The sequence below is a fragment of the Kitasatospora sp. NPDC088861 genome, from assembly GCF_044750105.1.
Taxonomy (GTDB): domain Bacteria; phylum Actinomycetota; class Actinomycetes; order Streptomycetales; family Streptomycetaceae; genus Kitasatospora.
Window position 1 is genome coordinate 1 of the sequence record NZ_JBIVJF010000004.1, and the last position, 56815, is coordinate 56815.

Annotated in this window: 50 protein-coding genes and 1 riboswitch (1 of these 51 cut by a window edge); of the genes, 21 read left to right on the forward strand and 29 right to left on the reverse strand. The window is 72.2% G+C overall.

Features of this window, described 5'->3' with window-relative positions; translation table 11 throughout:
- Positions 1–269: 269 nt before the first annotated feature.
- The 3 genes from ACIP37_RS09255 to ACIP37_RS09265 are packed head-to-tail and all read right to left on the reverse strand — an operon-like array spanning position 270 to position 3498.
- Complete coding sequence (locus tag ACIP37_RS09255; protein WP_363585907.1) at positions 270–1346, reverse strand: low specificity L-threonine aldolase; 1077 nt, start codon at positions 1344–1346, stop codon at positions 270–272.
- On the reverse strand, positions 1343–2101 hold the full coding sequence (locus tag ACIP37_RS09260) for an SDR family NAD(P)-dependent oxidoreductase (RefSeq protein WP_350875646.1): 759 nt from the start codon (positions 2099–2101) through the stop codon (positions 1343–1345). The genes ACIP37_RS09255 and ACIP37_RS09260 overlap by 4 nt, the downstream gene beginning before the upstream one ends.
- The gene (locus ACIP37_RS09265) at positions 2098–3498 is read right to left on the reverse strand and encodes a DUF6421 family protein (protein ID WP_363585902.1); all 1401 of its coding nucleotides are present in this window, start codon (positions 3496–3498) and stop codon (positions 2098–2100) included. Before ACIP37_RS09265 ends, ACIP37_RS09260 begins: the two co-directional genes overlap by 4 nt.
- Positions 3499–4014: 516 nt before the next feature.
- On the opposite strand from ACIP37_RS09265, the gene ACIP37_RS09270 reads away from it, so the two are divergent.
- From ACIP37_RS09270 to ACIP37_RS09290, 5 genes are all read left to right on the forward strand, one after another.
- Positions 4015–4908 (forward strand): ABC transporter substrate-binding protein, encoded by an 894-nt coding sequence (locus ACIP37_RS09270; RefSeq protein WP_363585901.1) that lies wholly within the window; start codon positions 4015–4017, stop codon positions 4906–4908.
- Between the two features lie 176 nt (positions 4909–5084).
- The gene (locus tag ACIP37_RS09275) at positions 5085–5906 is read left to right on the forward strand and encodes an amino acid ABC transporter permease (protein ID WP_350875703.1); all 822 of its coding nucleotides are present in this window, start codon (positions 5085–5087) and stop codon (positions 5904–5906) included.
- Complete coding sequence (locus ACIP37_RS09280) at positions 5903–6658, forward strand: amino acid ABC transporter ATP-binding protein (protein ID WP_063350137.1); 756 nt, start codon at positions 5903–5905, stop codon at positions 6656–6658. The genes ACIP37_RS09275 and ACIP37_RS09280 overlap by 4 nt, the downstream gene beginning before the upstream one ends.
- A gap of 207 nt (positions 6659–6865) precedes the next feature.
- Positions 6866–7432 (forward strand): DUF5134 domain-containing protein, encoded by a 567-nt coding sequence (locus ACIP37_RS09285; RefSeq protein ID WP_363631496.1) that lies wholly within the window; start codon positions 6866–6868, stop codon positions 7430–7432.
- 140 nt (positions 7433–7572) lie between these two features.
- The gene (locus tag ACIP37_RS09290; protein ID WP_363585899.1) at positions 7573–8520 is read left to right on the forward strand and encodes a M56 family metallopeptidase; all 948 of its coding nucleotides are present in this window, start codon (positions 7573–7575) and stop codon (positions 8518–8520) included.
- Positions 8521–8582: 62 nt separating this feature from the next.
- On the opposite strand, the gene ACIP37_RS09295 is transcribed toward ACIP37_RS09290, so the two are convergent.
- Complete coding sequence (locus tag ACIP37_RS09295) at positions 8583–9014, reverse strand: MarR family transcriptional regulator (RefSeq protein ID WP_363585898.1); 432 nt, start codon at positions 9012–9014, stop codon at positions 8583–8585.
- A gap of 87 nt (positions 9015–9101) precedes the next feature.
- On the opposite strand from ACIP37_RS09295, the gene ACIP37_RS09300 reads away from it, so the two are divergent.
- A complete protein-coding gene (locus ACIP37_RS09300) occupies positions 9102–10616 on the forward strand; it encodes an MFS transporter (protein WP_363585897.1) in 1515 nt (504 codons plus the stop codon).
- Between the two features lie 265 nt (positions 10617–10881).
- Positions 10882–11460 carry a TetR/AcrR family transcriptional regulator gene (locus ACIP37_RS09305; RefSeq protein WP_244293512.1) on the forward strand — a complete coding sequence of 193 codons (579 nt, stop codon included), beginning with the start codon at positions 10882–10884 and terminating at the stop codon, positions 11458–11460.
- 77 nt (positions 11461–11537) lie between these two features.
- Here ACIP37_RS09305 and ACIP37_RS09310 read toward each other — a convergent pair whose 3' ends face one another.
- Positions 11538–12404: a helix-turn-helix transcriptional regulator gene (locus tag ACIP37_RS09310; protein WP_063350131.1), complete on the reverse strand. Its 867-nt coding sequence runs from the start codon at positions 12402–12404 to the stop codon at positions 11538–11540.
- A gap of 418 nt (positions 12405–12822) precedes the next feature.
- Between ACIP37_RS09310 and ACIP37_RS09315 the strand changes: the two genes are divergently transcribed.
- Positions 12823–13344: an ATP-binding protein gene (locus ACIP37_RS09315; protein ID WP_363585896.1), complete on the forward strand. Its 522-nt coding sequence runs from the start codon at positions 12823–12825 to the stop codon at positions 13342–13344.
- 379 nt (positions 13345–13723) lie between these two features.
- Here ACIP37_RS09315 and ACIP37_RS09320 read toward each other — a convergent pair whose 3' ends face one another.
- The gene (locus ACIP37_RS09320; RefSeq protein ID WP_363585895.1) at positions 13724–13987 is read right to left on the reverse strand and encodes a DUF397 domain-containing protein; all 264 of its coding nucleotides are present in this window, start codon (positions 13985–13987) and stop codon (positions 13724–13726) included.
- A 559-nt stretch (positions 13988–14546) separates the two neighbouring features.
- Here ACIP37_RS09320 and ACIP37_RS09325 point away from each other — a divergent pair.
- On the forward strand, positions 14547–15524 hold the full coding sequence (locus tag ACIP37_RS09325; protein WP_363631498.1) for a hypothetical protein: 978 nt from the start codon (positions 14547–14549) through the stop codon (positions 15522–15524).
- 434 nt (positions 15525–15958) lie between these two features.
- Positions 15959–16119: riboswitch (cyclic di-AMP (ydaO/yuaA leader) on the forward strand.
- The gene (locus ACIP37_RS09330) at positions 16106–17536 is read left to right on the forward strand and encodes a transglycosylase family protein (protein ID WP_400843563.1); all 1431 of its coding nucleotides are present in this window, start codon (positions 16106–16108) and stop codon (positions 17534–17536) included. Its footprint overlaps the riboswitch before it by 14 nt.
- Positions 17537–17645: 109 nt before the next feature.
- Here ACIP37_RS09330 and ACIP37_RS09335 read toward each other — a convergent pair whose 3' ends face one another.
- The 5 genes from ACIP37_RS09335 to ACIP37_RS09355 all read right to left on the reverse strand — a co-directional run bounded on the left by ACIP37_RS09335 (position 17646) and on the right by ACIP37_RS09355 (position 23781).
- Positions 17646–18665: a LacI family DNA-binding transcriptional regulator gene (locus ACIP37_RS09335; protein ID WP_208869121.1), complete on the reverse strand. Its 1020-nt coding sequence runs from the start codon at positions 18663–18665 to the stop codon at positions 17646–17648.
- A gap of 25 nt (positions 18666–18690) precedes the next feature.
- Positions 18691–20409, reverse strand: a complete 1719-nt coding sequence (locus ACIP37_RS09340) for a glycoside hydrolase family 13 protein (protein WP_400805257.1) — start codon at positions 20407–20409, stop codon at positions 18691–18693.
- 37 nt (positions 20410–20446) lie between these two features.
- A complete protein-coding gene (locus ACIP37_RS09345) occupies positions 20447–21352 on the reverse strand; it encodes a carbohydrate ABC transporter permease (RefSeq protein WP_363585891.1) in 906 nt (301 codons plus the stop codon).
- A 40-nt stretch (positions 21353–21392) separates the two neighbouring features.
- Entirely contained in the window at positions 21393–22394 is a 1002-nt protein-coding gene (locus tag ACIP37_RS09350; protein ID WP_400843566.1) for a carbohydrate ABC transporter permease, read from the reverse strand.
- Between the two features lie 109 nt (positions 22395–22503).
- The gene (locus tag ACIP37_RS09355; RefSeq protein ID WP_063350123.1) at positions 22504–23781 is read right to left on the reverse strand and encodes an extracellular solute-binding protein; all 1278 of its coding nucleotides are present in this window, start codon (positions 23779–23781) and stop codon (positions 22504–22506) included.
- A 309-nt stretch (positions 23782–24090) separates the two neighbouring features.
- Here ACIP37_RS09355 and ACIP37_RS09360 point away from each other — a divergent pair, with 309 nt between their 5' ends.
- Positions 24091–24666, forward strand: coding sequence for a GNAT family N-acetyltransferase (locus ACIP37_RS09360; RefSeq protein WP_400805255.1), 576 nt, complete (start codon positions 24091–24093; stop codon positions 24664–24666).
- Here ACIP37_RS09360 and ACIP37_RS09365 read toward each other — a convergent pair.
- Positions 24659–25723: an aldose epimerase family protein gene (locus ACIP37_RS09365; protein ID WP_400805253.1), complete on the reverse strand. Its 1065-nt coding sequence runs from the start codon at positions 25721–25723 to the stop codon at positions 24659–24661. The genes ACIP37_RS09360 and ACIP37_RS09365 overlap by 8 nt on opposite strands.
- Positions 25724–25904: 181 nt before the next feature.
- Positions 25905–28916, reverse strand: coding sequence for an ATP-binding protein (locus ACIP37_RS09370; RefSeq protein WP_400843569.1), 3012 nt, complete (start codon positions 28914–28916; stop codon positions 25905–25907).
- 323 nt (positions 28917–29239) lie between these two features.
- Here ACIP37_RS09370 and ACIP37_RS09375 point away from each other — a divergent pair, with 323 nt between their 5' ends.
- The 3 genes from ACIP37_RS09375 to ACIP37_RS09385 all read left to right on the forward strand — a co-directional run bounded on the left by ACIP37_RS09375 (position 29240) and on the right by ACIP37_RS09385 (position 32553).
- On the forward strand, positions 29240–30187 hold the full coding sequence (locus ACIP37_RS09375) for a terpene cyclase (RefSeq protein WP_350875605.1): 948 nt from the start codon (positions 29240–29242) through the stop codon (positions 30185–30187).
- A gap of 270 nt (positions 30188–30457) precedes the next feature.
- A complete protein-coding gene (locus ACIP37_RS09380) occupies positions 30458–31981 on the forward strand; it encodes an aldehyde dehydrogenase family protein (RefSeq protein WP_363585886.1) in 1524 nt (507 codons plus the stop codon).
- A gap of 248 nt (positions 31982–32229) precedes the next feature.
- Positions 32230–32553 carry a nuclear transport factor 2 family protein gene (locus ACIP37_RS09385; protein ID WP_363377241.1) on the forward strand — a complete coding sequence of 108 codons (324 nt, stop codon included), beginning with the start codon at positions 32230–32232 and terminating at the stop codon, positions 32551–32553.
- 22 nt (positions 32554–32575) lie between these two features.
- Here the strand turns inward: ACIP37_RS09385 and ACIP37_RS09390 are convergent, their stop codons facing one another.
- Complete coding sequence (locus tag ACIP37_RS09390) at positions 32576–33799, reverse strand: serine hydrolase domain-containing protein (RefSeq protein ID WP_363631505.1); 1224 nt, start codon at positions 33797–33799, stop codon at positions 32576–32578.
- A 157-nt stretch (positions 33800–33956) separates the two neighbouring features.
- Between ACIP37_RS09390 and ACIP37_RS09395 the strand changes: the two genes are divergently transcribed.
- The 3 genes from ACIP37_RS09395 to ACIP37_RS09405 all read left to right on the forward strand — a co-directional run bounded on the left by ACIP37_RS09395 (position 33957) and on the right by ACIP37_RS09405 (position 37259).
- Positions 33957–34466 carry an NUDIX hydrolase gene (locus ACIP37_RS09395; RefSeq protein ID WP_400805248.1) on the forward strand — a complete coding sequence of 170 codons (510 nt, stop codon included), beginning with the start codon at positions 33957–33959 and terminating at the stop codon, positions 34464–34466.
- Between the two features lie 33 nt (positions 34467–34499).
- Positions 34500–35411: a TetR/AcrR family transcriptional regulator gene (locus tag ACIP37_RS09400; RefSeq protein WP_400805246.1), complete on the forward strand. Its 912-nt coding sequence runs from the start codon at positions 34500–34502 to the stop codon at positions 35409–35411.
- A 129-nt stretch (positions 35412–35540) separates the two neighbouring features.
- Complete coding sequence (locus ACIP37_RS09405) at positions 35541–37259, forward strand: hypothetical protein (RefSeq protein ID WP_400805244.1); 1719 nt, start codon at positions 35541–35543, stop codon at positions 37257–37259.
- Between the two features lie 132 nt (positions 37260–37391).
- Here the strand turns inward: ACIP37_RS09405 and ACIP37_RS09410 are convergent, their stop codons facing one another.
- The 11 genes from ACIP37_RS09410 to ACIP37_RS09460 all read right to left on the reverse strand — a co-directional run bounded on the left by ACIP37_RS09410 (position 37392) and on the right by ACIP37_RS09460 (position 48236).
- On the reverse strand, positions 37392–38099 hold the full coding sequence (locus tag ACIP37_RS09410) for a spermidine synthase (RefSeq protein WP_363631511.1): 708 nt from the start codon (positions 38097–38099) through the stop codon (positions 37392–37394).
- Between the two features lie 85 nt (positions 38100–38184).
- Entirely contained in the window at positions 38185–39276 is a 1092-nt protein-coding gene (locus tag ACIP37_RS09415) for a putative sulfate exporter family transporter (RefSeq protein WP_363585906.1), read from the reverse strand.
- A 13-nt stretch (positions 39277–39289) separates the two neighbouring features.
- A complete protein-coding gene (locus ACIP37_RS09420) occupies positions 39290–39871 on the reverse strand; it encodes a cysteine dioxygenase family protein (RefSeq protein WP_363585880.1) in 582 nt (193 codons plus the stop codon).
- Between the two features lie 108 nt (positions 39872–39979).
- Positions 39980–40894 carry a LysR family transcriptional regulator gene (locus ACIP37_RS09425; RefSeq protein ID WP_363585879.1) on the reverse strand — a complete coding sequence of 305 codons (915 nt, stop codon included), beginning with the start codon at positions 40892–40894 and terminating at the stop codon, positions 39980–39982.
- Between the two features lie 107 nt (positions 40895–41001).
- Positions 41002–41871 (reverse strand): amino acid ABC transporter permease, encoded by an 870-nt coding sequence (locus ACIP37_RS09430; RefSeq protein ID WP_063350111.1) that lies wholly within the window; start codon positions 41869–41871, stop codon positions 41002–41004.
- On the reverse strand, positions 41868–42512 hold the full coding sequence (locus tag ACIP37_RS09435) for an amino acid ABC transporter permease (RefSeq protein WP_363585878.1): 645 nt from the start codon (positions 42510–42512) through the stop codon (positions 41868–41870). The genes ACIP37_RS09430 and ACIP37_RS09435 overlap by 4 nt, the downstream gene beginning before the upstream one ends.
- A gap of 12 nt (positions 42513–42524) precedes the next feature.
- On the reverse strand, positions 42525–43445 hold the full coding sequence (locus ACIP37_RS09440; protein WP_363585877.1) for a glutamate ABC transporter substrate-binding protein: 921 nt from the start codon (positions 43443–43445) through the stop codon (positions 42525–42527).
- A 10-nt stretch (positions 43446–43455) separates the two neighbouring features.
- Positions 43456–44184: an amino acid ABC transporter ATP-binding protein gene (locus ACIP37_RS09445; protein ID WP_363585905.1), complete on the reverse strand. Its 729-nt coding sequence runs from the start codon at positions 44182–44184 to the stop codon at positions 43456–43458.
- A gap of 47 nt (positions 44185–44231) precedes the next feature.
- Complete coding sequence (locus tag ACIP37_RS09450) at positions 44232–44477, reverse strand: LapA family protein (RefSeq protein WP_363616943.1); 246 nt, start codon at positions 44475–44477, stop codon at positions 44232–44234.
- Positions 44478–44626: 149 nt separating this feature from the next.
- Entirely contained in the window at positions 44627–46399 is a 1773-nt protein-coding gene (locus ACIP37_RS09455; RefSeq protein ID WP_363585875.1) for an ABC transporter ATP-binding protein, read from the reverse strand.
- A 64-nt stretch (positions 46400–46463) separates the two neighbouring features.
- On the reverse strand, positions 46464–48236 hold the full coding sequence (locus tag ACIP37_RS09460) for an ABC transporter transmembrane domain-containing protein (RefSeq protein ID WP_400805240.1): 1773 nt from the start codon (positions 48234–48236) through the stop codon (positions 46464–46466).
- Between the two features lie 457 nt (positions 48237–48693).
- Between ACIP37_RS09460 and ACIP37_RS09465 the strand changes: the two genes are divergently transcribed.
- Complete coding sequence (locus ACIP37_RS09465; protein ID WP_063350106.1) at positions 48694–49557, forward strand: aldo/keto reductase; 864 nt, start codon at positions 48694–48696, stop codon at positions 49555–49557.
- Positions 49558–49815: 258 nt separating this feature from the next.
- Here the strand turns inward: ACIP37_RS09465 and ACIP37_RS09470 are convergent, their stop codons facing one another.
- Positions 49816–50712 carry a MarR family winged helix-turn-helix transcriptional regulator gene (locus ACIP37_RS09470; protein ID WP_363585873.1) on the reverse strand — a complete coding sequence of 299 codons (897 nt, stop codon included), beginning with the start codon at positions 50710–50712 and terminating at the stop codon, positions 49816–49818.
- Between the two features lie 375 nt (positions 50713–51087).
- Between ACIP37_RS09470 and fabG the strand changes: the two genes are divergently transcribed.
- Both fabG and ACIP37_RS09480 read left to right on the forward strand, forming a co-directional pair.
- Positions 51088–51855, forward strand: coding sequence for a 3-oxoacyl-ACP reductase FabG (fabG, locus tag ACIP37_RS09475; protein WP_350875567.1), 768 nt, complete (start codon positions 51088–51090; stop codon positions 51853–51855).
- Positions 51856–52086: 231 nt separating this feature from the next.
- Positions 52087–52854: a phosphatase PAP2 family protein gene (locus ACIP37_RS09480; RefSeq protein ID WP_363585871.1), complete on the forward strand. Its 768-nt coding sequence runs from the start codon at positions 52087–52089 to the stop codon at positions 52852–52854.
- A 32-nt stretch (positions 52855–52886) separates the two neighbouring features.
- Here ACIP37_RS09480 and ACIP37_RS09485 read toward each other — a convergent pair whose 3' ends face one another.
- Positions 52887–53087: an I78 family peptidase inhibitor gene (locus tag ACIP37_RS09485; RefSeq protein ID WP_063350104.1), complete on the reverse strand. Its 201-nt coding sequence runs from the start codon at positions 53085–53087 to the stop codon at positions 52887–52889.
- A gap of 77 nt (positions 53088–53164) precedes the next feature.
- On the opposite strand from ACIP37_RS09485, the gene ACIP37_RS09490 reads away from it, so the two are divergent.
- The gene (locus tag ACIP37_RS09490; RefSeq protein ID WP_363585870.1) at positions 53165–53440 is read left to right on the forward strand and encodes a DUF6343 family protein; all 276 of its coding nucleotides are present in this window, start codon (positions 53165–53167) and stop codon (positions 53438–53440) included.
- A 116-nt stretch (positions 53441–53556) separates the two neighbouring features.
- On the opposite strand, the gene ACIP37_RS09495 is transcribed toward ACIP37_RS09490, so the two are convergent.
- Both ACIP37_RS09495 and dxs read right to left on the reverse strand, forming a co-directional pair.
- Complete coding sequence (locus tag ACIP37_RS09495; protein ID WP_363631516.1) at positions 53557–54966, reverse strand: aspartate aminotransferase family protein; 1410 nt, start codon at positions 54964–54966, stop codon at positions 53557–53559.
- Positions 54956–56815 carry the 3' portion of a 1-deoxy-D-xylulose-5-phosphate synthase gene (gene dxs / locus ACIP37_RS09500; RefSeq protein WP_363585868.1) on the reverse strand. Its footprint extends 51 nt past the window's final position, so the window shows 1860 of its 1911 coding nt (coding positions 52–1911); the start codon falls outside the window, past its right edge; its stop codon occupies positions 54956–54958. The genes ACIP37_RS09495 and dxs overlap by 11 nt, the downstream gene beginning before the upstream one ends.

A 56815-nucleotide genomic window follows, 5' to 3' on the forward strand; every position in this document is an offset into this window, starting at 1 on the left:
TGACTTTTGGCACGCTGTTGAGTTCTCAAGGAACGGACACTTCCTTCGGACCGCCTTCCAGCGGGCCCTCCGGGCGCTTCGTTCTTTCGTGTTTCAAGCTTATCAGATGTTTTCCGCTCCGTTTTCCGGAGTTTCATTCATCGGAATTCGCTTTCCGCTTGCCCCCGCTCTCTCGCGGCGACTCCGGAACTGTACGGGGACAGGACCGCCACATGCAAATCGCCCCCGCCCGGGGTCCCGGGCAGGGGCGATCCGATGTTCAGGCGCCGTCAGACGCGGCCCATCTCCTCGGCGATGGCCGCCACGAAGCCGTCGATGTCGGCCTCCGTGGTGTCGTACGAGCACATCCAGCGCACCTCGCCGGTGTGCTCGTTCCAGAAGTAGAAGCGGTAGTGCTTCTGAAGCCGCTCGCTCACCTCGCGCGGGAGGATCGCGAACACCGCGTTCGCCTGGACCGGGCGCACGATCTCGACGCCGTCGATCCCGCGAACGGCCGCCTCCAGCCGGCTGGCCATCGCATTGGCGTGCCCGGCATTGCGCAGATAGAGGTCGCCGGAGAGCAGCGCCTCGAACTGGACGGAGAGGAAGCGCATCTTCGAGGCGAGCTGCATCGAGGTCTTGCGCAGGAACTTGATGTTCCGCACCCGCTCGGGGTTGAGCACCACCACGACCTCGCCGAACAGCAGGCCGTTCTTCGTACCGCCGAAGGACAGCACGTCGACGCCCACGTCCGTGGTGAAGGCGCGCAGCGGCAGGCCGAGCGCTGCGGCGGCGTTGGCCAGGCGGGAGCCGTCGACGTGGACGAGCATGCCGAGCTGGTGGGCGTGCTCGGTGATCGCACGGATCTCGTCGGCGGTGTAGAGGGTGCCGAGCTCGGTGCTCTGGGTGATGGAGACCGCGAGCGGCTGCGCGCGGTGCTCGTCGCCGAAGCCCCAGGCCTGCTGGTCGAGCAGCTCGGGGGTGAGCTTGCCGTCCGGGGTGGGGACGGTGAGCAGCTTGATGCCGCCCATCTTCTCCGGGGCGCCGCCCTCGTCCACGTTGATGTGGGCGGATTCGGCGGCGACCACGGCACCCCAGCGCGGGAGCAGCGCCTGGAGGGCGACCACGTTGGCGCCGGTGCCGTTGAAGACGGGGTGGGCCTCGGCCTTGTCGCCGAAGTGGCGGCGGAAGACGTCCTGGAGGTGGGCCGTGTAGTCGTCCTCGCCGTAGGCGATCTGGTGGCCGCCGTTGGCGAGGGCTATCGCGGCGAGGATCTCCGGGTGCACGCCGGCGTAGTTGTCGCTGGCGAAGCCGCGGACGGCGGGGTCGTGCCGCCGTACCGCGTCCGTACGGGTGAGGTCGGTCATCGGGCTGTCAGCCACAGGTGCTGTCCGTTCAGTTCTGCTGCGGGGCGGTCCCAGAGGCCCGCCAGGTGTCCGGCGAGGTCGGCGGTGTCGGTGAAGCCGGCGAACTTCGCCTCCGGCTTCTCGGCCCGCATTTCGGGGCTGACCAGCGCCTTGATGACCAGGATCGCAGCCGCTGCGGTGGGCTCGCCGTCGGGGGCGGTGGTCTCCTTTTTGAAGGAGTCCGCCATGGCGAGGGTCCAGGCCTCGGTGGCAGCCTTGGCGGCCGCGTAGGCGGCGCCGCCGGCGGTGGGCTTGTGCGCGGCGGCGGCGGAGATCATCGCGTAGCGGCCGGCGGAGCTGCGGACCAGGGCGGGCTGGAAGGCCAGCGAGGTGTGCTGGAGGGTGCGCACGACGGTGTCGTGCAGGAAGTCCCAGTCGTCCAGGCGGGTGTCGAAGAAGGTCTTGCTGCCGCGCCAGCCGCCGACCAGGTGGAACAGACCGTCGACATGGCCGTGCTCGGCCTCCAGGTGGTCGGCCCAGTCGTGGACCTCCTGCGGGTCGAGCAGGTCGATCACCTGTCCGCTGACCTTGGCCCCGCGCACGGCGATGCGGGTGGCGTCCAGCGCGGATTCGAGGCGCTGGGCGTCGATGTCGGCACCGATCACGGTGGCGCCGTCGGCGGTGAGGCGGCGCAGCACCGCCTGGCCGGCCGGGCCGCTGGCTCCGGCGACGGCGATGACCTTGCCGGTCAGCGGGGACTTGGTGGTCGTGGTCACGCGGCGGCTCCCTGGATACCGGTGCCGGTGATGCCGGCGGTGGCGGCGATGACGCCGCCGAGCTTCTTGGACAGGGCCTCGTAGAACATGCTCAGCGGGAACTCGTCCGGGAGCACCGCGTCGCACAGCGCCTTGTTGAGGGCCTTGCCATCGGTGATGTCGAGCGGCAGCGCCTCGGAGCCCTTCGCCCAGGTGGAGGCGGGGTGCGGGGTGAGGTAGCGGGAGACCAGCTGGTAGGCGGCGATCCAGTGGGCCGGCTTGGGCCGGTCGATGCCGTCGCGGTAGAGGGTCTCGATCTCGGCGCAGAGCGCGTTGGTGACCTGCGGGGCCCGGTCCCAGTCGATGCTGAGGCGGTTGTCGCGCCAGCGCAGCGCGTCGTGCTTGTGCAGGTAGGCGAAGAGCAACTGGCCGCCCATGCCGTCGTAGTTGCGGACGCGGTCGCCGCTGACCGGGAAGCGGAACAGGCGGTCGAAGAGGATCGCGTACTGGACGTCGCGGGCGTGCGTGTTGCCCTCGGCCTCCAGTTTCACCGCCTCCTTGAAGGTGGTGAGGTCGCAGCGGAGCTCCTCCAGGCCGTACATCCAGAACGGGCTGCGCTGCTTGATCATGAAGGGGTCGAACGGCAGGTCGCCGTGGCTGTGGGTGCGGTCGTGGACGAGGTCCCACAGGACGAAGGTCTCCTGCGCGCGGTCCTGGTCCTTGAGCAGGCCCTCGGCGTCGGCCGGGATCTCCAGGCCGAGCTGCTGGACGGCGCTGGTGGTGACGGCGCGGAAGCGGGCGGCCTCGCGGTCGCAGAAGATGCCGCCCCAGGTGAAACGTTCCGGCGCCTTGCGCACGGCCACCGTCTCGGGGAAGAGGACGGCGGAGTTGGTGTCGTAGCCGGCCGTGAAGTCGGTGAAGGTGATCGGCACGAACATCGGGTTGTCGAAGCGGGTCCGCTCCAGCTCGGCCAGCCAGTCGGGCCACACGACGCTCAGCAGGACGGCTTCCAGGTTGCGGTCCGGGTTGCCGTTCTGCGTGTACATCGGGAAGACGACGAGGTGCTCCAGGCCGTCCTCGCGCTGGTCGGCGGGGTGGAAGGCGAGCAGCGAGTCCAGGAAGTCGGGCTCCCGGTAGCCGGTGTCGGCCCACTTGGCCAGGTCCGCGTCGACGGCGGCCAGGTAGGCGGCGTCGTGCGGGAACAGCGGGGCGAGCTCCTCGACGGCGCCGCGGACAGTGGCCAGCAGCGGGTCGACGGTGTGCCGCTGGACGGCGGACAGGTCGATCGAACCGTCCTTGGACTGCAGCGGGCGCAGCGTCTCGACGGCCTCCTTCAGGCGCAGCCAGGCCGGGTGGCCGGCGAGGGTCGAGACCGGGGCGTCGGCCGCCGCAGCGAGCCTTGGCGAAAGATTCTGCATCGGGGACTCACTTCGACAGGAGTTATTTCAACGGAGACACCATAAGTACGAAAGGTTCTCCTGTTCAAGGGGGTCGCGACCGACAAAGCTTCGGCGTGGCTCCGCCGAGACCCTGGCGGGGCCACGGGGCGCGGGCCCGCCGGCCGGGCGTCCGCCATGTGGACAGGGATCTGGATGTTCTGGACAGACGCACTGTCGGAATGCGAACCTCCCGCCATGCTCCCGGCGGTGATCACGGTGACCGAGTGCCACATCGGCCTTTTCCGGGCGCCCTCTTGTTGTCACGCCTGCTGTCGCGTGCGCGGCCTCTGCCGCCGCTGTCGCTGATCCGGCTCGGAGGGCGCCGCGGACGCGGGCCCGTACGCCGACCATGCCGTGTGTGTTCCGGCGCCGCCACCGGGGGGAAGTGACCCGCCGGGCCCGCGGCCGGCCCCGGCCCGCCCGTCGCCTCCCCTGTCCCACCCGGCCCCTGCCTCCTCCCTGTCCCGCCCGGCCCTTCCTCACTGGAGCCCTGCCATGACCATCCGCAAGCCGTCCGCCGCACTGCCCCTCGCCGCACTGCTCGCCGCGGCCGCCGCGCTGACCGCGTGCGCGCCGCAGGACGCCAAGTCCGACGGGGCCGCCGCCTCGGGCTCCTCGGGTGCGGCCGGTACCGCCGCGGGCTGCGCGCCGGGAGCGCTGGCGACCCGGACGGCGGGGACGCTGACCGTCGGCACCGACAAGCCCGCGTACGACCCGTGGTTCACCGAGGACAAGCCGGAGAACGGCAAGGGGTTCGAGTCCGCCGTGGCCTTCGCGGTGGCGGAGAAGCTGGGCTACCCCAAGGAGAAGGTCAGCTGGGTGGTCGCGCCGTTCGGCAAGGCCACCTCGCCCGGGGCCAAGGACTTCGACTTCGACGTCAACCAGGTGTCCATCAGTGACGAGCGCAAGCAGGCCGTCGACTTCTCCTCCGGCTACTACGACGTGCGCCAGGCCGTCATCGCGCTGAAGAACTCCAAGGCGGCGGGCGCGAAGAGCATCGCCGACCTGAAGGGCGCCAAGCTGGGCGCGCAGGTCGGCACCACCAGCCTCGACACCATCACCGACACGATCAAGCCGAGCGTCCAGCCGGCCGTGTTCGACTCCAACGACCTCGCGAAGGCCGCGCTGAAGAACGGCCAGGTCGAGGCGCTCGTGGTGGATCTGCCGACGGCCTTCTACATCACCGGCGCCGAGGTGCCGGAGGCGCAGGTGGTCGGCCAGTTCGCGGGGGCCACGCAGGGCGAACAGTTCGGCCTGGTGCTGGACAAGGGCTCGAAGCTGACCGGCTGCGTGTCGCAGGCGGTGGACGCGCTGCGCTCCGACGGCACGCTCGCGAGGCTGGAGAAGCAGTGGCTCTCCGACGCCGTCTCGGCACCGGTGCTCAAGTGAGCGGCGACGCGGTGGCGGCCGGTCCGGCGTCGGTCGCCAAGGGCCGGGACGGGAAGGGCCGCGCCGGGAAGGGCCGCGCCGGGAAGGGGCTCGAAGGGGGTGACCTCGACGGGGAGGGCCTCGACGGCGGCGGGGGCAAGGGGGACGACGACGGCTACCGTCCGTCCGAACGGCGGCTGGCGCACGAGGCGTACCGGCGCGGCCGGGCCCGCCGGTCGGCGCTGATGGCCGCCGGGTCGACCCTGGCGACGGCGGTCGCGCTCTACCTGCTGGTCGTCAACTCCCCCGGCTGGGAGGTGACTCGGAAGACCTTCTTCAACGCCGACTACGCCCGCCAGGCGCTGCCCGAGGTACTGAAGGGGCTGCGGCTCAACCTGGAGCTGATGCTCGGCTGCGGCGCCCTGATCCTGGTGTTCGGCCTGCTGCTCGCGGTGCTGCGGACGCTGCGCGGGCCGGTGTTCCTGCCGGTGCGGCTGCTGGCCACCGCGTACGTGGACTTCTTCCTCGGGCTGCCGATGATCATCTGCCTGCTGGTGATGATCACCGGGGTGCCGGCGCTGCGGCTCGGCGGGGTGACCACCGATCCGCTGGTGCTCGGCGGGGCGGCGCTGGTGCTGACGTACTCCGCCTACGTGTCGGAGGTGTTCCGCTCCGGCATCGAGTCGGTGCACCCCAGCCAGCGGGCCGCGGCCCGGTCGCTCGGGCTCACCAACGCGCAGGCGATGCGGTACGTGGTGCTCCCGCAGGCCGTGCGGCGGGTGGTGCCGCCGCTGCTGAACAACCTGGTCAGCCTGCAGAAGGACACCGGGCTGGTGTCGATCGGCGGGGCGATCGACGCGGTGTACGCGGCCAAGATCATCGCGGCCCGGTCGTTCAACTTCACGCCGTACCTGGTGGCGGGACTGGTGTTCATCGTGCTGACCATTCCGCTGACGCGGTTCGCCGACTGGCTGACCGCACGGACGAACCGTCGGCAGTTCCAGGGAGGTGCGGTGTGAGCGGGGACGTGCTCCGACTGGAGTCCGTGCGCAAGACCTTCGGCGGCCAGGTGGTGCTGCGCGACGTGGGGTTCGCGGTGCCCGAACACTCGGTGACGGCACTGATCGGGGCGTCCGGCTCCGGCAAGTCCACGCTGATGCGGTGCGTCAACCTGCTGGAGGGGATCGACGACGGGGCGGTCTTCCTGGACGGGGAGGAGATCACCGACCCGCGCGCGGACCAGGACGCCGTCCGCCGCCGGATCGGCGTGGTGTTCCAGTCCTACAACCTGTTCCCGCACCTGACCGTGCTGGAGAACATCACGCTCGCCCCCCGCCGGGTGCACGGACGGGGGCGGGCCGAGGCGGAGGCGGAGGCGCTGGGGCTGCTCGACCGGCTGGGGCTGGCGGCCAAGGCGAAGGAGTACCCGGACCGGCTCTCCGGAGGACAGCAGCAGCGCGTCGCCATCGTGCGGGCGCTGGCCACCGGGCCCCGGCTGCTGCTGCTCGACGAGATCACCGCGGCGCTCGACCCGGTCCTGGTCGGGGAGGTGCTCTCGGTGGTGCGCGACCTCAAGGAGCAGGGCATGACGATGGTCCTGTCCACCCACGAGATGGGGTTCGCGCGCGAGGTGGCCGACCAGGTCTGCTTCCTGGACGACGGGGTGGTGCTCGAACAGGGGCCGCCGGAGCAGGTGTTCGGCGATCCGCGGGAGGAGCGGACGCGACGGTTCCTCAGCCGGGTCGTCGCCTCGGGGCGGCTCGCGGGCTGAGCACCGGCCGGGGCGGCGGAGCGTGTGCCCGGTGGCCGCACACCGGGGGCACCACTGTGCGCCCCGGTGCGCGCCCTGCCCGCGCCCCGGCCACAGCGGTGATCGTGGACTGGACGACCGTCCAGACCGCGGTCGGCGGGCGACGGTGTGGCGGGCCGCACCGCACCGCCGTCGGCCGCCCGCCCTCTCCGCCCCGGGAGGCCGCCGTTGCACGGACCCTCGCTGATCAGCTGGCTGCTCGCGCTCCTCACCGCCACCGCCGGCGCCTACTGTCTCACCCGGCTGCGCCACTCCCCCTGCGCCGCCGATACCACTCACCACTTCGGCGCCCGCCGCCTGCTCGCCCGGGAGTCCGACGCCGCCGAGGCCCTGATGGGGCTCGGCATGGCCGCCATGGCCGTGACCGGCGGCGCCGTCCCGGCCACCGTCTGGGCCTGGGTGTTCGGTCTCCCCGCCACCACCTTCCTGCTCGCCGCCGTACGCGCCCCGGCCCGCCGGGCACACCGGCTGCACCACGCGATCGGTGCGCTCGCCATGACGTACATGGCGCTCGCGATGACCGCCACCCCCGGCCATCACCACCACGCCGCCGACGCGGGCACGCCGCTGCTGACCGGCTCCCTCCTGCTCTACTTCGGCGGCTACTCCCTGTGGGCCGGCACCCGGCTCCTGCACACGGCCTCCGGGGCCGTGGCACTCGGCACCGCCGGCCTGCCCCGGGCCTGCCGGCTCACGATGGGCATCGGCATGTTCGCCATGCTCCTGACCATGTGAGCCCGGATCGATCCAAGAGCCCATCCCTGACGTGGCGTTGGTCACTGGCCGGTCGAAAGCCGTTCCTCCGGACGTCATCAGCGCATAGGTTGGCAGGGAGCGCGTTGTCGCGTTCCGTGCGTACTCGGGGAGCCCATGCGATGACTGCCCTGATCGGCCTGCTGCTGCTCGGACTGCTGCTCTCGACCGTCGCGCCCCGGCTGCTGGCCCGGGCCCGCTGGGCGGAGCGCGAACCGGTGCTGGCGCTGCTGGCGTGGCAGTGCCTGGTGGTGGCCGTGCTGCTGTGCTGCGTCCTGGGCCTGCTGCTGGCCGCCTCCGCCGCGCTGCCCGAACTGCGCGCCCTGGTGTTCTCGGGCGCCCCGCACGGCGTCGAGGCCGCGTACGGCCTCCAGGACGCCGAGGGCTGGGGCCGACTGTGCGCCGCGGTGCTGGCGGCGGGCGGCCTGCAGACGGTGCTGGCGCTCACCCGCGAAGTCCGTTCCGCGAAGGCGATCCGCGACCACCGACATGCTCAACTCACGGTCCGTGCTCCGGAGTTGCCCGAGGCCATCGCGTCCGCCCGCAGCCGCCGGGAGCGGCTGGTGGTGCTGGAGAACGTCCGCCCGGAGGCGTGGTCGCTGCCCGGCCCGGACTCCCGCCTGGTGGTCACCACCGGCGCCCTCCAACAGCTGACCGACCGGGAGTTGGCCGCCGTCCTGAGCCACGAGCGCGGGCACGTCCGGGCCCGGCACCACTGGCTCCAGCAGTGCGCACAGGCGCTCGCCTCCGGTTTCCCCGGGGTCGGCGTGTTCAGTGCCTTCCGGGCCCAGGTGGAGGAGCTGGTGGAGCTGGCGGCCGACGACCGGGCGGCGCGCCGGCACGGCCGGCACACCACCGCCCTCGCGCTGGCCGAACTCAACCTGGACCGCGGGGTGTTCGGCTCCTGCCCGCCTGGTCTGGCGCAGTCCCCGCGGCGGGTGGACCGGCTGCTCGCGGGCCGTCCTCGGCTGTCCGTCCCGCACCGGCTGCGGCTCACCGTCGTCGCCCTCGCCGCACCTGCCGCGGCCGTCCTGCTGGCCGTCGCCCCGGGGCTGACCTCGCTCCTCTGAGAAGGCCCGCACCCCTTCGGAAAGGTCCGATCCGGGCGTCGGCCCACCGAGTTGACACCAGGTCAGCTTGCCGGCGGCTCGCCCAGCGGCCCGAGCGGAGCGCCGAGGGTCAGTTCGAGCACCTCGCGATGGAGCGGCCTGGCCTGCTCGTACCGCTCCCGACCGGTCCCGGTCAGGGTGATCACGATGGCCCGCCGGTCGCTCTCGCACATCGCCCGGGTGACCAGCCCGCCCTTCTCCAAGCGTGCGATCACCCGGGACAGCGCGCTCTGGCTGAGGTGGACGGTGTGGGCCAGCTCCTGCGCCCGCAGCGCATGACCGCCGCCCTGGCACCCCTCCACCAGGCGCTCCAGCACCTCGAACTCGCTCACGCCCAGTCCGCACTTGTCACCCAGCTCGCGATCGAGCATGCAGGCCGTGGCGGCATGCCGGGCCAGCAGGTCGCGCCATTGCGCGACGAGACCGGCCTCCGCCGGGGAGTCGAGATCAGCCACGGTGCCAGCCTAGCACGTGCGCCGTAAAATTATGTGTTCACATCTTATTCATTTGCATTGAATGCACGTGCATGTACTGTCCTCCCCATGACCACCGCGACCGCCACGTCACCCGACGCCCCGTCAACCAGCGGGCTGAGCTGGACACCCCGCCTCTGGGGCACCCTGATCGTGCTCTGCGCCGCCATGTTCCTGGACGCCCTGGACGTCTCCATGGTCGGCGTCGCCCTCCCGTCCATCGGCTCCGAGCTGCACCTCTCCACCTCCGCCCTGCAATGGGTGGTCTCCGGCTACGTGCTCGGCTACGGCGGCCTGCTGCTGCTCGGCGGCCGCGCCGCCGACCTGCTCGGCCGCCGCCGGGTCTTCCTGGTCGCCCTGGGCGTCTTCGCCGCCGCCTCGCTGCTCGGCGGCCTGGTCGACGACGGCGGGCTGCTGATCGCCGCCCGCTTCCTCAAGGGCGTCAGCGCCGCCTTCACCGCCCCCGCCGGCCTGTCGATCATCACCACGACCTTCGCCCAGGGCCCCGCCCGCAACCGGGCGCTGTCGATCTACACCACCTGCGGCGCCAGCGGCTTCTCGCTCGGACTGGTGCTCAGCGGGCTGCTCACCTCGGTCGGCTGGCGCTGGACGTTCCTGATGCCCGTTCCGGTCGCACTGCTCGCCCTGCTCTTCGCGGTCCGGCTGCTCCCCCGCCCCGCCGAGGAGCGCGCCAAGGGCGGCTACGACGTGCTGGGTGCGATCACCGGCACCGCGACCGTGCTGCTGCTGGTGTTCACCGTCACCGAGGCGCAGGGCGTCGGCTGGCTGAGCCTGCGCACCGTCGGCTCGCTGGTCGTGGTCGCCGCACTGGCCGCCGCCTTCCTGCTGGTGGAGAGCCGCACCGCCCACCCGCTGGTCCGGCTCGGCATCTTCCGCAACGGCTCGGTCGCCCGGGCCAACGTGATCGCCTTCGCCATGGCCGGCGCGTACGGCGGGTTCCAGTTCGTCGTCACGCTCTACCTGCAGCACCTGCTGGGCTGGTCGGCGCTGCAGATGGCCCTCGGGCTGCTGCCGGCCGGCGCGTTCATCGCGCTCTCGGCACCGTTCATGGGTCCGATCGTGGACCGCTTCGGCACCGGCAGGCTGCTGCCGATCGGCCTGCTGGCCCTGGTCGGCGCGTTCGCACTGTTCCTGCGGCTGGACGAGCACAGCTCGTACCTGGGTCTGGTCCTGCCCTCGATGCTGCTGCTCGGCGTGGGCTTCGCGCTGGCCTTCCCCTCGGTGAACATCGCCGCCACCGACGGCGTGGGCGACGAGGAGCAGGGTCTGGCCTCCGGCCTGGTCAACACCGCGATCCAGGTCGGCACCGCGGTGGTCCTGGCCGGCGCGACCGCGATGATCGCCGCCGGCAGTGCCGGCGGCGACAGCCCGCAGGCGCAGCTGGACGGCTACCGGCCGGCCCTGGTGTTCGTCACGGCGGTCGCGCTGTTCGGCCTGCTGATCGCCGCGGTGGGCGCCCTGGTCGACCGGCGGCGGACGTCAGCTCCCGCGCCGGTGCGGGACTACGATTACCCCCCGGTCGGGTCGAGCACGGCGCGGACCGAAGTCCTGACCAACCGCTGACCGTCGACCGCCGCCCGGGGGGCCGGCCCCCCGGCCCCCGCCGTCGGACAATGGCGCCGGCTCCACCAAACCCCCGTTTTGGTGGAGCCGGCCGTCTTCTGTACCGGGCGCCCGAGCGGCGCCCACCGGCGCGCGGTTTCACGGTGCGACTACCGGCTCCGCCAGTATATTGGCCCGGAGCCAACGAACGTTCGGAGCAGACACGATGGCACCTCGCGGGGATTCGGTCAATGAGGAGATGCGGCAACGCTCCCGTCTGCGCATCATGCGAGCCACCGTCGAACTGGTCGACCGGCACGGATACGCGGGCACCACGCTGACCGACATCGCCGAGCGGGCCGGGCTCGCGCGCGGGCTGCTCTCCTACTACTTCGACGGGAAACGGCTGCTGATGCAGTCGGCGACGCACCGGATGATGCACCAGTCGCTCTCCGGCGCGCTCGCCGAGCTGACCCCGGACGCCACGCCGGCGGCCCGGCTGGCCCGCGCGATCGACGCGGTTCTCACCCTCGCCCTGGAGCATCCGCGGGTGATGCGCTCGCACCTCGCGCTGATCCTGGACCCGGACTCCGGCGCCTTCGTCCAGGACCCGGAGCAGCAGCAGCTCGGCGCGATCCTCCAAGGCCTGCTGCTCGACTGGGGCGCACCGGACCCGGCCGCCGAGCACGCGGTGCTGCGCAGCGCGCTGATGGGCGGCTGCATCGGGGTGCTGCTGCCGGGCGCCGAACTCCCGCTGGCACTGATCCGGGCCGACCTGTTCCGCCGCTACGACCTGCCCTGGGAACTGGGCACCCCGCCGCAGGCACTGCCGCCGGAACGCGAACGGCCGCCGGCCCGCGGCTGACGGCGGGTGGACGGCGGCTCGGTGTCCGGGCGACCGATCGCGGGCGCCGGACCCGTACGCTCTGCCGGGAGTTCCTCTCAGCGTTCCTTGAGGATCGACGCCAGCAGGTCCACGGTCCGCTCCGGCGTGAGGCTGTCCACGCAGAGCCGCTCCATGACCTGGATGTACGCGTCGACGTCGTCCCGCTTGTCGAGGTACAGCGCGCTGGTGAGCTGCTCCAGGTAGACGACGTCCGCGAGGTCCTGTTCAGGGAAGCGCAGGATCGTGAACGCCCCGGACTCCCCCGCGTGCGCGCCGAATCGGAACGGCATCACCTGGATCACGACGTTGGCCTGCTCGGCGACGTCGATCAGGTACTGCACCTGGCCGCGCATCACCTTGGGCCCGCCGACGGGGCGGCGCAGCGCGGCCTCGTCGATCACGGCCCACAGTCGCGGGCTGGCGCCCTCGGTCAGCAGCTTCTGGCGACGCAGGCGGAGGCTGACCCGCCGCTCGATCTCCTCCTCGCTGACGACCGGCCGACTCTGGCCGAAAACCGCCCGTGCGTACTCCTCGGACTGCAGCAGTCCGGGGATGAACTGCACCTCGTAGGTGCGGATCAGCTGGGCGGCCTCCTCCAGGCCGACGTAGGTCTGGAACCAGCCCGGCAGCACGTCGTTGAAGCTGTGCCACCAGCCGGACTTGTTGGCCTCGCGGACCAGCCCGAGCAGTGCCTCCCGCTCCAGGCCGTCGTCCACGCCGTAGAGGCTGAGCAGGTCGGCGACGTCGCGCTCCTTGAAGCTGACGCGGCCGAGTTCCATGCGGCTGATCTTGGACTCCGAGGCCCTGATCGCGTAGCCGGCGTCCTCGCGCGTGATGCCGCGCGTCTCACGCAGGCGACGCAGCTGAGAACCGAGGAGGATCCGGCGGACCATCGAGCCGCCGCCCGGCTGAACTGTGGTCATGCGGTCGAAACCTCCACCTAGGGCAAACAGCGCACAGTCTGCCATCAGTTGAGCGCTCACGGTGCCGATACTGACGGATGTTCCTATCAGTTCCACACTCCACACACCAGGATGCACGTGCATCCGGCGCTTGCATATGCCAATAGTGCGACTGCACGTGAATCGACTCTTGCATCTGCAGTGAGCGCACACCACCATGGTGCACGTGCACCTGCACATCCCTGGCATTCCCGCGGGCTCCGCGTCGACCCCACGCGCGACTCCGTGCACCGACCCGGCAGCGTTCCCCCGCGCCACCGGGGGTTCGTGTGCGCGCGCGCTGGTCGAGGGGGCGGCCGAGCGGCCGAGCGAGTCGGAGGTGACCGGCATGACCCCGGCGGGTCCAGCCGTGTCCGCCCCCTTATGGGAGGAGCTCTTCATGAGCACCGGTACGGCTTTGGCGGTTGACCCCCATGTGGTCACCTGTACGCTCGCTCCTCGCTTCGAAGCCGTCAGAACCGCGCGCGACTTCGCCAGAACCTCTCTTCAGCGCTGGGGCCTGATGGAGCTGTTCGACGACGTCGCGCTGGTGGCCTCGGAGCTGGTGACCAACGCACTGCGGCATGCGATCGGCGCACGGCCCGACCCTGCGGGTGGCGTCCAGGGCGAGTACGACTTTCCCATACAGCCGACCCCTGAGGGCCGGCTGCCGATCCGAATAAGCCTGGTCCACCGCTCCCCCCAGGTGGTCTGCGCGGTGAGCGACCCGAGCTGCATCGGCCCGGTCGCCCGGGAGGCGGACTTCGTCGCCGAGTCCGGCCGCGGACTGCACCTGGTGGAGTCCTTCAGCCGCTCCTGGGGTTGGCACCCGCTGGGCAGCGGCAAGGTGGTCTGGGCCCTGTTCGAGGCGGAGCCGGCCACCGGTTCCGAACTCGGTGGACGGCACCGGCGCTCGGCCTAGCGCCAGGCGGCGCGCGGCCGGCCGAGGGAGGCCCCGGGAGGACCGCACCCCGGGCTCCGCGGAGCGGATCGGCGGGCCTGGCACAGGTGCGCCACGGGCTCCGGCCCAGCCCTCAGGGCGATTTCCACGACGATTCCCGGGCCTGTCTCCCGGACGAGCCGGCCGGACCGACGGCCGGGCACCCCGGCGGCCCGACTCCCGTCCACGTCCGGGCCCCCAGCCGTGCGCGGGACCACCCGCCACACCTGCGCGCGGTCGGCCGCGAGAACGGCCGCCACGAGAGCGCCCGTCATGTGGCCCCGGACCGGCCCCGGACAAGACAAAGGCCGTCGCGGTGTCAGCACCCACGACGGCCCCCCGATGGCAGGACGGCGGCCGGTCAGACCGCCAGGTGGTCGAACTCCCCGTCCTTGGCCCCCAGCAGCAGGGCGGCGATCTCGGCCCGGGTGTAGATGAGCGCCGGACCTTCCGGGAAGCGCGAGTTGCGCATCGCCACATCGCCCCCCGGCAGGGCCGCGAACTCGACGCAGTTCCCCTGGGAGTTGCTGTGCAGGCTCTTCTGCCAGACAACCCCCTTGAGGTCGGCGGCCGCCATCCCGTTGTAGGTGTCGTACGAGCCGTACGTGTCCTGCGAGTCGTGCATAGAAATCTCCCGAAGAGCTCCGGAGTGGTCGTCCAGCGCGGCGCTCCCGGCACCCGCCGAACGAACGGACCGGCCCCGTACCGGCCCGGCACAACGCCTCATTTGACGCGATGATAGCTGCTGTGCACGTGCATCAGCACGGGACATTGCAGGTGCACGAGGCCTTTCACCGGCAGTTCTGAACTCTTCACGGACCCTTCTCCTGACGGTACGTAAACGGACATAGCCGAGTGAATCGCCAGATTCTCGATAACCGGCCGTGAGCGATTCCCCGCTGAATGTTGATCTTCAGACGCCCGGAGTCGCGCCTTCGTGACCCTCCGTCAGGCGACCTCCTGGCTGTGAGACATCTCACGCGCCACAGAAGCAACTCGACGCCCCGTCGGACACGTCAGGGCAACCAGCGGTGATCGCTCGAAGGCTGGGTGAGATATGTCCGGATTGCGGGCAAACCGCCCGGACGGACACGACGGGAGCGCGGCGCACCCGCCATGACCACGTGAAACTCGAACGGCAGCCGAATGCAGGCCTGACGGGCCGATGTCCTACGATCTCCGGCATGAGCACCGCAGCCATCCCGGGCGCGCCACTGCCCGTCCGCACTCCAGGCTCCCGTGCGCGGGGGCGCCACCGTCGCCCCGAGCGCCCCGAGATCCCGGCCGGATCCCCGGCCCTGGTGCTCGCCGTGCCCGCGACCGCCGGGCCCGAGTCCCGCTCGGTCGTCGAGGAGCTGCTGTCGATCGTCCGCAGCGAGCAGGGCGACATCCAGACCGCCGTCGGCTACCTCCCGGGCGAAGCCGCCCAGGGCGCCGACAGCGACGACCGCACCGTCGCCGAACTGCTGGCCATGGCCGCCGAGGCCGGCCTGCCCGCGCCGGTCCTGGTGCCGCTGGTACCCGGCCCGCACGGATTCCTGACCGAACTCCACGCCCTCGCCGCCGAGTACGGAGCCCCCGTCACCGACGTGCTCGGCCCGCACCCGCTGCTCGCCGAGGCCGTGCACGTGCGCCTGTCCGAGGCCGGCCTGGCGCGTGCCGACCGGGCCCGGCTGTTCGCCATCGCGACCGCCGCGGACGGCGTCGTGCTGACCACCGTCGGCGGCGAGGAGGCCGCTGCCGCTGCCGGCATCACCGGTGTCCTGCTGGCGGCCCGGCTGGCCGTCCCGGTCGTGCCCGCCGCGCTCGACGTGCCGGGCTCGGTCGCCGCGGCCGTCAACCACCTCAAGGAGACCGGCTCCCAGCGCCCGGCGCTGGCCCCGCTGGTGATCGGGCCGGAGGCCGACTCCGAGCTGCTCGCCACGGCCGCCGAGGAGACCGGCTGCCCGTCCGCGGCGCCGCTGGGCGCCTACCCGACGGTCGGCCAGCTGATCGCCTCCACCTACCTGGCCGCGCTGCCGGCGCCCTCCCCCGAGGCCCTGGCGCGGGCCGAGGCCGAGGCGGCGGAGGCCGCCGAGGGCACCCACGCCGACCACTCCGGCCGGGGTGGTCGCGCCGCTCACGCCGCTCACGCCGCCGCCGAGGAGTCGGCCGGCCAGTAGTAGCGGTCACCGTACGTGTGAAGGGCCCGGAACGGCTACGTTCCGGGCCCTTCCCGCTTGTCCCGTAAGGGAGTTAAAGGACGAATGGGTGTGATGTCCGTTCTATCCGTATTTGTTCACCATCGCTCGACGCATCCCCCGATGACCACAGTGCGGACACGCCGCCCTCCCGACGGGCGGGCCCCCGGGCGACCCGACCCACCGTCACCTGCCTCCTGAAGCGCAGACAGTTGCGCGCACCCTTCGCGGGGTTGCCGGAAATCGGTCATTTCCGATCGCGACAAGCGAGGGGAACGACCGTTCTCGCCAAACCGTGATGCGCGTCACAGGTGTTTGCAGTTTGAACTTAAGTCTGCTTAACGTGCTCCCCGTTCGTGGCCACACGAACCCAGTTCATCCGCGACGCCGAGTCCTGCCGTCGGATGTCCTGGCAGCGCGAAAACGCACCACGGCAGGAGCGGGGGACCCACAGGTAAGTCGCCCCGGACCGTTCCCCGGAACGATCCAGGGCTAGGGGTGAAGCCGCGCCCACAGCGCGGCCGGGCAACTCCAGCCCGAATCCGACAGCTCACCTCGCAGGCGTGGGAGAGGACTGCGTCTTCATGCTGCCCACCAACGGCACCCGTCTGTCCAGTCGTACCCGACGCGTGATCGCCGCCGTCGGCGTCGCGGGCGTCGGCCTCACCATCCCCTGCCTCACCTCCGGCACGGCCTCCGCCGCCTCCGTCGCCACCTGGGACAAGGTCGCCCAGTGCGAGAGCACCGGCAACTGGAGCATCAACACCGGCAACGGCTTCTACGGCGGACTGCAGTTCACCTCCAGCACCTGGGCCGCCTTCGGCGGCACCGCCTACGCCCCCCAGGCCAACCAGGCCACCAAGGACCAGCAGATCGCCGTCGCCGAGAAGGTCCTCGCCTCGCAGGGCCCCGGCGCCTGGCCGGTGTGCTCGGTCCAGGCCGGCCTGACCAAGGGCGGCACCCCGGCCGCCGTCGACACCTCGGCCGGCTCGACCACCGGCTCGGCTGCCGGTTCGACCGCCACCAAGCCCGCCGCGAAGCCGGCCGCCCCGGCCGCCAAGCCCGCGCAGACCCAGACCCCGGCCCCGGCCGCGAAGCCCGCCAAGCCGGCCGCACCGGCCCAGGACCAGGCGCAGGCCCCCGCCGACTCCACCAACGGCACCTCGGCCCAGAAGGGCCAGAGCCAGGCCCGGAACAGCGCCCAGCCCCAGGCCGACGACTACACCGTCGCCTCCGGCGACTGGCTGTCCTCGATCGCCGACAAGCACAACCTCCAGGGCGGCTGGCAGCGGCTGTACGAACTCAACCGCGGCACCCTGACCGAGGGCCCGGACTCCATCTACCCGGGCCAGCGCCTCTCGTTCAAGGACGGCGGCCAGGCCCAGCAGTCGGCTCAGGCCGACCGGTCCGGCTCCGGCTCGTCGGCCACGTCCGGCTCGGACTTCACCTGGTTCGACCGCTCGCAGAAGTCCGGCCAGACCTCCAACGGCGCTGTCGCGAGCGCCAAGCCGGCCGCCCAGCCCCAGGCCCCGGCCACCAAGCCGGCCTCCAAGCCGGCCTCCAAGCCGGCCTCCAAGCCGGCCTCCAAGCCGGCCGCCCAGGCTCAGACCCCGGCTCAGACCCCGGCCGCCACCGGCAGCATGGCCGCCGCGGTCTCCTTCGCCCAGTCGAAGGTCGGCCAGGCGTACGTCTACGGCGGTACCGGCAACGGCGGCTGGGACTGCTCCGGCCTGACCCAGGCCGCGCTGCGCGCCGCGGGCGTCTCCGTCCCGCGCGTCGCCGCCGACCAGGCCGCCGCCAGCACCCGCGTCTCGCTGGACAGCCTGCAGGCGGGCGACCTGCTGTTCTGGTCCAACAACGGCCAGAACTCCGGCGTCTACCACGTCGCGATCTACATCGGCGGCGGCCAGTACGTCGAGGCCGCCAACCCGAGCTCGGGCGTGCGCCTGCAGACCGTCGCCAACTGGGCGCCGGACTTCGCCGGCCGGGTCTGAGCACGACCGACGGGTGACAGCCGACAACTGACGGCTGACCCGGCACCCGGGCGGCACACAACGGGCCCCGGAGAGCAACTGCTCTCCGGGGCCCGTCCGTTGACCGTCCTCAGCGCGCGCAGGCCCCCGTGGACCCACGCATGACCAGCTCCGGCTGGAACATGAACTCCCCGCGCTGGACGGCGTTTCCGCCGACCTCCTCCAGCAGCGCGTCCACCGCCGCGGTCGCCATCGCCTCGACCGGCTGGCGGATCGTGGTCAGCGGCGGCTCGGTGAAGGCGATCAGCGGCGAGTCGTCGAAGCCGACCACCGAGACGTCGTGCGGCACCGACAGCCCACGCTGCCGCACCGCCCGGATCGCCCCGAGCGCCATCATGTCGCTGCCGCAGACGATCGCCGTGCAGCCCTTGTCCAGCAGCGCGCCGGCCGCCGCGTGCCCGCCCTCCACGCTGAACAGCGTGTGGTGGACGAGTTCCTCGGCCTCCTCCTGGCTCCGTCCCAGCACCTCGCGCATCGCCGCCGTGAAGCCCTCGATCTTGCGCAGCACCGGCACGTACCGCCGCTGCCCGACCGCCAGCCCGATCCGCTCGTGCCCGAGTTCGGCCAGGTGCTGGACGGCCATCCACATCGCGGCCCGGTCGTCCGGCGAGATGAACGGCGCGTCGATCCGCTCGCTGTAGCCGTTGATCAGCACGAACGGCACCCCTCGCCCGGTCAGCCGGGCGTAGCGGTCGTGGTCGGCGGTGGAGTCGGCGTGCAGCCCGGAGACGAAGACGATGCCCGCCACGCCCCGGTCGACCAGCATCTCGACCAGTTCGTCCTCGGTGGACCCGCCCGGTGTCTGGGTGCACAGCACCGGGGTGTACCCGTGCCGGCTGAGCACCTGCTCGATCACCTGGGCCAGTGCGGGGAAGATCGGGTTGCTCAGCTCCGGCGTGATCAGCCCGATCAGGCCGGCGCTGCGCTGGCGCAGTCGGGTCGGCCGCTCGTAGCCGAGCACGTCGAGCGCCGCCAGCACGGTCTGCCGGGTGGCGGCGGAGACGTTCGCCTTGCCGTTGAGTACGCGGGAGACGGTGGCTTCGCTGACCCCCGCCTGCGCCGCGATGTCTGAGAGTCGCGCCGTAGTCACGGTCCCAGAGCCTATTGCAACCACGTCAGACCGCCCACCAGCCGGTGCTGTCCGGCGCGAGCACCGTCTCGCTGCCGTCGACCACCAGCTCCACCGAGGAGAGCAGCAGCTTTCCGGGCGCCGCTATCCGGACCGGCTCGTCCGTGGCGTTGACGGTGCAGACGAAGGAGCCGCGGCGGAACGTCAGGGTCCCCTCGGGGCCCTCCAGCCACTCCACGGCCGTCCCGGCGCCGAGGTCGTCCTGGGAGCGGCGGACGGCGAGCGCGCTGCGGTACAGCTCCAGGGTGGACGCCGGGTCGCCGGTCTGCGCCTCGACGCTCAGCTCGGCCCACTCGGCCGGCTGCGGCAGCCAGGACGGCCCGCCGGCGACCGGGCCGAAGCCGTACGGGGCCTCGGTGCCGGACCACGGGATCGGGACGCGGCAGCCGTCGCGGTAGCCGTCCTGCCCGGCCTTGCGGAAGAACGACGGGTCCTGGCGGACCTCGTCCGGCAGGTCGGTGACGTCCGGCAGACCGAGTTCCTCGCCCTGGTAGATGTACGCGGAGCCGGGCAGCGCGAGCATCAGCAGGGTGGCGGCGCGGGCGCGGCGCAGGCCGAGCTCGCGGTCGCCGGGCGTGCGGATCTGGGTGCCGAGGCCGGGCGGGTTGGCGAAGCGGGTGGCGTGCCGGGTGACGTCGTGGTTGGACAGCACCCAGGTGGTCGGGGCGTCGACCGGGCGCATCGAGTCGAGCGAGACGTCGATCACCTCGCGCAGCGCGGCGGCGTCCCAACCGGTGCCCAGGTACTGGAAGTTGAAGGCCTGGTGCAGCTCATCGGGGCGCACGTAGTTGGCGGTGCGCTGGACGGTCGGGGTCCAGGCCTCGGCGACGCCGATCCGCTGGCCCGGGTACTCGTCGAGGATCTTGCGCCAGCTGCGGTAGATCTCGTGCACGCCGTCCTGGTCGAAGAACGGCATGACGTCGTTGCCGAGCAGCTTGAGCTGGTCGGAGCCGCCGAGGTCGGGCAGGCCGGGGGCCTTCACCAGGCCGTGGGCGACGTCGATGCGGAAGCCGTCGACACCCATGTCGAGCCAGAACCGCAGGATCGAGCGGAACTCGTCGGCGACGGCCCGGTTCTCCCAGTTGAAGTCGGGCTGCTCGGGGGCGAACAGGTGCAGGTACCAGTCGCCGGGGGTGCCGTCCGGGTTCTCGCTGCGCGTCCAGGCCGGGCCGCCGAAGATGGACTCCCAGTCGTTGGGCGGCAGTTCGCCGTTCTCGCCCTTGCCGGGGCGGAAGTGGTACCGCTCGCGCAGCGGGGACTCGGGGCCCTCGCGCAGGGCGCGCTGGAACCACTCGTGCTGGTCCGAGGAGTGGTTCGGGACGAGGTCGACGATGATCCGCAGCCCCAGCTGGTGGGCGTCCCGGATGAGCGCGTCGGCGTCCAGCAGGCTGCCGAACATCGGGTCCACGGCGCGGTAGTCGGCGACGTCGTAGCCCGCGTCCGCCTGCGGCGAGGCGTAGAACGGCGACAGCCAGACCGCGTCCACGCCGAGGTCGCGCAGGTACGGCAGGCGGCTGCGGATGCCGGGCAGGTCACCCATGCCGTCGCCGTTGGAGTCGGCGAAGCTGCGCGGGTACACCTGGTAGATGACCGCGTCCCGCCACCAGCCTCTGGACGCGCCGCCAGTCGCAGGAGCCGGGGTGACCGCCTCGTGGGCGGCGGCGTCGGCGGCAGGCCGGGAGGTGTCGGCCAGGTTCTGGGTCATGGACGGTATCCCTTGGGGACTAGAGGAGCGAGGAGCGTTACGACTTGGAGGCACCGGCGGTCAGACCGGTGACCAGGTGGCGCTGCACCAGGTAGAAGAAGGCTGCCGACGGGATCGCGATCAGCACGGCGGTCGCGGCCATCAGGTTCCACTGGGCGTCGTGCTCGCTGACGAAGGTCTGCAGGCCCACGGCCAGCGTGTACTTGTCGGAGCTGAGCATGAAGGTGGAGGCGAACGGCACCTCGGCCCAGTACGTGAGGAAGGAGTAGAAGGCGGCCACCGCCAAGCCCGGGCGGGCGAGCGGCAGCACCAGCCGCCAGAAGGTGCCGAACGGGCTGAGCCCGTCGACCCGGCCGGCCTCGTCGATCTCCACCGGGATGGTGTCGAAGTAGCCCTTCAGCAGCCACGCGCAGTACGGCACGGTGGTGGTCGAGTAGACCAGGATCAGGCCCAGGTAGCTGTCCAGCAGGCCGAGGTCGGAGAGCATCGTGTACATCGGCACGATCAGCACCGCGATCGGGAACATCTGGGTGACCAGCAGCGACCACATCAGCGGCCGGTGGCCGGGGAAGCGCATCCGGGAGACGGCGTAGCCGGTGGTGGCGGCGACCAGGACGCCGAACACGGTGGTGACGCCGGAGACCAGCAGGGCGTTGCCGAACCAGGTGAAGAAGTCCGTGTCGAACAGCACGTGGTGGTAGTTCGACAGCGTGAGCTTGTCGAGGATCGCGCCGGGGTGGAGGTAGTCGGTCTTGTCCGGGCCGAGCGAGACGAAGAGGATCCACGCCACCGGGAACAGCGCGATCAGGCCGGCCACGATCAGGGTGCCGTGGGACAGCGCCCTGGCCAGCAGGCTGCTCTCACCGCGCCGGCGGACCTTGGCCGGCCGGGCGGCCGGGGCCACGGTCGTCGCGGGGGTGGGGAGTTCGGTGGTGGTGCTCATCGGGGGTACCTGCCTTCGTGGGTCAACTGGGTCCGGGGCCTCAGCCGTTGGCCTGCTCGTTGCGGGCGAGCCAGCGCCGGTAGAAGGCGGTGAAGACGATCAGGATGGACAGCAGGATCACGCCGTAGGCGGCGGACTGCGCGTAGTCCCGGGGGATCTGGCCGAAGCCGAGCCGGTAGGCCCAGGTGACCAGCAGTTGGGCGTCGGGCGCACCGGTGCCGAAGAGCAGGAAGATGACGTTGAACTGGTTGAACGTCCAGATCACGCCGAGCAGGACGACGGTGGAGGAGACGGCCCGCAGCCCGGGCAGGGTGACGTACCGGAAGCGCTGCCACGGCGTGGCGCCGTCCATCTCGGCGGCCTCGTACAGCTCGGCCGGGATCGACTGCAGGCCGCCGAGCAGCGAGATCATCATGAACGGCACGCCGGCCCAGGTGTTGACCAGGATCGCGGCGGACTTCTGCGCCCATGGGTCGGTGAGCCAACCGGGTTCGGGCAGGTGGAGGAAGGAGAGCATGCTGTTGACGACACCGCCGTCGGACAGCATCAGTCGCCAGGAGAAGACGGTGACGAAGGTCGGCACGGCCCAGGGCAGGATGAGCAGCATCCGGTAGACGGCGCGGCCGCGCAGCTTCTTGTTGAGCAGCAGGGCGAGGCCCAGGCCGAGGGTGTAGTGCAGGCAGACGCAGATGGCCGTCCAGGCGATGGTCCAGACGAAGTGGGACCAGAAGCGGTCGTACGAGCCGGGGCCCCACAGGATGTCGGCGTAGTTGTGGAAGCCGACGAAGTCGTAGCTGGCCGGGATCTCGTTGACGCCGATCTTGCGGGCGACGTTGAGGCTGTTGGCGTCGGTCAGGGTGAGCCAGAGGCCCTGGACCAGCGGGTAGAGCACCAGCGCACCGAGGACCAGCACCACGGGGGCGATCATCGCGTAGGCGTACCAGTGCTTGGCGTAGGAGCGCTTGACGCGTTCCAGCAGGCCCGGACGCTGCTCGCGCTCCGGGCTGCCCTTGCCGGTGGCGCCCTGCACGGCGACTGACATCGATTGACACCTTCTCGGGGGGAAGTCTCGGGGAGAGCGGGTCCGGCCGCCGGGCCCGCCGGGTGGCCGCCGCCGCGAGAGCGGCGGCGGCCCGGACGGCCGACGGCGACTACTTGGCGAAGCCCGGCAGCAGCTTGGCGTAGTCGGTGGCGACGGTGTTCAGCGCGTCCTGGGTGCCGGTGCCCTGGACGGCCTTGCCCAGGTTGGTGCCGAGCGAGGAGAACAGCGAGCTGTACTCGGGCAGTTCGGGGCGCGGCTTGGCGCTGCCGAGGACGGCCTGGAAGCCGGCGATGCCGGGGTCGGCCTTGACGTCGGCGGTGAAGGCGTCGGAGCGGGTCGGCAGGGTGGAGTTCTTCTGCGCGATGAACGCCTGGCTCTCCGCCGAGGTCATGAAGGCGGCGAACTTCTCGGCGGCGGCCTTGTGGGCCTGGTCGGCACCGGCGTAGACGGAGATGTTGTGCCCGCCGGTGGGCGCACCGGACTTGCCGCTGGAGCCCGCCGGGACGGGCGCGATGCCGAGGTTGTTCTTGTCGGCGAACGCGGCGCCCTTGTAGATGTTGGTGATCTCCCACGGGCCCTGGACGATGGCCGCGACCTTGCCGTTGTTGAAGGCGTCCATCATGTGCGCGTAGGCGTCGGTGGTCACGTCGGCCTTGGCCATGCCGGGCGCGGTGAACATCGTCTTGTAGGTCTCGATGGCCTTGACGGCCTCCGGCGAGGTGACGGTGATCTTCTTGCCGGCGGCGTCGACGGTGTCGGTGCCCTCGCCGAACAGGAACGGCATCGCGTAGTAGCCGTCCGCGGCCTTCAGCCAGAAGCCGTCGACACCGGCCTTGTCCTTGAGCGCGGCGGCGTCGGTCTTCAGCTCGTCCCAGGTCTTGGGGGCGTCGGTGATGCCGGCCTTGGCGAACAGCTCCTTGTTGTAGAGCAGGCCCAGGGTGTCGGTGACCAGCGGCACGCCGTACAGCTTGCCGTCGAACTTGGCCTGCTGGATCAGGCTGGGCTGGAAGGCGGAGGTGTCGGCGACGGCCGGGGTGCCGTCGAGCGGCTCCAGGTAGCCGGCCTTGGCGAAGGCGGCGGTCCAGCCGACCTCGGAGCGGAACACGTCCGGAGCGCCCTTGGCCCCCATGGCGGTCTGGAGCTTGTTCTGCGCCTGGTCGAACGGGACGTTGACGAAGTCGACCTTGACGTTCGGGTTGGCGGCCTCGAACTTCTTGACCAGCTCCTGGTAGTTCGGCGCCTCGTTGGTGGCGTTCGAGGTGTCCCAGTAGGTGAGGGTGACCGGCCCGTCGGCCTTGCCGTTTGAGCTGGAGCCGCTGCTGCCACAGGCAGCCATCGAGACCGCGAGGGCCACAACGAGGGCAGAGGCCGCGATGCCACGCCGCATGAGAACTCCTTGGGAGGGTGGGGGTGCCCGAGATCTTCGGAGACAGGCGCATAATGGCTGCCTCGTGCCGACTGCACCGTTGCTGCCGTCGGGCTCGGAAGGAAGTTAACAGCGGTGCAATAGCGACGGAAAGTCCTTGCAGCAAGTTTCTGCAAGAAACGGCGATCGTTACGCCCACGTGTCCTGGACGTAGCCGCACGGTAGTTGACAGTGCGACCAAATGTCCGGCTTCGCCCGCTTCGATCCGGTACCGGATGGCCGAGAGCACCACCATCCCTGGCCGAAAACCGCTTGCAGCAGACTGAACGCATGCGTATCAGAGCCGCCATGAGGGACGAACTACCGCTGCTGTGCGAACTGGAGCGGGCCGCCGGGGCCCCCTTCGCCGCGATCGGCATGCCGGAGATCGCCGACGACGAACCACCGGCCCCGCACGAGCTGGCCCACTACCTGGACGCGGGCGTCGCCCTGGTCGCCGTCCCCGACGCGACCGACCTGCCCCAGCAGCCCGGTCCCGGTCCGATCGCCGGCTACCTGCTCGCCGAGCCGGTGGACGGCGCCCTGCACATCGAACAGGTGTCGGTCCACCCCGACCACGCCCGCCGGGGCATCGGCCGGGCGCTGATCGAACACCTCGCGGCCGGCACCGACGCCCCCGCGCTCACCCTCACCACTTTCGCCGACGTCCCCTGGAACGCCCCCTACTACGCCCGCTGCGGCTTCCGCCCGCTCGCCGACCACGAGCTCACCCCGGGCCTGCGGGAGATCCGCCGCAAGGAGGCCGAGCACGGTCTCGACCGCTGGCCCCGGCTCTGCATGCGCCGGGACCTCGCACGGGACCCCCAGCGGGACCTCACCCCGGACGCGCCCGGAGCGCTCAGCTGACGCCCAGCCGCAGCACGGTGGTCGAGCGGAACTCCTCCCCCGGCCGCAGCACGGTGCTCGGGAACGCCGGGTGGTTCGGGGAGTCCGGGAAGTGCTGGGTCTCCAGCGCGATCCCGGCGAACGGCCCGTACGGGACGCCGCTCGCGCCGGTGACCGCCCCCTGGAACTTGTTGGCCGTGTAGACCTGGACGCCCGGCTCGGTGGTCAGCACCTCCAGGGTGCGCCCGCTGACCGGGTCCTCCAGCAGCGCCGCCCGGGCCGGGCCGCCGTCGGCCGGCCGGGCCCTGAGCACCCAGTTGTGGTCGTAGCCGCCGGGCCCGGCCAGCTGCGGGTGGTCGTCGTGCACCGACTTGCCGATCGGCGTGGCCACCGTGAAGTCGAACGGCGTGCCGACCACCGGTTCGGTCCGCCCGTACGGGATCTGCCGCTCGTCGGCCGGGGTGTAGGCGTCGGCGTCGAGGGTGAGCAGGTGGCCGAGGACGTCGCCGTTCCCTTCACCCGCAAGGTTGAAGTACGCGTGGTTGGTCAGGTTGACCACAGTCGGCTTGCTGGTGACGGCGCGGTAGGCGATCACCAGCTCGCCGGCCGGGTCCAGGGTGTAGGAGACGGTGACGTCCAGCACGCCGGGGAAGCCCTGGTCGCCGTCCGGGCTGTGCAGCCGCAGCCGCACCCCGCCCTCGATCCCCTCGGCCTCCCAGATCCGCTGCGCGAAGCCGTCCGGCCCGCCGTGGATGGTGATGCCGCCGCCGGTCGGGGCGAGCGGGTGCTCCTCGCCGTCGATGGTGATCCTGGAGCCGTCGATCCGGTTGGCGTACCGGCCGACCACGGTGCCGTAGTGCCGGGCCGGGCCGAGGATCTGCGTCAGCTGGTCGGTGGAGAGCAGCAGTTGGGCGGGGCGCCCGGCGCGGTCCGGCCCGGTGAGGGTGTGCAGGGTGGCGCCGAGGGTGAGCACGCTCGCCTCGTACGGGCCGGCGGAGAGCGTCCAACGCTCGATCGCGGCGCCCGCGCCCGAGGGGTCGAGGGGTTCGTGCCGCACGCTGGTGGCCTCGCTCGCCATGGCCTGCTCCTCACTGGCGGTCGCGGGGTGCCGTGACCGCCCCGGTTCCGGGTCCGTCCAGGGGGTCGCCACGGCGACCCCACGTCTGCGTCAGCCTAGCGACGGCGACCGCCCCGGGAGCGCTCCCGTGCCTCCGCGCGCCGCCCGGGCGCCCGCCGCCCGCGCGCCCGGGCCGCCACGGCTACTCCTCCTCGGGCTCCGCCCCCGGCCGGGTGGCCCCGCGCGGCTGCGTCGGCAGCCCGAGGGCGGAGGCCAGGCCGTCCGGCCCGCTGCCCGCCTTGCGGTAGACCGCGGCCAGTCGACGGTTGACCAGGCTGAGGTGCACGCCGAGCTCGTCGGCGATGCGCTGCGGCGGCACGCCCTGCACCGCGAGGTTGGCGACCTCCCACTCGGGCTGGCTGAGCGTCTCCCGGAAGTCGCGCAGCCCCAGCCGGTTGGGCCGCAGGCCGTAGTTGGCCAGCTCCCGCCGCGCCTGGTCGACCAGCCCCTCGGCCGAGCAGTGCTGGGCCAGTTCGATGCCCTGGTACAGGTACTCCTGCGCGTCCTCCAGCCGCCCGACCCGGCGCAGCGCGGCGCCGAGGTCGACCAGCGCGACGGCGTGCTCGTACCCGGCCGGCGACTGGCCGAGGTACATCACGGCCTGCTCCAGCAGCTCGACCGCCTGCTGGCCGTCCTCGATCTGGGCGTTCAGCCGCAGCGCGGTGCCGATCGCCGAGGCGGTGCCGAAGGTGCGGGCGTCCTGGACGGCCTTGTGGGCGTACTCGCGGGCCCGGTCGGGCTCGTCGGCCGCGATCGCGATGGCGAGGTGGCCGGCCCAGGGCGCCCAGACGGTGTTGTGCCAGCCGCGGGCCTCCAGTTGGGCGCCGGCCTCGGTGAGTGCGGCGGCCGCCCCGGCGTAGCGCTTCTTGGCGATCAGCAGCTTGCCGTACAGCGAGGGCGCGTCGGGCAGCACCATCGCGGTCGCGTGGTACGGCGGGTGGAAGCCGAACTTGACGGCGAGTTCCCAGGCCTCCTCGGTCCGGCCGCGGGCGAGCAGGGTGTCCACCAGGACGCCGACGGCGTCCCAGGCGAGCGGCAGCTTGGGGCCGATCCGCTCGGACAGTCGCAGCGCGCGGCGCAGGAAGTCCTCGGCCTCGGCGAGCAGGCCGCGGCGGAAGCGGGCGAGGCCCATCAGGAAGTACGCGAAGCCCCGGTGGGCACCGCTCCACCCGGCGACCTCGAACTGGATGATGGCGTCCGCGAACAGCCGCTCGGCCTGGGCGATGCGGTCGTTGTAGGTGTAGGTGAGGCCGAGCATGGAGGGCAGTTCGAAGCCCCAGGTGCTGTTGGTCCAGCCGAGTCCCTTGGGCAGTCGGCCTGCGTCGAGGACCGAGTCGGCGTAGGTCAGAGCCTCGGCGGAGGGGGCGCCGCGCAGGGTGAGGTCCCAGGCGCGCATCGCGAGGACGGCCCGGTCGGCGGCGTCGCGGGTGCTGAGGCCGTCGCACATGAGGCCGAGCCGGGTGGAGCGGCCGGGCCCGTCGTCCTCGGACTTGCGGAAGGCGTGCCACATGAACGAGGCGGCCTGGAGCCGGAGTCGGCCGGCCGGGTCGGCGGTCTGCTCGGCCTCGTCCTGGCAGACCACCGCGGCCTGGCGCAGTTCGCCGCTGTGTGCGAGCACCTCGGAGAGCCGGAAGGTGGCGTCGACCCGCAGTTCGGGGCGCAGCGGCCCCTCGTCGGGGTCGAGGGCGAGCTTGAGCTGGTTGACGGTGGCGACGGGGTCGGTGAGCAGCGCGGAGCAGCCCAGTTCGTACAGCACCTCGGCGCGGATGTCGTCGGCCGGGGGTTCGTTGAGGGCTCGGTGCAGGCAGCGCTGGGCGGCTTCGGGGGCGCCGATCAGCAGGTATTCGACGGCGGCCCGGCGCAGTTTGCGGACGGTCTTGTCGTCGCCCTCGCCGGAGAAGGTCTCGACGAGGTGGCGGGAGGCGGCGAGCAGGCCGAGTCCGGCGTTCTCGATCTCGGCGGCGGCGACGCCGTGCATGCCGGTGCGGGTGGCCTCCGGCATGGTGTTGTAGATCGAGCTGCCGATCAGCGGGTGGACGAACTCCAGGTTGCCGTTGGGGGTCTGGGTGAGCACGCGCTGCTTGCGCAGCTGCTTGATGGCGTCGCGGGCGCCCTCGGTGGTCTGGGCGCAGATCCGGGTGGCGAGGTCGACCCGGATGTCGGTGCCGAGCATCGCGCAGGCCCAGGCGAAGCGCAGGGTGCCGGAGCCGAGCCGGTCGATCCAGCTCTTGAGGGTCATTCCGGTGGCGTCGACGGCGAGTTCGCGCAGTTGTTGGGAGTTCTCCTCGACCGGTTCGAGGTCCTGGTCGCGGACCTGGTCGAGCAGGGCGACGGCTTCGAAGGGGTTGCCGTTGACGACGTTCCAGAACTCGTAGCAGAAGGCGTCCTCGGCCTTGTCGCCGAGTTCGGCGCGGATCATGTCGGTGACGGAGACCAGCGAGAGCCGGTTGAGCTCGTGCTTGCTGGTGGCGAGGCCGAGGACGGCCTTGCGGTGCTGCTGGATCTCGGTCGGCCAGTCGTTCTCGTCCTCGCGGAAGGCGAAGACGAGCAGGACGGGCAGTTCGCGGGAGCGGACGGCGAACTGGGTGAGCCAGGAGAGCGACTCGTGGTCGCCCCAGTGCAGGTCGTCGACGATCATGACCAGCGGGGCCCGGCGCGGCGCGAGTTGGGTGAGGACGTAGTCGAGGCCGTCGCGCACGCCCTGGGGGTCGAGGCGGCGGGCGCCGGCCTTGGGCCGCTTGAGGCCCATGGCCGGTCCGACGACCTCCTCCCAGGTGCCCATGACCTGGCGGAACTCGTCGGGCTCCAGGCTGGTGAGGAGGGGTTGGAGGAGCTGGCGCAGCACGTGGTAGGGCTCGTTGAACTGGCGTTCGCCGCCGCGGGCGAACAACACGGTGGCGCGGTCGCGGAGTTTGGCGACCCGTCGGACCTCGTGCAGCAGGCTGGTCTTGCCGATGCCGGGGCGGCCGGAGAAGGCGAGCAGTTCGCCGATCTCGGTGCCGCCGGCCGCGAATTCGCAGCAGAGTTTGTCGACGGCCGTTTCGACGGAGCGCAGTTCGGCGTCGCGGTCGCGCAGCCTGACCCTCGGCGAGGTGCTGTCGCCGTCCCGGCCGGAACCTGATCCCGTCCGAAGTTCGTTGTCCTGCTCGGTCACCGTCGTGCCTCCGCCTCGCCACTCGCGTCACAGCCCGTGTCGCTGCTCGCATCACTGCCCGTGGAGCCGAGGTTAGCGCTGCGTGGCACTCACTGTGGGGCATTCGCGCAGGCTGGGGCGGACGGTGAGGGTTCGGACGCCTTGCCAAGGGCAATTGCCCTATACCCCTAACGTCCGATCATTACATCAGATACCCTACGGCCCGCGAGGCGAAGATGATCTTTCGCTACCACCCTCTCCCCGGAAGCCTCGCCGCGTCAACTCCCCCCACACCGAGCGTTCGAACCACTAGTGCCCCCACCCTTCGCCGCACCGGGAGTCCGATGTCTGACGACACCTCACTTCAGATTCCGTTCCCGCACCGCCGCAGCCCGCACGGCCCGCAGGCCACCGCACTGCACCGTGACTGGCTGGTCCGCCACCCGCTGCTCCCCGACGTCGACCACCCCGGGTACGCACACTGGGAGGTGGTCGACCTCGCCGCCCTCGGCTACCCCGACACCGGCCCGGACGAACTCTCCCTCGCCGCCGACCTGATGGGCTTCTACTTCCTCTTCGACGACCAGTTCGACGGCCCGCTCGGCCGCCGCCCGACGGAGGTCGCCCCCATCTGCGAGCGGCTGATCGCCGTCCTGCACGGCGCCCGCCCCGACCAGGACTCGCCGGTCGAGACCGCCTTCGCCGACCTCTGGGACCGCAGCGTGCGCGGCATGCCCGCCCGTTGGCAGGCCCGCGCCGCGTACAACTGGGAGTGGTACCTGGCCAGTCACCCCGCCGAGGCCGCCGGCCGCATCTCCACCCGGCCACCCGACCGCGACGGCTACCTGGTGCTCAGACGAGGCACCGCGGCGATGGAGACCATCTTCGACATGGTCGAACGCCTCGGCCAGTTCGAGGTCCCCGCCGCCGTCCTGCACCACCCGGTGCTGCGTCAACTGCGCCAACTGGCCGCCGACATCCCCTCGCTCAGCAACGACGTCCGGTCGTTCCCGCTGGAAGCCCCGCGCGGCGACGTCAACAACCTGGTGATGATCGTCCAGCGCGAGCGCCGCTGCTCGGCCGAGGAGGCCTGCGCGGTGGTGCTGGAGGAGGCGCAGCTGATGGTCGAGCGCTGCCGGGACCTGCACGGCCGACTGCCGGACGTCTACCGGGAGTTGGGGCTCTCCCGAGTCGAACGGACGATCGCCCAGCGGTACGCGGACGGGCTGGTCACCTGGCTCGCCGGCTACCTGTACTGGGAGTCCCGCACCGGCCGCTACCACGCGGTCTGACACCGTCCCGACCGGAGCGCGGAGACACGGTGCGCGCCCCCGCGCGACGGCCGGAACGCGCACCCTCCGTACGGGCCGGGCGCACGGACCGTAGCCGCGCCCCGCGCCGGGCGGCTATCGTGCTCGACGGCGGACGCCCCGGCGGGCCTCCGCCCCGAATTGCGTGTCCGCACCCTCCCGCCGGGCCGCCCCCGCGCCGGGCGCGGCCCGGCGCGCCGCCCCCGCCACCCGGTCCGGGCGGCGCCCGACGTCGCGAGGAGACACCAGAGCATGACGGTCTACCAGCCCCCCGGCACGCCCGGCAGCATCGTCGCCTACCGCTCCCGGTACGAGCACTGGATCGGCGGCGGCTGGACCCCGCCGGCGCGCGGCGAGTACTTCGGCGACCCGACCCCGGTCACCGGCGAGGTGTTCACCGAAGTCGCCCGCGGCACCGCCGAGGACATCGAGGCCGCGCTGGACGCGGCCCACGCCGCCGCCCCCGGCTGGGGGCGCACCCCGCCCGCCGAGCGGGCCCAGGTGCTGCTGCGGATCGCCGACCGGATGGAGGCGAACCTGGAGCGGCTGGCCGTCGCGGAGAGCTGGGAGAACGGCAAGCCGGTGCGCGAGACGCTGGCCGCCGACCTCCCGCTCGCGGTCGACCACCTGCGCTACTTCGCGGGCGCGCTGCGCGCCCAGGAGGGCGGCCTGTCCCAGCTGGACGAGGACACCGTGGCGTACCACTTCCACGAGCCGCTGGGCGTGGTCGGCCAGATCATCCCGTGGAACTTCCCGATCCTGATGGCGGTCTGGAAGCTCGCCCCGGCGCTCGCGGCCGGCAACGCGGTGGTGCTCAAGCCCGCCGAGCAGACCCCGGCCTCGGTGCTGCTGTGGGCCGAGCTGACCGCCGACCTGCTGCCGCCCGGTGTGGTCAACATCGTCACCGGCTTCGGCGAGGAGGCCGGCGCCCCGCTGGCCTCCAGCAACCGCATCCGCAAGATCGCCTTCACCGGCGAGACCACCACCGGCCGGCTGATCGCCCGCTACGCCAGCGACAACCTGATCCCGGTCTCGCTGGAACTCGGCGGCAAGAGCCCCAACCTGTTCTTCGCGGACGTCGCCGACGCCTCGGACGCCTTCTACGACAAGGCGGTCGAGGGCTTCGCGATGTTCGCCCTCAACCAGGGCGAGGTGTGCACCTGCCCCAGCCGGGCGCTGATCCAGTCCTCGGTCTACGAGCGGCTGCTCGCCGACGGCCTGGAGCGGGTGCGCGCGATGCGCCAGGGCGACCCGCTGGACACCGAGACCCAGGTCGGCGCGCAGGCCAGCGCCGAACAGCTGAAGAAGGTCCTCTCCTACTTCGAGATCGGCCAGGCCGAGGGCGCCAAGCTGCTGGCCGGCGGCGAGCGGGCCGACCTCGGCGGCGCCCTGGCCGGCGGGTACTACGTGACGCCGACGGTGTTCGAGGGCGTCAACAGCATGCGGGTCTTCCAGGAGGAGATCTTCGGCCCGGTCGTCTCGGTCACCCGCTTCGAGGACTTCGCCGAGGCGATCAGCCTCGCCAACGACACCCAGTACGGGCTCGGCGCGGGCGTCTGGACCCGCGACCTCAACACCGCCCACCGCGCCGGGCGCGCCATCCAGGCCGGCCGGGTGTGGACCAACTGCTTCCACGCCTACCCCGCCCACGCGGCCTTCGGCGGCTACAAGAACTCCGGCATCGGCCGGGAGAACCACAAGGCACTGCTGGAGCACTACCAGCAGACCAAGAACCTGCTGGTCAGCTACTCCCCGGACGCGGTCGGCCTCTTCTAGGCCACGGCCTTCACGAAACACGGAGCGGGAGACCGGTCCCGGCCTCCCGCTCCGCCGCCACTCCCCGTGGCCGCACCGCGAACGCCCGCTGGGACGTCCACGCTGCGCAACCCTCCGTAGGGCAAAACGCCCATTTCGGGATCTAAGCACATGAATGCGCGATTTTCTCGACGCGCCGCCGACATGCCCGAACACACCCGGCGAACGCCGTAAACAGGACTCCCCGTCCCTCACCCCCGGGAGTCCCGATGACCATCTCCCCCGCCAAGCTCTCCGACCCCACCGTGCGCGCCTTCGTCGCCGCGGTCAACGCGGGCGACCGCGACGCCTTCCTGGCCACCCTCACCCCGGACGCGACCATGTCCGACGACGGCTCCGACCGCGACCTGCCCCAGTGGATCGACAAGGAGATCTTCACCGTCCGCGGCCGGATGGACGTCCAGACCGAATCGGACGGCGGCCACGCGCTGATCGCCAACTTCACCAACGACACCTGGGGCGAGATGCGCACCGCCTGGCGCTTCACCCTCACCGGCCCCAAGATCACCCGCTTCGAGACCGGCCAGGCCTGACGGCTCGGGACCGGGCCCGCCGCTACCCGGACAGCCCCAGGCACCCCCGCACCGCGCGGATCAGGTTGCGCGAGCGGATGTCGCCGGTGACACCCGGCTGCATGCCGTTGGTGACGTAGCCGAAGCCCAGCCCGAGCTCCGGGTCGGCGAAGCCCAGCGAGCCGCCCCGGCCGGGGTGGCCGAAGCTCGCCGGGGAGGCCATCGGCGCGGTCGGGCCGTGCCGCCAGAAGCCCAGGCCGAAAGTAGAGTTGACGATCAGCACCCGGTCCGGCCCGCTCACCTCGGGCCCGGCCGCGCGGGTCAGCACCCCGGACCCGAGCAGCGGCGGCAGCAGCGCGCCGGAGCCGTCCGGGCGGTCGGCGGCGCCGATCAGCGCCGCGTAGAACCGGGCCAGTGAGCGGGCGGTGCCGATGCCCCCCGCGCCGGGGATCTCGGCGGCCTGCACCGCCGGGTCGTTGAGGTCCACCCCGGGGCGCACCGAGGCGAAGGACCGCGCGGTCAGCGAGGCCGGGTCCTGGTAGGCGTCCCGGACGGACTGCTTGGGTCGCAGTCGCAGCCCGCTCGGCCCGGTCCGGGCCGCCTCCGGGGCGGGCAGGTCGACCAGCCGGCCGACCCTCGGCGCGGCCCCGGCCGGCAGCCCGATCCACAGGTCCAGCCCGAGCGGCCGGGCGATCTCCTCGGCGAAGTACTGGCCGATCGTGCGCCCGCTCACCCGCCGCACCACCTCGCCGACCAGCCAGCCGAAGGTGTACGGGTGGTAGCCGTGCGCGGTGCCCGGCTCCCAGGCGGGCGCCTGCGCGGCCACCGCGGCCACCGCGCGCTCCCAGGTCAGCACGTCCTCCAACCGCAGCGGCACGTCCAGCGCGGGCACCCCGGCCTGGTGCGACAGCAGCCAGCGCACCGACACCCCGCCCTTGCCGGCCTGCGCGAACTCGGGCCAGTAGGAGGCCACCGGGGCGTCCAGGTCGAGCAGGCCGCGCTCGGCCAGCAGCAGCGCGGTGGCCGCGGTCAGGCCCTTGGTGACCGAGCGCAGCACCTGGGCGGTGTCCGCCGTCCAGGGCACCGCCGGCGCGGGCCGCCCGCCGACCTCGGGCCGGGCGTCACCGCCCCACAGGTCGACCACCTTGCGGCCGCGCGCGTACAGCGCGAAGGCCGCGCCCAGTTCGCCGTACTCGCGGAAGTTCCGCGCGAAGGCCTCCCGTACGGGCTCGAACCCCTCGGCCGTCTCGCCCCAGATCTCCACCACCGCGCGCCGCCCTCAGCCTGTCCGGTTCCTGCGTTCCCGCCCGCGTCGGATCGCACACGAATCACACACGAATCACATTGCGCATCACATGCGAATCGAGCTCGGATCGCACTCGAAAAGCGTTCGAAGCGGGCCCCGAAACCCTAACCTGTCCATCATGACCAACCCTGCCGAAGAACTGCTGGACGTCGTCGACGAGCACGACCGGGTGATCGGGACGGCGCTGCGCGGGGAGGTGTACCGGCAGGGGCTCACCCACCGGTGCGTCTTCATCCTGGTCCGCGACCCGGCCGGGCGGATCTTCGTCCACCGCCGCACCGGCACCAAGCTGTTCGCCCCCGGCGCGTACGACATGTTCGTCGGCGGCGTGGTCGGCTCCGGCGAGACGTACGCCGAGGCCGCCGTACGCGAGGCCGAGGAGGAGCTCGGCGTGCACGGGATCAGCCCGCGTCCGCTCTTCAAGTTCCTCTTCCGGCAGGACCGGCTCTCCTGGTGGAGCGACATGTACGAGGCCGAGTGGGACGGCCCGGTCCAGCCGCAGGAGTCCGAGGTCGCCTGGCACGCCTGGCTCACCCCCGCCGAGCTCGCCGACCGCCTCGCCCGCGACCACTTCGTCCCCGACGGCCGCGAGGCCTACCGCCGCTACCTGGACCTCCACGCCGCGTAGGCCCCGCCCCGGACGGCGGATAGGGTGGCGCGCATGGCCTCCCGTACGCCGTCGCCGACGGCCGCCCGCGCTGCACGGACCCCCGCCCCGGAGCAGGCACCGGCCCCGGAGCAGGCACCGGCCCAGGCGCCGGACCGGGCACCGGCCCGGGCGGCTGCCGGTGAGCGGCCGCGCCGCAGGCTCAGCGTGGACGAGCGGCGCGAGCAGCTGATCGCCGTCGCGCTGGAGCTGTTCAGCCGCCGCCCGCCGGAGGAGGTGTCGATCGACGACATCGCCGCCGCCGCGGGGGCCTCCCGGCCGCTGGTGTACCACTACTTCCCCGGCAAGCAGGCGCTGTACGAGGAGTCGCTGCGGCGGGCCGGGCGGGAGCTCTCGGCGCGCTTCGAGGAGGCCGCCGACGGGCCGCTGTCCGAGCGGCTGTACCGGGTGATGGGCCGCTACCTGGACTTCGTGCAGAGCCACGGGCCCGGCTTCGCGGCGCTGCTGCGCGGCGGCTCGGTGGCGGCCAGCGCGGGCACCTCGGCGGTGATCGACGAGGTGCGGCGGGCCGCCCACGACCAGATCCTCTCCCACCTGGCGATCCCCGCGCCGAGCCCCGGGCTGCGGCTGACCGTCCGGGCCTGGATCGCCAACGCCGAGATCACCTCGCTGGAATGGCTGGCCGAACGCTCGGTGCCGCTGGAGGAACTGCAGCTGCACCTGGTGCAGGAGTTCGTCGCCTCCCTCACCCTCACCGCCGCCCGGGAGCCGGCGCTCGCCGCCGAACTCGCCTCGTTCTTCGCGGACGAGCGTCCTGACGGCCCGACCGGGCGCCTGGTGCGGGAGCTCGCCGGACTGTTCGCCGTCCCCGGGATCGCCGAGGCGGTCACCGCGCTCGCCACCGCACCGTCCGGCGAAACGTCCCCGCAGGCCACGGGCGAAACGGCCGCGGCTCCCATCGGGTGATCCGCCGGTTCGGTCCCGACAGCGGGCTCTGATAGGAATGAGCACGGATCCGACGGCACGCCGCCACGGCGCGCGCGGACCCACCCGAACCAGCGGACCGCAGACGCAGCAGAGCGGGGGGCTCAACAGTTGACCCAGGACGTCCAGTTCAGCGCGGAGGCCAATCCCTTCGCGGCGGCGGAGCAGGTCTGCGCGACCCTCGGCACGCTCACCGACGCCCTCTTCGACGAGCGCACCTCCCGCCATCCGGCGGCCTCGCTCAGCGCCCTACGTCCGGCCGAACACCCCGCCTCAGAGGCGCTGTTCGGCCTCCCACTGGCCCCGAACGGCCCGGTGCACGCGGCCGTGGACCGGCTCGGCACGGTGCTCACCGCCGGCACGGCCCGCCCCGGTACCGGCGCCCGGGTCGCCGACCGGGTGACCACCGCCCTCCACACCCGCTACGGCGGCGGGGCGGTGCGCGGCGCGATCGCCGACCGGGGCACCACCTCGGCCGCGCTGTTCCAACTGCCGGTCACCGGCGAATTCGCCGACCCCAAGCTGCGCCCTCCGTTCGCCCCGGCGCTGGCCGCGCTGGCCGCCGGGCAGCAGACCCGCCAGCCGGTCGAACTGGCCACCGGCGCGGGCGCCGAGGTCCGGCTGGTGGTCCCGCCCGGCTTCCACCCGCTGACCTCCCCCGGTGGTCCCGCCGGGGTCTGCTCCCGTACGGTGCCCGCGCCGGCGGGCGGGGCGGACGGCGTCGACCCGGCCACCGCCGCGGCCGCCGAGGAACTGACCGGGCATCTGGCCGAGGTCGCCGAGGAGCTGTTCAGCGGTGACGGTCCGGAGCAGCGCCGCGACTTCGCGGTCATCTCCGCCACCCTCGCCGACCTGGTCCACGACGCCGGCACGGTCTACGCCGGCGTCTGCGCGCTGGACGTGGACGGCCGGGCCTCCGACGCCGCCCTGGTCGTCTCGCTCGCCCGGCACCCGCTGCCGATCACCGCGCTCGCCACCGAGCTCGCCACCGTCCGGCGGCACGCCGAGGTGTGGACGGTCCTGCTGCCGGCCGGGCCGGCCGCCGTCCTGGTCGAGGGACGGACCGTCCCGGTGCCGGGGCCGCTGTCCGCCGACGGGCAGCGGCGCTGGGTGGTCACCTCGGCGGTCGAGGCCTTCGTCCCGCTGCCGGACGGCGGCACCGTGCTCTGCGTCCAGCTGTCCACGGCGCAGCCGGAGGACTGGGACCTGTACACGCAGGCGTTCGCGGAGCTGCTGAAGAGCGTTCAGTTCGGCTGGGACGGGGAGGTGTCCGGCGCCGTGCGCGCGCCCGTGCCCGCCACGCCTGCCGCCGCTCCCACTCCCGCTCCCGTCGAGAAGGAGCCGGAAGAGGTGCCGGCGCAGCTCCCGCCCGAGGACTTCAACCCGTTCGCGCCCGTCGCGGAGGCCTCCCCGGCCGACGCCGAGCCACAGGCGGCGCCGGCCAGGCGGAAGGGCACGCCGGTCATGGTGCCCCCGCCGGACTTCAACCCCTTCGCCCCGGAAAGCCTCCCGTCCACCCCGGACACGTCCCCGGCGGCGGCCGCCCCGGCCACCGACCCGTTCGGCACGGTGACGGCCGACCAGTCGGACCCGTTCGGCACCACGCTCGCGGCGCAGGGCCCGGCCGTCCCACCGCCGCCCTCCGCACCGCCGGCCGTTCCCGCGCAGGTTGCTCCCGCGCAGGACGCCCCGCGGAAGGGCACGCCGGTCATGGTGCCTCCGCCGGACTTCAACCCCTTCGCCCCGGAAAGCCTCCCGTCCACCCCGGACGAAGCGACGGAGACCGACGCGGCGGAGGCTTCGGGCCCGGAGACCAGGCCGTTCGGCTGAGCCCCGACCACTGCCCCTCCGCCAGGATCCAACCGCAGGATCGACAGGAGGCCGCGACGCCGAGAGCCGGCAGTTGACCGCCATTGTGGACAACGCCCGGACGCGACAGGAAGGTTGGGAGGCCCTACGCCGTCAGCCGGCGCGCCGGGCCAGGTGGACCACGTCCGGCACGCCGCGGCTGACCGGGATCTCGTGCGTGACGACGTCGGAGAAGCCCGCCGCCCGCAGTGCCTCCTCGAAGTCCGCGGAGGGCTGCGCGCTCCACACCGCCAGCACCCCGCCCGGATGCAGCCGGTGCCAGAGCACCGCGAGCCCGTCGGCGCCGTACAGCCCGGCGTTGGAGTCGGTGACGGTCCAGTCCGGGCCGTTGTCGATGTCGAGGCACAGCGCGTCGTAGCGCTCGCCGTCGGCAGCCGCCAGGTACTCCAGCAAGTCGGTGTGGAGGACCTGGACCCGCTGGTCCTCCAGCGCGCCGCCGGAGAAGGCGCCGAGCGGCCCGCTCCGGTGCCAGTCGATGACGGCGCTCTCGCGCTCGACGATGGCGATCCGCCCCCAGCGCGGCTCGGCCGCCGCGTACGCCAGCGAGAAGCCGACGCCGAGGCCTCCGATCAGCACCGAGGGCTCCGCGGGGGCGCCGGTGCGGTCCAGTTCGTCCAGCGCCGCCTGGATCAGCAGGCGTTCGGAGCGGCCGTCGGCGGTGTCCATCAGGAAGCAGCCGTTGGCGATGATCTCGAAGTGCCGACCGCGCCGGCGCAGCACCACCTCGCCGAACGGGCCGTCCCGCCGGTCGAGCGTGACGACGGCCTCGTGAGCGTCCCGTTCGGGCAGTGCGGTGGACATGCGGCTTCCTCAGCGGACTCGGGTGCAGGAGCGTCCCGGCGGACGAGTACCCGCCCGACAATAGCCGAGTCCGCCCCTGCGCCCGTCACGTCGTGACCAGCACCCCGGCGTAGGAGACGCCCGCGACGACCACCCAGGAGCCGAGCCCGAGCAGGGCGAGCCGCCCGCCGGTGCGGACCATGGTCGGCAGGTGCACGGCGCTGCCGAGGCCGAACAGCGCGGCGGCCAGCAGCAGTTCCTGGGCGTCCCCGGCGAGGGTGAGCGCCCGCTCCGGAAGCACCCCGGTGGTCCGCAGCACGATCATCGCGAGGAACCCCGCCACGAACAGCGGGACGATCGGCGGGCGGCTGCCGATGGTGCCCGGGTTCTTCGCAGGGCCTTCCCCCGACTCCTGGCCGGCCCCGACGACGGCCTCCCCAGCCCGTCGCGCCCGGCGCCGCACCGCGACGGCCATCCCGGCGACCAGCGGCGCCAGCAGCACCACCCGCATCAGCTTGACCAGGACGGCCTCCCGCAACGCGCCCGCCCCGCCGGTCTGCGCGGTGGCGACCACCTGCCCGACGTCGTGCACGCTGGCGCCGACCCACCGCCCGAACTCCACGTCGCCCAGCCCGAACGGCTGCTGGAGCAGCGGCAGCACGGCGATGGCCAGCGTCCCGCACAGGGTGACCAGGGCCACCGAGGCGGCGACGTCCTCCTCCTCGCTGCCGGCCGCCTGGCTGACCGCGCCGATCGCCGAGGCTCCGCAGATGGAGTACCCGGTGGCGACCAGCAGCGGCTGGTCGCCCGGCAGGCCGAGCCGCCGGCCGAGCCAGAGCGTTCCGGTGAAGGTGGCCGCGACCACCGCGAGCACCATGGCGACGGTGGCCCAGCCGAGGCCGAGCACGTCGTCCAGGCTGAGCTTGAGCCCGAGCAGGACGATCCCGAGCCGCATCAGCCGCTTGCCGGCCATGGACAGCCCTGGCCGGGCCACCCCGCGCACCACCGGGCGCAGCGCGGGCAGGTGGGCAGCCGCCATGCCGAGCACGACGGCTGCGGTCAGCTTGGGCACGGCGGGCACGGCCGCGTGGACGGCGATCGCGGCGGCCACCCCGGCCGCCGCGAGCAGCAGGCCGGGGGCGTCCCCGCCGAGCGGGGGCAGTGAGCGGGTGCGCGTGGCGCGCTCCCGGAGGGTCAGTGCCACGCCGCCCTCACTGCTGCTGGTCGGCGGGCAGCCGGTAGACGCGCCGGATGCTGGTGCCGAGCCGCGAGACGTCCGCACCGTAGACGTGGATGGAGATGGCGGTGCTGTTGCAGGCGTTGCGCACCAGGTGGATGTCACCGGGCGGGGCGAAGGCGGCGACGGTGCCGGCCGGGCCGGCGACGTGCTCGGTCTCGACGAGGTGGGCGGTGCGGCCGTCGGAGACCAGCCGGTAGCGGGTCTCGCTCTCCTGGCCCTGGTGGACGCCGGCCACGCACCAGGAGACGTGGTCGTGGATCGGGGTCTGCTGGCCGGGCAGCCAGACCAGGGCGACGACGGAGAAGCCGCCGTCCTCCTCGGCGTGCAGGACGTGCTGGCGGTAGCGCGTCGGGTCGCCCTCGCGCTGGGCGGGGGTGAGCAGCGCGTCGGGCCCGTCGGGGTCGGCGCGCAGGTGCGGGGCGAGGCGTTCGCCGACCAGGTAGGCGGTGAGTTCCGGGGGCAGTCCGCGGTCCACGACGGCACGGATCTCGCCGATCAGGGCGGTCATCCGCTCGGTGAGCCGGTCGCTGCCGACCGTGGCTGGGGGTGTCATGCCAGCAGGTTCGGCTGCACCGACCTATCACGTCCAACGATGGTTCTTAAGCTTCCCCCCAACTTCAGCTTATGAATCGCCCCGGTGAGCACCCCCCGGAGCCACGACTCAGCACCCGATCCGGCTCGCCGCCGCCCGCCGCAGGTGGTCCAGCACCAGCCCGGTGGCCGGTATCCGCCGGTGCTCGCGCAGCACGTACGCGCTCACCTGCCGGCGCAGGTGCGGTTCGACGGCCCGCCCGGTGACCTTGCGGTGGCACATGAAGGAGAGCACCAACGCGGGCATCAGCGCGATCCCGACCCCGGCGGCGACCAGGCTCTGCACCGCGAGGTTGTCGTCCGTGGAGAACACGATGTCCGGCGCGAAGCCCTCCTCCGCGCAGACGTTCAGCAGGTTGGCCCGGCAGCGCGGGCACCCGGCGATCCAGCGCTCGCCGTCGAGGTCGGCGAGCCGAACGGCGTGCCGACGGCCGAGTGGGTGTCCGACCGGCAGCAGCACGGTGAGCAGGTCCTCCATCAGCGGGATCTCGTCCAGCCCGTCGGGCACCTCGGTCGCGCCGCCGGGGTAGCGGAAGGCCAGCGCGATGTCGCACTCCCCGCGCAGCAGTCGCTGGACGGAGTCCGGCGGTTCGGCCTCCAGCAGCTCGACCCGCACACCGGGATGCTCCGCGAGCAGCCGGGCCATCGCCTCGGGTATCAGGGTGGCGTTGGCGCTGGGGAAGGCGCAGACCCGCACCCGCCCGGCCCGCAGCCGGGCGAGCGCGGCGAGCTGCTGCTGGGCGGCGGAGAGGCTGCCGAGGATCAGTTCGGCGTGCCGGGAGAGCGCCTCGCCCGCCTCCGTGAGCCGCAGTCCGCGCCCGGCCCGGGTGAACAGCGCGACGCCGACGGTGCGTTCGAGCGCCTTCATCTGCTGGGTGATGGCGGGCTGGGTGTAGCCGAGCTCGCGGGCGGCGGCCGAGTAGGAGCCCGCTCTGACGACCTCGTGGAACGTCCTGATGTGCCGCGAGTCGAATACCGGCTCCATGGCCCTCCCCCGGTCGTCGTCGTCGAACCTCCGCAATCATAAGAGGAAATTGGAGATGCCCGCTCTATCCCCACCCACACCTATGGTTCAGGATCGAACCAGGCCTCTCACTGCTGCGCGGACGGCGGCAGCCCCATCGCCACCCCGGCCTTGACCACCGGCGCCCCGCCCCGCATGCTCGGGCTGCGCCGACTGCGGCGCTCGACCCAGCGGGCGAGCCAGGAGAGCAGCAGGCACATGCCGATGTAGATCGGCGCGATCACGATCACCACCGGGATGAACGGCAGGTCGTAGTCGAGGTTGGTGGCGATCAGCTTGCCCGCGTGCAGGAACTCCTCGTAGGTGATCAGGAAGCCCAGCGAGGTGTCCTTGAGCGCGACCACCAGTTGGCTGATGATGGCCGGCAGCATGGCCCGGTTGGCCTGCGGCACCAGCACGTACGTCATCACCTGGGTCTTGCGCAGGCCGAGCGCGTAGGCCGCCTCGCGCTGGCCCTTGGGCACCGCGAGCACGCCGGCCCGGAAGACCTCGGCCAGCACCGAGCCGTTGTACAGCACCAGCCCGGCCACCAGCGCCCACAGCGGCTGCACCTTGAGCGCGACGAAGACGAAGAAGATCATCACCAGCAGCGGCATGGCCCGGAAGAACTCCACCACCACCGTGGAGAGCACCCGCACCACCTTGTGGTCGGACAGCCGCCCGGCCGCGAACAGCGCGCCGAAGGGCAACGCGAACAGCACCGTCCAGCCGAAGGCCTTGAGGGTGTTGCCGAGCCCGCTCAGCAGCAGGTCCTGGACGCCCCGGTACTCGAAGGGCATCCACTTCTGGTACGTGAACTGGTGGGTGTGGAACAGCATGTAGACGATCCAGCCGATCAGCGCCGCGATCAGCAGCAGCGCGATCCCGCCGTACAGCCGGTGGCGGGCGAGCGCCTTCGGACCGGGGATGTCGTACAGCGCCGAGGATCCAACGGTCATCGCGACACCGCCACTCGTCGTTCCAGCAGGTTGAAGACGGCGCTGACGGCCAGGGTGATGATCAGGTAGCCGACGGCGATCCAGACGAAGGTCCAGATGATGCTGTAGCCCAGTTCGTTGATCGTCCGGTAGGTGCCGAGCAGTTCGGTGACGCTGAACGAGCCGGCGATCGCCGTGTTCTTCGCCAGCGCGATCATCACACTGCCGATCGGCGCGACCACCGACCGGTACGCCTGCGGCAGCACCACCACGCTCATCGTCTGCCCGAAGCTCATGCCCAGGCTGCGCGCCGCCTCCCCCTGCCCCGCCGGCACGGTGTTGATGCCCGAACGCATCGCCTCGCAGACGAAGGCCGAGGTGTAGCAGCTGAGCGCGGCCACCGCGAAGACGAAGAACGGCAGCGTGATGTTGAAGCGCGGCAGGCCCAGCACCACGATGAAGAACAGCAGGGTCAGCGGCGTGTTGCGCAGCAGCGTCACCCACGCCGTCCCGAACACTCGCAGCGGCCGGACCGGCGAGACCCGGAAACCCGCGATCATCACTCCCAGCACCAGCGACAGCACGGCGCTCACCGCGAACAGCGAGAGCGTGCCGAGGAAGCCGTCCCAGTAGGTCGACCAGTTGTCGGTCAGCGTTTTCACGGCGCGGCCCTCTCAGTACCGGTCGATCGGCGGCGGTGTCGGCGCCGGCTCCCCGGACAGGCCCAGGGTCGCGTCGTAGGCCTTCTTCCAGTCGCCGTTCTGTTCGTTCTGCGCCAGCGCGTCGTCCAGGGCCAGGCGCAGCACGGTGTCGTTCTTCGGAGTCCCGATCCCGTACGGCTCCTGGGAGAACAGCGGGCCGACCACCTTGAGCTCGTCCGGCACCTTGGCCGCGTAGCCCAGCAGGATCGCGTTGTCCGTGGTGACGGCGTCCACCTGGCCGGTGATCAGGTTGTCCACGCAGGCCGAGTAGGTGTCGTAGCCGATCAGCTTCGCCTTCGGGTACTGCGACTGGATGCGCTGGTACGGGGTCGAGCCGGCCGCCGAGCAGACCTTCTTGCCGTCCAGGTCCTGCGGGCCGTGGATGGTGTTGTCGTTCCTGCGCACCAGCAGCGACTGCCCCGCGACGAAGTACGGCCCGGCGAAGCCGACCAGCTTCTTCCGGTTGTCGTTGATGGTGTAGGTGCCGACGTAGAAGTCCACCTGGCCGTTCTGCAGCGCGGTCTCGCGGTTGGCCGAGGCGATGGTCTTGAACTCGATCCGGTCCGGCGGGAAGCCGAGGTAGGCGCCGACCATCTTGGCGATCTCGATGTCGAAGCCGGAGTACACGCCGGTGGCCGGGTTCTTCTCGCCCAGGTACGGCTGGTCCTCCTTGGCGCCGACCACCAGGTGGCCCCGGCTCCGGGCGGCGTCCAGGGTCGGCGAGCCGGTGATGGAGGCGGCGTCGCGCACCTGGTAGCTGGGCAGCGCGCTCGCCTGCGGGCCCTTGGGCGGCGGGGTGCCGGGCTTGCCGCAGCCGGCGGCCAGCACGGCGAGCAGCAGGACGGCGGCGAGCACCGTCCGGCTCCGGGCGGCGGGCGTGGTCTTCCTCGTCACGGGCGCCGCCTCAGTGCTTCAGGATCTTGGACAGGAAGTCCCGGGCGCGCTCGCTCTCCGGAGCGCTGAAGAAGTCCTCCGGGGCGCGGTCCTCGACGATCCGGCCGTCGGCCATGAAGACCACCCGGTTGGCGGAGGCCCGGGCGAAGCCCATCTCGTGGGTGACCACGACCATCGTCATGCCCTCGTGCGCGAGCTGGCGCATGACGTCCAGCACCTCGTTGATCATCTCGGGGTCGAGCGCCGAGGTCGGCTCGTCGAACAGCAGTGCCTTCGGGTCCATCGCCAGCGCCCGGGCGATCGCCACCCGCTGCTGCTGGCCGCCGGAGAGCTGGGCCGGGTACTTGTCGGCGTGCGCCTCCAGCCCGACCCGTTCCAGCAGGGCGCGGGACTTGGCGTCCGCCTCCGCCCGGGGCCGGCCGCGGACCTTGATCTGCGCGAGCGAGACGTTCTGCAGCACGGTCTTGTGCGCGAACAGGTTGAAGGACTGGAACACCATGCCGACCTCGGCGCGCAGCCGGGCCAGCCCCTTGCCCTCCTCGGGCAGCGGCTCGCCGTCGATCAGGATGGTGCCGTCCTCGATCGGCTCCAGGCGGTTGATCGCCCGGCAGAGCGTCGACTTGCCGGAGCCGGACGGTCCGATGACCACGACGACCTCGCCGCGGCCCACGGTCAGCTCGATGTCCTGGAGGACGTGCAGGTCCCCGAAGTGCTTGTTGACGCCGCGCACCTCGATCAGCGGCGTGAAGGCCGAGGGCCCCGCCTGGGCCGGCCCGGGAGCGCTGGTCACCGGCCGCGACGCCCCTTCAGCAGCCAGCCCAGCGCGCCGCCGGCGAGCAGCGTGGCGAGCAGTGCGATCCAGAGCGGCGCGGTAACGGTGAACACCCAGAACTGGATCTTCACCTTGTCGAGGTTCGCGAACAGGAACCACACGGCGAGGACGACGATGACGCCGATCCCGATGTACCGGGTGGGGATCCCAGCGATCTCGCTGCGTTTGGAGCCGGACGAGCCGTCCGAAATCTTGGTCACCGGAGCAGTCTGCGGGCCGGGGCTCCGATTTGCCCGGTTACGCGCCCTGATGGGTGAGGTAGTAACCCGCACGGGGCAATCCGGCCCCGTGCGGGTTTGAAGTGCCGTACGCGTCAACGGCGCCGTACGGGTTCAACGGCGCCGGCCCGCTACCGCTCGTCCCGCCAGGAGCGCCAGAGCGCCGCGTACGGGCCGCCGGCCGCGACCAGCTCCGGGTGGCTGCCGTACTCGCTGATCCGGCCGCCCTCGACCACCGCGATCACGTCCGCGTCGTGCGCGGTGTGCAGCCGGTGGGCGATGGCGATGACCGTGCGGCCCTCCAGCACCCGGGCGAGCGAGCGCTCCAGGTGCCGGGCGGCGCGCGGGTCCAGCAGCGAGGTGGCCTCGTCCAGCACCAGGGTGTGCGGATCGGCCAGCACCAGCCGGGCCAGCGCCAGCTGCTGGGCCTGCGGCGGAGTCAGCACGGTGCCGCCGGAGCCGACCTCGGTGTCGAGGCCGTGCGGCAGCGCGTCCACCCAGCCGCCGGCGTCCACCGCGTCCAGCGCGGAGCGCAGTTCGGTGTCCTCGGCCCCGGGCGCGGCCAGCCGCAGGTTGTCCCGCAGGGTGCCGACGAAGACGTGGTGCTCCTGGTTCACCAGGGCGACCTCCGCCCGCACCCGCTCGGCCGGCATCCGCGCCAGTGCCGCCCCGCCGAGCGTCACGCTGCCGCGCCCGGGAGCGTAGATCCCGGCCAGCAGCCGCCCCAGCGTGGACTTGCCCGCCCCGGACGGCCCGACCAGCGCGACCCGGGTGCCCGGCGCGACGTCCAGGCTGATGCCGTGCAGGACGTCGGCGCCCTCCCGGTAGCCGAACCGGACGTCCCGGGCCTCGACCCGGCGGCCGTCCGGGTGGCTGGACTCGTCACCCTCGTGCTCCGGCACCTCGCGGACGCCGACCAGCCGGGCCAGCGAGGCCTGGCCGATCTGCAGTTCGTCGTACCAGCGCAGGATCAGGTCGACCGGACCGGTCAGCATCTGCGCGTACAGCACTCCTGTGGTCAACTCGCCGACGGTGATCCAACCCTTGAGGGTGAACAGCCCACCGAGCAGCAGGGTGGCCAGCACCGCCGAGGAGTAGAACGCGTCGATGGTCGGGAACCAGACCGAGCGCAGCCACAGGGTGTAGCGCTCCCAGGCGAGCCACTCTCCCAGCTTGCGGTCCGTCAGGGCGATCCGCTGGTCGCCCAGGCGCAGCGTCTCCACCGTCCGCCCGGCGTCCACCGTCTCGGCCAGCACGGTGTTCACCGCGGCGTACCCGGCCGACTCGTTGCGGTAGGACTGCGGCGCGCGCTTGAAGTACCAGCGGGAGCTGACCAGCAGCAGCGGCAGGCCGACCAGCGAGGTGAGCGCGAGCAGCGGCGAGGTGACCAGCAGGGCGCCGATCACCAGCAGCAACGACACGATGGCGACGGCGAGTTCGGGCACGGCCTCGCGCACCGACTTGTCCAGCCGGTCGATGTCCGTGGTGCCCCGGGAGACCAGGTCCCCCGTGCCGGCCCGCTCCAGCACGCCGGTGGGCAGCGCGACCGAGCGGACCAGGAAGTCCTCGCGCAGGTCGGCCAGCACCCGCTCGCCGAGGACGGCACCGCGCATCCGGGACCAGCCGGTGAAGGCGGACTGCACCACCAGCGCCAGCAGGTACCAGCCGACCGCGACCGCGATGGTGGCCTCGGCGGTGCCGGTGGCCAGCGACTCGACCAGGCTGCCGAGCACCCAGGGGCCCACCAGCCCGGCCACGGTGGCCACCGAGTGCAACCCCACCACCGCGGAGAACCCGCCGCGGTGGCGCCGGGCGAGCAGGCGCAGGTAGGCGCGCACGGCCGCCGGTGAGCCGACCGGCAGGGTGGTGGCCGGCCCCTGCTCCTCATGGACGGGGGGCTTCATGACGTGCTCCTCAGGTGTGCGGCGGGTCGGGCGGGACGGACGGCGCGGGTGCCCACGCGGCCGCTCATACCGGCTCCCCCACCGGTTCCGGCTGCTCTTCGCGGGTGACCACGGCCCGGTAGGCCGGCTCGGTCCGCATCAGGTCGCGGTGCCGCCCGGCCACGGCCGCCCGGCCGTCGCGCAGCAGCACCACCCGGTCCGCCTGGTCGAGCAGCAGCGGGCTGGTCGCGAAGAGCACGGTGGTGCGCCCCGCCCGGGTGTCCCGCAGTCCGGTGGCGATCCTGGACTCGGTGTGGGCGTCCACCGCGCTGGTCGGCTCGTCCAGGACGAGGACCGGCGGGTCGGCCAGCAGCGCACGGGCCAGGGCGAGTCGCTGGCGCTGCCCGCCGGACAGCGAGCGCCCGCGCTCGGTGATCCGGGCGAGCATCGCGTCGCCCTCGCACTCCGGCGAGCCGTCCACCAGAGCCTCCAGCACGTCGTCGGACCGGGCGGCGGCCAGCGCCTCGGCCACCGAGACCCGCCCCGAGGACGGGATGTCGAACAGCCCGGCCAGGGTGCCGGAGAGCAGGACCGGCTCCTTGTCGTGGACCAGCACCGCCGCCCTGGCCTCGGCCAGCGGTACCGCGTCCAGCTCCGTCCCGCCGAGCCGGACGGAGGGCTGCTCCGGCTCGTCGCCGGCGGCCGGGACGTGCCCGCCGAGCCGCCCGGCGAGCGCCCCGGCGAAGTCCGGGTCCCCGCAGACGACCGCGGTCAGCTCCCCGGCCCGCGCGGTCAGCCCGGTCGCCGGGTCGAACAGGTCGGCGTTCCCCGGCTTGTTCAGCGAGGCCTCGGCCACGCCGCTGGTACGGCTGAGCGAGAGCACCCGGACGGCGCGCCCGGCGGAGACCCGGGCGACGCTCCAGGCGTGTGCGGCCTCGCCCAGGATCCGCAGCGGCGCCGCGAGGAAGGCGGTGGCGCCGTACACGGCGATCAGGGTGCCGACGGCGAGTTCGCCCGCGGCCGCCTGCCGGGCGCCGTACCACGTCACCCCGATCACGAACAGGCCCGGCAACAGGACCTGTTGGGCCTGCATCAGCGACCAGAGCCGGGCCGATCGGACGGCCGCGGCCCGGACCTTCTGGGAGGCGGCCCGGTACCGGTCCAGGAACAGCTCCTCGCCGCCGATGCCGCGCAGCACCCGCAGCCCCGCCACGGTGTCGGCGGCCAGCTCGGTGGCCTTGCCGCCGAGCGTGCGCTGCTGCTCGTACCGCCGCTCGAACGGCCCGATCAGCGGCCAGACGGCGGCTGCCAGCACCGGGACGCCGAGCAGCACCCCGACCCCGAGCACCGGTTCGACGACCAGCACGGACGAGCTGACGGCCAGCCAGACGATCACCGCGGCCCGGACCCGGGCGACGAGTTCGACGTACCAGCCGATCCGCTCGACGTCCCCGCTGCCGACCGCGACGACCTCGCCGGTGGCGATCCGGCAGGACAGCCCGGCGCCCAGGTGCGAGGCCTGCCGGGCCACCAGCTGCCGCACGTGGCACGCCGCGTGGATCCAGTTCCAGACCGCCTGGCGGTGCAGCAGCACGGCACCGAGCGCGGACAGCACGGCGAGCGCCACCGCGAGGGCGCCGGCCCGCCAGATCCCGGCGGCCTCGCCGTCGACGGCGGCCTGCACGCCCCACCCGAGCGGTATCGGCAGCGCCGCCTGGCCGCCCATCTCCAGCAGCGCCCAGCAGGTGGCGAGCACCTGCCCGCGCCGCTGGCCGCGCTGGAGCCAGCGCAGGAAGGCCAGGGGTGAGGAGAGGTCGGGACTGCCGGGGTCGGCCAACGGCAGGGGGGTCAGCAGCATGACGCTCCGATACAGGAGGGTGCGGGACGGCACTGGAGGGTGCTGGAGGGTGCGAACAGGCGTGAGCGGACACGCCGGGAGAAGGTCACGAGCCGGAGGCGCGGGTCTCGCGGCACGGCGGGCCCGGCTCGCGCGAACGACGGAAGCCGGACGGCGGCGGGCGACAGCGCGGCACCTCGCCCCGGCGGCATCGGCGCGTCCGGAGCGGCGCCGGACGGGACGGCCGGGCGGAGGCGGGAAGGGCATGAAGGGCCCGGATCTCAGGAGGTCATGGCCGCGAGCCTGCCAACCCCGATGTGATCCGCGCAACAGGTTTTTTCGCTACCCGGCCCCTGAATCCCCGCCGCAGCGGGCCTCCGGCCCCGCAAGATTCCCCCGAACGGCGGGAACAATCCCGCCCGGGTGCCAGTTGCCCCTTTCTGGAATCACACGGACGACCAGGAGGGCACCCCTTCCCGTGAGCAACATCCCCAACGTCACGCTGAACGACGGCGCGCAGATCCCGCAGCTCGGATTCGGCGTGTGGCAGGTCCCGGACGACGAGGCCACGGCCGCCGTCCGCACCGCGATCGAGGCGGGCTACCGCTCCATCGACACCGCGGCCATCTACGAGAACGAGGCCGGCACCGGCCAGGCGATCACCGAGGCCCTGGCCGGCGGCGTGGCCCGCGAGGACCTCTACATCACCACCAAGCTGTGGAACTCGGGCACCCGCGACTGGTCGGGCGAGCAGGGCCGCGACGCCGTCCTGCGCGAGTTCGACGCGTCGCTGGCCAAGCTCGGCCTCGACTACGTCGACCTCTACCTGATCCACTGGCCGCGCCCGAAGCACGGCAGCTACCTGAACGTCTGGAAGGCCTTCGAGCAGCTGAAGGCGGACGGCCGGGTCAAGTCGGTCGGCGTCTCCAACTTCGGGCCCGAGCAGCTCACCCGGCTGCTCGACGAGACCTCGGTCGTCCCGGTGCTGAACCAGGTCGAGCTGCACCCGTACTTCCCGCAGACCGAGCTGCGCGCCTTCCACGCCCAGCACGGCATCGCCACCGAGGCCTGGAGCCCGCTGGGCCAGGGCAAGGAGCTGCTCGCCGAGCCGGCGCTGGCGAAGATCGCCGAGAAGCACGGCCGCACGGTCGCCCAGGTGGTGCTCCGCTGGCACCTGCAGAGCGGCGTGATCGCGATCCCGAAGTCGGTCACCCCCGCCCGCATCCGGGAGAACCTGGACGTCGCCGGCTTCGAGCTGGACGCCGAGGACCTCGCCGCGATCGCCGGTGTCGCCACCGGCACGCGGATCGGTCCGGACCCGCAGGAGTTCGACTGGAACTGACGGCACCCGCCGTCCGACTTCTCTGACGAGCGGTCATGTCGAACGACCGCCCACCCCGATCAGGGGTGGGCGGTCTTCGGTGTGCCACGATCCGCCGGCGCCAACGAGCAACGGCCTCCGGCGGGTCAGGCCACCAACGCCTTGAGCCACCAACGCCTTGAGCCGCCAACTCCTTGAACCACCAACGCCTCAAGCCCTCAACACACCGGGCCTTCCGTACGTTGGCGAATCGTTTTGGCTGGCGCTCAAAGGATCCCTCTAGAGCCGCGCCGCCTTGCCGAGGAGCGCCAGCGCGGGCCCGTGCTCACCCTCGTCCAGCGGGGCGAGCAGCAGCCGCTGGACCTCGGCCACGCCGGCCGTCGAACGGTGCAGCAGGTCCTGGCCCGCCGGCGAGAGCGACAGCAGGTTGCGGCGCCCGTCCGAGGGGTCGCGCCGGCGCTGCACCAGACCGCGGCGCACCAGCCGGCTGACCATCTCGGCCATCGTCGCCTTGTCCAGCGAGGCCAGCTCACCGACCGTACGCTGGTCGGCGCCCGGCTCCAGTTCCAGCGCGTCCAGCACCGCGTACTGCGGAGCCGTCAGCTCCGCACCGACGTGCTCCGACCAGAGTTTGGTGTGCACCTGCTGGCCCACCCTGATCAGGTAGCCGATCGCCCGCTGCGCGTCCAGTGTCGGCCGCGCGTCGGAGAACACGGCGACCGCGGCGGGCTCCAGCCTGGCTATCTTGGCCATCACCCGCACGATCTCCACCTGCTCCTCCGCCGTCAGCGGCTCGAACAGGGTGCGCTGCACGCGGACCACACCACCGGTGGCCTCACGCACCGCCTGGGCACCGCTCTGCGAGAGCGCGAGCAGTTTTCGCCGGCCGTCGGCCGGGTCACGCCTTCGCAGCACCAAGCCGCGGCGGACCAGCCGCGCGACCATCTCCGCCATCGTCGCCTTGTCCAGCGAGGCTCGCTCGCCGACCGTCCGCTGGTCGGCACCCGGTTCGAGGGCCAGGACCAGCAGAACGGCGAACTGCGGAGCCGTGAGATCGGCTCCGACATGCTCGGACCACAGCCTGGTGTGAACCTGCTGTGCAACGCGAATCAGGTGTCCGGGCGACTGTTGCAGTCGCGCGGACACGCGGGTCGTCGGGATCTCCCCCAGCACCATGTATCCGTCCCGATGTCACACCCGGTGTGTGTGGGACACCCGGGTGGGGCAGTAACGGCGAGTGGGCGTCCAGCTATGAGGGAGGGCGCTCCAGCCGTGCAGCCGGTGGCTGCTGGCGGACACTATACAAACGGCGGGCCCTTGCTGGCAGGCAGGGGCGGATAGTAGACGCAGGTTCGGCAACATTGGCATATTTACGCGGCCGCCACGCCCTCTCGGTAACCCGTTCTCAGTAGAAAGCCGACCGGTCGGTCCTTACCGACCGTCACGTGCGGCTCTCCGACCCTGTTCGCCCTCCCTACTCGCGGGTAGGGTGTGGCCACCCTCCCCGGGGCGCTCCCCGCGGAGACCACCCCGAGAGAGACGAGAGCGCGCATGACCGAGCAGAGCACCGCCCCCCGGGTCGCCGTCGTCACCGGCGCCGCCCGCGGCCTGGGCGCCGCCACCGCCGTGCAACTGGCCGCCGACGGCTACGCCGTGGCCGTCCTCGACCTGGACGAGACCGCCGGGAAGGACACCGTCGACCGGATCACCGCGGCCGGCGGGCGGGCCCTGGCCGTGGGCGCCGACGTCTCGGACGCCGACCAGGTGCAGGCCGCCGTCGACCGGGTGGCCGCCGAACTCGGCGCCCCCGTCGTGCTGGTCAACAATGCGGGCGTGCTCCGCGACAACCTGCTCTTCAAGATGTCCGAGTCCGACTGGGACACGGTCATGAACGTCCACCTGCGCGGGGCCTTCCTGATGACCCGCGCGGTGCAGAAGCACATGGTGGACGCCGGTTTCGGCCGCATCGTCAACCTGTCCTCCTCCTCCGCCCAGGGCAACCGCGGTCAGGCCAACTACTCGGCCGCCAAGGCCGGTCTGCAGGGCTTCACCAAGACTTTGGCCATTGAGCTGGGCAAGTTCGGCATCACCGCCAACGCCGTGGCGCCCGGCTTCATCGCCACCGACATGACCGCGGCCACCGCCGCCCGGGTCGGCATGGACTTCGAAGACTTCAAGCGGGCTGCGGCCTCCCAGATCCCGGTCCAGCGGGTCGGTCTGCCTGAGGACGTCGCCCACACCATCTCCTTCCTCGCGAGCGAGGGCGCCGGCTTCGTCTCCGGGCAGGTGATCTACGTCGCGGGCGGCCCCCTCGACTGAGCACGGAACCTACACAGGGTTACCACGGAGTGGGAAGCCGGCCGCACCGACCTCCCACTCCGTTTTCTTTACCGGGGCTTTTGCAGAATCATTCGAACACCACACTGGCATTCGATCCGAGAATCACGGAAATCACTCCCCGGGCGGACCTCTCCCCGCCAATTGTCGATTTCACGGGAAAATGACAAATCCATCCGGAATAGCCCCGGCCGGATGGGTAAGGTCACCCCCGTGCAAGCCCCGAGTACCCCCGCGCCCTATCCCAACCAGGGGCCGGAGCAGCTCACCACCACCCACCGCGAGCGCCCGAGCCCCGAACGAGTCCACCGCCGCGAGCCCGGCTGGCCGCCGATGAGCCGCCGACAGGCCGCCCTGCTCGCCGTGACCTGCGTCGCCTACCTGCTGGTCCTGGCCGGTGTCCTGCTCAACACCGCCCTGGTCGACCTCGACTGGTCGGTCCGGCTGTTCCGCCCCTACGACCACTGGCCCAGCCTGGAACCGCTGCTCGACACCTGGGTGGTCGCCGGGCAACGCGGCCCCTCCGCCATCGCCGCCTTCGTCTGGCTCGGCTGGCGCGCGCACCGGCTGGGGCGGCTGCGCCCGCTGCTGGTGATGGCCGTCGCGCTGCTGCTGCTCAACGTCACGGTCGGCGCGGTCAAGATCGTCACCGGCCGGCTCGGCCCGCACTACGCCCAGTACGTCGGCTCGCCCGAACTGTTCTCCGGCGGCACCATCTTCCCGTCCGGTCACACCGCCAACGCGGTCGTCACCTGGGGCGTGCTCGCCTACCTCGCGGTCCGCTGGCGGCGCACCGGCGCGGTGATCGCCGCCGCCACCGCCTGCTCGATCGGCCTGACCACGCTCTACCTGGGCACCCACTGGGTCACCGACGTGCTGGCCGGCTGGGCCGCCGGACTGCTGGTGCTGCTCTCGCTGCCGCTGCTGGAGCCGATGGTCGTCGCCGCCGAACAGCGGTTGGCCCGGCGGCCGGGCCACTGAGCCCGCACGCCAAGACCACCGGGAGGACGGCCCTACCCCTCCCAGCTGCGCTCGACCACGCCGTCGCGCACCGCGAGGTTGAGCCGGCCCTCACGGTGGTCCATGGTCATCATCGCCCCCGGCTCCAGAACCCGGACCGAGGCCCAGCCGTGCCGCCGGGCCAGCTCCCGGGCCCGTTCGATCCGCAGCCCCGCGTAGCCCTCGGCGTCCGCCGCCGCGTCCGACCCCGTCATCGCGTCTCCCCCGCTCTCCCCCACGGACGTACGCTGGAATCGTAGCCCCCACCCGCGCGGCCCGGAGGTGAACGGCCATGCGCACCACCACCCCGCGACGGCCGTGGCGCAGCGGCACCGAGCCGGCCACCGCCCGCAGCGACCTCAAGCTCCGCTACCTGCTGTCGCTCACCTTCACACCGCTGTTCGCGCTCGCGACGGCGGGCTTCGCGATCTGGGCGGCGGCCTCCCCCGCCAACGGCGCCCCCAGCCAGGGGACCCTGACCGGCTTCGCCGTCGCCTGCGGTCTGCTCACCCTGTTCGCCACCGTCGATCTCATCGTGGTCATCCGGCGCCGCCGGACCGAGCTCTGACACGGTGTCTCCCACGGAGTGGGAAGTCGGCCCGGCCGACTTCCCACTCCCGGGGCACTTCCGCAACACTTCCGCACCGCCACCGAGCACCCACCCAGAGCCGGCCCGGAACCGGCTCAGCGGCTGCCGACCGCCTGCTTCACCAGCGTCCGCCCGAAGTCCCACATCAGCCCGCTCCCCCGGTGAGCGTCATCCATGATGTCGGTGAAGGCGTCCACGAACCGGTCGACGTCGCGCTCCGTGATGATCAGCGGCGGGATCAGCTTGATCACCTCCAGGTGGTCACCGGACACCTGGGTCAGGATCCGGTGCCGCTGGAGCAGCGGGACGACCACCATCTGGGCGAACAGCCCCTTGCGCGCGGCTTGCAGGGCCGTCCAGCCGGTGCGCAGCTTGAGCGACTTGGGCCGGCCGAACTCGATGCCGATCATCAGCCCCCGGCCGCGCACCTCGGCGAGCAGCTCGTACCGGTCGACCAGCGCGGCCAGCCGCTCGCGCAACTGGTCGCCGACCTGACGCGCGTTCTCCACCACCTTCTCCTCGCGCATCACCTCCAGGGTCGCCAGTCCGGCCGCCATCGCCTGGGCGTTGGCGCCGAAGCTGGCCGAGTGCACCAGCACCCGGTCCATCGAGGAGTACACCTTCTCGAAGATCCAGCTCTTGCCGAGCGTCGCCCCGACCGGCACGTAGCCGCCGGAGAGCGCCTTGGCCGCGCAGACCAGGTCGGGCAGCACGCCCTCCTCGTGCTGGTAGGCGAAGAACTCGCCGGTACGGCCGATCCCGGTCTGCACCTCGTCGCAGATCAGCAGCGCCCTGTGCTCGTGCAGCAGGGCCTGCGCGGCGCGCAGCCAGCCGGGCGGCGGCGCCAGGACGCCCTTGCCCTGGATCGGCTCGACGATCAGGGCCGCGACATCGCCGCGCCTCAGCTCCTTGGCCAGCGCGCCGAGGTCGCCGAGCGGGATGGCGGTGTCCGGCAATAGCGGGTCGAAGCCCTTGCGGAAACCGCTCTCCCCGTTGACGGAGAGCGAGCCGGTGGTCAGCCCGTGGAAGGCGTGGTCGGCGTACAGGACGCGCCTGCGGCCGGTGGCGTACCGGGCGAACTTGAGCGCGGTCTCCACCGCCTCGGTGCCGCTGTTGCCGAAGAACACCCGGTCCAGCCCGGGCGCGTACGAGAGCAGCCGCTCGGCGAGCAGCCCGGGCAGCGGCGAGCAGTCGAAGCGGACCAGGTCCGGCAGGTCGAGGTCCATCACCTGCTGGATCGCCGACCGCACGACCGGGTGGTGGCGGCCCAGCGCGAAGATGCCGAAGCCGGCCAGCATGTCGAGGTACTCGTTGCCCTCGGCGTCGTAGAAGTACGGGCCCTTGGCGCGCTCGTAGTACTTGTCGAACCCGATGGTGTGCAGCATGCGCGGCAGCTGCGGGTTGAGGTGGCGGCCGTGCAGCTCGTACCGCTCGGCGCCGCGTTCGGCGATCAGCGCGGCGAGGTCGAAGCTGGCGGCGGCGGTGCGGTCGGGGTCAGCCGGCATGGCGCTGGTTCGCTCCTCGGTTCGGTAGCAGGTTCTTGGCGAAGACGGCGGTCTGCGCGGCGACTCCGGTGCCGGTCAGGCCGGTCTCCTCCAGGATCTCCCCGCGGGCGGCGTGGCCGAGGAACTCCTGCGGCAGGCCGAGCACCCGCACCGGCACGTCCACGTCGGCGTCGCGCAGCGCCTGGGCGACGGCGGCGCCGACGCCACCGGTGCGGCCGTTGTCCTCGACGGTGACGACCAGCCGGTGGGCGGCGGCCAGTTCCGGCAGGGCCGGGTCGACCGGTTTGACCCAGCGGGGGTCGACGACGGTCGCGGTGAAGCCCTCGGCGAGCAGCAGCCGGGCGGCGTCCAGGCAGGCGGCGGCGGTGGTGCCGACCGCGACCAGGAGGATCTCCGACGGCCGGCCGGTGCGCAGCAGGACGTCCATCCCGCCGATCCGCTCGACGGCCGGCACGGCGGGCCCGATGGTGGCCTTGGGGAAGCGGACCACGGTGGGGGCGTCCGCGACCTCGACGGCCTCGCGCAGCTGGGCCCGCAGCTGGTCGGCGTCGCGCGGGGCGGCGAGCCTGAGGCCCGGGACGACCTGCAGGATCGACATGTCCCACATGCCGTTGTGCGAGGCGCCGTCGCTGCCGGTGACCCCGGAGCGGTCGAGGACGAAGGTGACACCGAGCCGGTGCAGGGCGACGTCCATCAGGACCTGGTCGAAGGCCCGGTTCAGGAAGGTCGCGTAGACGGCGACGACCGGGTGCAGGCCGCCGGTGGCGAGGCCGGCGGCGGAGGTGACGGCGTGCTGCTCGGCGATGCCGACGTCGAAGGTGCGTTCCGGGAAGGCCTTGGCGAAGCGGGCCAGGCCCACCGGTTGGAGCATGGCCGCGGTGATCGCCACCAGGTCGGGCCGCTCGGCGCCGAGCGCGACCAGCTCGTCGCCGAACACCGAGGTCCAGGACACTCCGCCGCTGGGCGAGATCGGCAGGCAGGTGTACGGGTCGATCGGGTTGACGGCGTGGAAGCGGTCGGCCTCGTCCTGTTCGGCGGGCCGGTAGCCGCGTCCCTTGACGGTGAGGCAGTGCACGATGACGGGGCCGCCGAAGTTGCGCGCCTGGCGCAGCGCCTGTTCGACGGCGCCGAGGTCGTGGCCGTCGATCGGCCCGAGGTACTTCAGCCCGAGGTCCTCGAACATGCCCTGTGGCGCGAAGGCGTCCTTGAAGCCCTTCTTGGCCCCGTGCAGCGCGTCGAAGATCGGCTGGCCGACGAGCGGGGTGCGCTGCAGCGCACCTTTGCCGAGGGCGAGGAAGCGTTCGTACCCCTGGGTGGTGCGCAGGGTGGCCAGGTGGTTGGCGAGGCCGCCGATGGTCCTGGCGTAGGAGCGCTCGTTGTCGTTGACGACGATGACCAGCGGCCGGTCGCGGGCCTCGGCGATGTTGTTGAGCGCCTCCCAGGCGAGCCCGCCGGTGAGCGCGCCGTCGCCGATCACCGCGACGGTGTGCCGGTCGTGCTGGCCGAGCAGTCGGGCGGCCTTGGCGAGGCCGTCGGCGTAGGACAGGGCGGTGGAGGCGTGCGAGTTCTCGACCAGGTCGTGTTCGGACTCGCCGCGCGAGGGGTAGCCGGAGAGCCCGCCCTTCATCCGCAGCCGGGAGAAGTCCTGGCGGCCGGTGAGCAGTTTGTGGACGTAGCTCTGGTGACCGGTGTCGAAGACGATCCGGTCGTACGGGGAGTCGAAGACCCGGTGCAGGGCGATGGTCAGCTCGACCACGCCGAGGTTGGGCCCGAGGTGTCCGCCGGTGCGGGTGACGGCGTCGATCAGGAACGCGCGGATCTCGTCGGCGAGCAGGGGGAGTTCGACCGC

Bases quoted from the DNA above. Each gene is read 5' to 3' on its own strand.
- ACIP37_RS09410 (WP_363631511.1), bottom strand. From the start codon at position 38,099: ATGTCCACCGCACTGCCCGAACGGGACGCTCACGAGGCCGTCGTCACG.
- ACIP37_RS09300 (WP_363585897.1), top strand. From the start codon at position 9,102: ATGACCACCGCGACCGCCACGTCACCCGACGCCCCGTCAACCAGCGGG.
- ACIP37_RS09320 (WP_363585895.1), bottom strand. From the start codon at position 13,987: ATGCACGACTCGCAGGACACGTACGGCTCGTACGACACCTACAACGGG.
- ACIP37_RS09270 (WP_363585901.1), top strand. From the start codon at position 4,015: ATGACCATCCGCAAGCCGTCCGCCGCACTGCCCCTCGCCGCACTGCTC.
- ACIP37_RS09290 (WP_363585899.1), top strand. From the start codon at position 7,573: ATGACTGCCCTGATCGGCCTGCTGCTGCTCGGACTGCTGCTCTCGACC.
- ACIP37_RS09455 (WP_363585875.1), bottom strand. From the start codon at position 46,399: ATGAAGCCCCCCGTCCATGAGGAGCAGGGGCCGGCCACCACCCTGCCG.
- ACIP37_RS09360 (WP_400805255.1), top strand. From the start codon at position 24,091: ATGCGTATCAGAGCCGCCATGAGGGACGAACTACCGCTGCTGTGCGAA.
- ACIP37_RS09490 (WP_363585870.1), top strand. From the start codon at position 53,165: ATGCGCACCACCACCCCGCGACGGCCGTGGCGCAGCGGCACCGAGCCG.
- ACIP37_RS09355 (WP_063350123.1), bottom strand. From the start codon at position 23,781: ATGCGGCGTGGCATCGCGGCCTCTGCCCTCGTTGTGGCCCTCGCGGTC.
- ACIP37_RS09365 (WP_400805253.1), bottom strand. From the start codon at position 25,723: ATGGCGAGCGAGGCCACCAGCGTGCGGCACGAACCCCTCGACCCCTCG.
- ACIP37_RS09470 (WP_363585873.1), bottom strand. From the start codon at position 50,712: ATGGTGCTGGGGGAGATCCCGACGACCCGCGTGTCCGCGCGACTGCAA.
- ACIP37_RS09420 (WP_363585880.1), bottom strand. From the start codon at position 39,871: ATGACACCCCCAGCCACGGTCGGCAGCGACCGGCTCACCGAGCGGATG.
- ACIP37_RS09495 (WP_363631516.1), bottom strand. From the start codon at position 54,966: ATGCCGGCTGACCCCGACCGCACCGCCGCCGCCAGCTTCGACCTCGCC.
- ACIP37_RS09460 (WP_400805240.1), bottom strand. From the start codon at position 48,236: ATGCTGCTGACCCCCCTGCCGTTGGCCGACCCCGGCAGTCCCGACCTC.
- ACIP37_RS09400 (WP_400805246.1), top strand. From the start codon at position 34,500: ATGGCCTCCCGTACGCCGTCGCCGACGGCCGCCCGCGCTGCACGGACC.
- ACIP37_RS09325 (WP_363631498.1), top strand. From the start codon at position 14,547: ATGAGCACCGCAGCCATCCCGGGCGCGCCACTGCCCGTCCGCACTCCA.
- ACIP37_RS09395 (WP_400805248.1), top strand. From the start codon at position 33,957: ATGACCAACCCTGCCGAAGAACTGCTGGACGTCGTCGACGAGCACGAC.
- ACIP37_RS09385 (WP_363377241.1), top strand. From the start codon at position 32,230: ATGACCATCTCCCCCGCCAAGCTCTCCGACCCCACCGTGCGCGCCTTC.
- ACIP37_RS09310 (WP_063350131.1), bottom strand. From the start codon at position 12,404: ATGACCACAGTTCAGCCGGGCGGCGGCTCGATGGTCCGCCGGATCCTC.
- fabG (WP_350875567.1), top strand. From the start codon at position 51,088: ATGACCGAGCAGAGCACCGCCCCCCGGGTCGCCGTCGTCACCGGCGCC.
- ACIP37_RS09345 (WP_363585891.1), bottom strand. From the start codon at position 21,352: ATGAGCACCACCACCGAACTCCCCACCCCCGCGACGACCGTGGCCCCG.
- ACIP37_RS09380 (WP_363585886.1), top strand. From the start codon at position 30,458: ATGACGGTCTACCAGCCCCCCGGCACGCCCGGCAGCATCGTCGCCTAC.
- ACIP37_RS09265 (WP_363585902.1), bottom strand. From the start codon at position 3,498: ATGCAGAATCTTTCGCCAAGGCTCGCTGCGGCGGCCGACGCCCCGGTC.
- ACIP37_RS09485 (WP_063350104.1), bottom strand. From the start codon at position 53,087: ATGACGGGGTCGGACGCGGCGGCGGACGCCGAGGGCTACGCGGGGCTG.
- ACIP37_RS09350 (WP_400843566.1), bottom strand. From the start codon at position 22,394: ATGTCAGTCGCCGTGCAGGGCGCCACCGGCAAGGGCAGCCCGGAGCGC.
- ACIP37_RS09375 (WP_350875605.1), top strand. From the start codon at position 29,240: ATGTCTGACGACACCTCACTTCAGATTCCGTTCCCGCACCGCCGCAGC.
- ACIP37_RS09425 (WP_363585879.1), bottom strand. From the start codon at position 40,894: ATGGAGCCGGTATTCGACTCGCGGCACATCAGGACGTTCCACGAGGTC.
- ACIP37_RS09340 (WP_400805257.1), bottom strand. From the start codon at position 20,409: ATGACCCAGAACCTGGCCGACACCTCCCGGCCTGCCGCCGACGCCGCC.
- ACIP37_RS09430 (WP_063350111.1), bottom strand. From the start codon at position 41,871: ATGACCGTTGGATCCTCGGCGCTGTACGACATCCCCGGTCCGAAGGCG.
- ACIP37_RS09255 (WP_363585907.1), bottom strand. From the start codon at position 1,346: ATGACCGACCTCACCCGTACGGACGCGGTACGGCGGCACGACCCCGCC.
- ACIP37_RS09315 (WP_363585896.1), top strand. From the start codon at position 12,823: ATGAGCACCGGTACGGCTTTGGCGGTTGACCCCCATGTGGTCACCTGT.
- ACIP37_RS09305 (WP_244293512.1), top strand. From the start codon at position 10,882: ATGCGAGCCACCGTCGAACTGGTCGACCGGCACGGATACGCGGGCACC.